This is a genomic window from Caulobacter sp. Root655 (assembly GCF_001427665.1).
In the GTDB taxonomy this organism is placed as follows: Bacteria; Pseudomonadota; Alphaproteobacteria; order Caulobacterales; family Caulobacteraceae; genus Caulobacter.
The window spans coordinates 519,045-576,027 of record NZ_LMHC01000021.1 but is presented as its reverse complement, the minus strand read 5'-3'; the positions used below and the strand labels follow the sequence as shown (position 1 = coordinate 576,027).

Here is a 56,983-nt window from a genome sequence, read left to right as displayed (position 1 = left end):
CAGCGGTTCGAGCGCCGACGCATGGACGCTGAAGGCGGCCAGGAGGCAAAACACGAAGGCCGAGAACACGGCCAGAGGGCGAGCGATGTGCTGCAATGCGTTTCCGCGCCCCGCCCCCGAAGGGTCCCCGACGCGTCCCGTTCAACTGGTCGCCCGAATCTCTAGTGGGGACGCTCCGGCCGATCAAGCCTCTCGCTGAGCATAAGCATGTCGGTCCAGGCCTTCTTCTTGGCCGCCGGTTGGCGCAGCAGGAAGGCCGGATGCAAGGTGGGCAAGGCCGGGAGTTCGCTCGCGCCGTCGCTGGAGGTCCATTCGAACCAGCGTCCGCGCAGCGACAAAATGCCTTCCTCGCGGCGCAGCAGGCTCTTGGCCGAGGCGCCGCCGACCAGCAGCAGGATCTTCGGCCGCACCAGTTCGATGGCCCGTTCCAGGAACGGGGCGCAGGCGGCCTGTTCCTGCGGGGTCGGGGTGCGGTTGCCGGGCGGACGCCAGAACACCGTGTTGGTGACGAAGGCGCGGTCCAGCAGGCCGGCGGCCTTCAGCATGCGGTCCAGAAGCTGGCCGGCCTTGCCGACGAACGGTTCCCCCCGCGCGTCCTCGTCGGCGCCGGGCGCCTCGCCGATGATCATCAGGGACGCATCGGCGGGACCGCGCGACACCACGGCCTGGCGGGCGCCCTGGGTCTTCAGCGGGCAGCCGTCGAAGGCGGCGATGGCGGCGGCCAGGGCGGGCAGGTCGGCGCAGGCGGCGGCCAGCGCCTTGGCCTGTGCGACCACGGCGCCCAGGTCGGGTCCGCGACCGAAAGCCGGCGTCGTGACCGGTGCGACGGCCACGGGCGGCGGCGGTTGGCTACGGGCCCGCAGCAGGGCCGCGCCCTCGGCCAGGCGGTCGATCGGCGCGTCGGCGTACGAGGCCTCGACGCCCGCATCGGCCCAGAAGGCGAGCAGGCTTTCCACGGCGCGCGGATCGACGGCGAGGTCCATACGCTCCTCTTTATACGATCTTCCGTATGCCGCCACGCCGCACGGCCGCGATTTCATCGCTGCAATGCAGCAAAAAACACGCGTTTATTCTTGACCACCCCGGCGTCACGTCACGATAAGCTTCGACTCAAGCAGCAAGAACACGGGCCGCGTGCGCCCGGGGCGGGAGATGCCATGAGCGAAGAGCTCGAACGCGAGTCGATGGAATACGACGTCGTCATCGTCGGCGGCGGACCGGCGGGCCTTTCGGCCGCCATTCGGCTCAAGCAACTGGCCGCCCAGGCCGGATCCGAGGTCTCGGTGGCGGTGCTGGAAAAGGGCTCAGAGGTCGGGGCCCACATCCTGTCCGGCGCGGTGATCGACCCCAAGGGCCTGGCCGAGCTGTTCCCCGACTGGAAGGAACGCGGCGCGCCGCTGGAGACGCCGGTCACCACGGACCGCTTCCGGTTGCTGGGCCCGCAGGGCGACCTGGCTCTGCCGATGTTCGCCATGCCGCCGTTCATGCACAATCACGGCTGCTACATCGCCTCGCTGGGCAATGTCTCGCGCTGGCTGGCGACCCAGGCCGAGGAGCTGGGCGTCGAGATCTATCCGGGCTTCGCCGCCTCGGACATGGTCTGGAACGACGACGGTTCGCTGAAGGGCGTGGTCGTCGGCGTGGTCGGCGTCGCCAAGGACGGCCACCACAAGCCCGACTACCAGCCGGGCATGGAACTGCACGGCAAGTACGTGTTCATCGCCGAGGGCGTGCGCGGCTCGCTGGCCAAGCAGTTGATCGCCAAGTTCGACCTGTCGGCCGGCAAGTCGCCGCAGAAGTTCGGCATCGGCATCAAGGAACTGTGGCAGGTGCCGCCAGAAAAGCACCAGCCCGGCCTGGTCGAACACACCACTGGCTGGCCGCTGGACAACCAGACCGGCGGCGGCAGCTTCATGTACCACTTCGGGGACAACTACGTGTCCATCGGCTACGTGGTGCATCTCAACTACAAGAACCCCTGGCTGTCGCCGTTCGACGAGTTCCAGCGCTTCAAGCACCACCCGGCGGTCAAGCCGCACCTGGAAGGCGGCAAGCGCATCGCCTACGGCGCGCGGGCCATCACCGAGGGCGGCTACCAGTCGGTGCCGAAGCTGACCTTCCCGGGCGGCGTGCTGATCGGCTGCTCGGCCGGCTTCGTCAACGTGCCGCGCATCAAGGGCAGCCATAACGCCATGAAGACCGGCATGCTGGCCGCCGAGGAGGCCTTCAAGGCCATCGGGGCCGGCCGGGCCAGCGACGAACTGGTCGATTACCAGACCGCCTACGAGGCTTCGTGGGTGGCCAAGGAGCTGAAGGTCGTCCGCAACGCCAAGCCGCTGCTGGGCAAGTTCGGCACCGCCCTGGGCGGGGCGCTGGGCATGTTCGACATGTGGGTGACCCACCTGACCGGCGGCTTCTCGTTCTTCGGCACGATGAAGCACCACAAGACCGACGCCGCCTCGACGGGGCTGGCCAAGGACTACAAGCCGCTGGTCTATCCCAAGCCGGACGGCGTGATCAGCTTCGACAAGCTGTCGTCGGTGTTCATCTCGGCCACCAACCACGAGGAAGACCAGCCGGCCCACCTGACGCTGAAGGACCCGTCGATCCCGATCGCGGTCAACCTGCCCAAGTACGGCGAACCGGCCCGGCTCTACTGTCCGGCGGGCGTCTACGAGGTGCTCTACAACGAGCAGGGGACCGACCCGCGCTTCCAGATCAACGCCCAGAACTGCGTCCATTGCAAAACCTGCGACATCAAGGATCCGTCGCAGAACATCGTCTGGACCACGCCCGAGGGCGGCGGCGGGCCCAACTACCCGAACATGTGACGTGCAGGGCGCGGTTCGATCGCTCGAACCGCGCTCGTTGGTCTTGCGATGCGCCGGGAAAGCGATGAGGGTGCGGGCATGACGCGTATCAAGCTGCTTATCGCCCTTCTTTCGGCCTCGGCCCTGACCGCCTGCGCCGCCACCGCGCCGGGCCCCGACGGCCCGTCGCTGCGCGGCGAGGTCGCCAATGATCCTGGCTGGGGCGGGTCGCGCTCGGCCTATGGCCAGTTCCTGGCCGGCCAGGCGGCTCTGCAGAACGGCTCCAACGTCCAGGCCGCCGGTTATTTCAACGAGGCGCGCGAGCTGGACGAGGATCCGGGCGTGCTGGGCGATCGCGCCTTCACGGCGGCCCTGCTGGGCGGCGACGTGCAGCGCGCCGCCGCCATCGCCCCGCACGGGCCCGAGGCCGGCGAGGCCGTGCGCCGCCTGGGGGCTCTGACCCGGGTGGTCGACCTGCTGGCCGACAACAAGGGCAAGGAAGCCCAGGCCTTGCTCAAGGCCGAGGCCATCGGTTTCCCCCATCGTCCCGCCGCGGTGCTGCTGGGGCCCTGGCTGGCCGCCGCGGCCGGCGACGACGCCGACGCCGTGGTCCGTCCCGAGCTTCAAGGCGACCGGTTCGTGCAGTATTTCGGCCAACTGGGCCAGGCGCGCCTCTATGAGCGGGCCAAGCGCTATGACGAGGCCGAGACCGACTACAAGGCGCTGATGGCGCTGGACAACGCCCGAGGCCTGTTCGTGGGCGACTACGGCGAGTTCCTGGAGCGGCGCAAGCGCCACGGCGAGGCCGTGGCGCTGTACGACGCGACCCTGGCCCGCGAGCCCGACGACCAGGCGCTGGTGCGGGCGCGCGACCGGGCGGCCGCTCGCGGCGCGGCGCCGGCCATGCCGACCCTGCGCCAGGGGGCGGCCCATGTGCTGGTGGCTTGCGGGGCCAGTTTCGCCAGTGAGCGCCAGAGCCAGTTCGGCCTGGCCTATCTGCGCCTGGCCCTGCGGCTGGACCCCAAGCGCGACGACGCCTGGCTGCTGGTCGGCGACCTGCTGGCCCAGGACGACGACGCGGCCGGGGCCCGCGAGGCCTACGGCAAGGTCCCCGCCAGCTCCACGCGCTACACCGCCGCCCAATCCAAACTGGCCTGGAGCTTCCAGACCGCCGGCGACAAGGCCAAGGCCGTGGCCATGGCCCAGCAGTCGGCGGCCGCCGCGCCCAAGGATCGCGACGCTCAGATCGCCTATGCCGACATCCTGCGAGCCAACGAGCACTGGGCCGAGTCGGCGGCCGTGCTGGATCCGCTGATCGCCGCCGACGCCGCCAAGCCCGACTGGCGCCTGCTGTACATGCGCGGCATCGCCCTGGAGCGCGCCGAGCGTTGGGGCGAGGCCGAGCGCGACCTGCTGCAGGCCCTCAAGCTCAGCCCCGACGAGCCGGACCTGCTGAACTATCTGGGCTACTCCTGGATCGACCGCGGCCAGCGCCTGCCCGAGGCGATCGCCATGGTCCAGAAGGCGGTCGACGCCCGGCCGCTGTCTGGGGCAATGCTCGACTCCCTGGGCTGGGGCTACTACCGCCAGGGCGACTACAAGACCGCCGTGGCCAAGCTGGAGCAGGCCGTCGAGCTCGAGCCGGGCGACCCCGACGTCAACGGCCACCTGGGCGACGCCTATTGGCGGATCGGGCGCCAGGTCGAGGCCCGCTACCAGTGGCAGCGCGTGCTCAGCCTGGAGCCGGACGCCAAGCAAAAGGCCGACGCCGAGGCCAAGCTGAAGAACGGCCTGGACGGGCCGCGGGCCAAGGTGGCGACGGCGGGGTAGCATCGGCGGTCATTCCGACCTCGGCCGGGCGATCACCAAATCCTGTCATCCCGGACGAGCGCATAGCGCGAAGATCCGGGACCGCCACAAGCGCATGCGTTCACGCGCCGGTCCCGGGTCTGCGCTTCGCTATGCCCGGGATGACAGTGGTAAGTGGTCATATGCGTCATTCGCCGTCTTGTGCCAGTGACCCAAGCCGAGCTAACCCGACCATCTCGACCGACCGCGCCGTGCGACGAATGAAAGACAAGGGCCCGCCATGCGCCTCGACGCCTTCGCCCCGGCCAAGGTCAATCTGTTCCTGCATGTCGGCGGACCCGACGCGGCGGACTATCATCCGATCTCCAGCCTGATGCTGTTCGCCGATGTCGGCGACACGGTCAGCCTGCGGCCGGCCGACGCGCTGAGCTTCGAGGCCACCGGCCGGTTCGGCGGCCAGATCCCGGTCGACGACGGCAATCTGGTGGTGCGGGCCGCCTCGGCCCTGCGCGCCCGGCTGGGCGGCCCGATCCCGCCATTCCGGCTGATCCTCGACAAGGCCCTGCCGATCGCCGCCGGTCTGGGCGGCGGCTCCAGCGACGCCGGGGCGGCCCTGCGCCTGCTGCGCGAAGCCCTGGCTCCCGACCTACCCGACGTCGAGCTGGAGGCCGTGGCCGCCAGCCTGGGCGCCGACGGCGCGGCCTGCCTGTGGGGCGCGCCGGTGCTGGCCCAGGGCAGGGGGGAGCGCCTGTCGCTGGCGCCGCTGCTGCCGGACCTGCACGCGGTGCTGGTCAACCCCCTGGTCCCGTCGCCGACCGGCGCGGTCTATCGCGCCTACGACGCGGCGGTCGCGCCCGGCGGCGAGGCCATGCCGCCGCTGTTGGACGGCCTTACGAGCGTCGAGGAGGTCTGCGCCTGGCTGGCCGGCTTCACCCGCAACGACCTGCAGGCCCCGGCCGTGGCCCTGCAGCCGCGCATCGGCGAGGTGCTGGATCTGCTGGCCGACGAGCCCGAGACGCTGCTGGCCCGGATGTCCGGCTCCGGCGCCACGTGCTTTGCCCTGTGCGCCGGCGATATCGAGGCCGAGGGCCTGGCCGAGCGGATCGAGCAGATGCGGCCAAGCTGGTGGGTGAAGCGTTGCCGCCTGGGCGGGCCTTGGGCCTAGGTTCCTAGAGCGTTTCCCGACCTGACTGCATCAGGCCGGGCGCTCTAGGTTTTTGTTTTTGCACATTTTCTTCACGCGAACCGGTGTCCACTTCGCTCGAAAATGCTTTAGGGCCGGTGGCCGATCTCGACAAGGATCGGCCCGGGCGCCTCGAAATAGAACTGAAAGCCGCCGCGCTGGTGTGCTGGCGGCGCGGGCAGGTTCACGCCGGCCAGGAGCAGGCGGTCGTACCGCGCCCACACCGCCGCCTCGGACTCCAGCAGGAAGCCGATGTGGAAGGCGCCCGGATAGGCCGCCCGTGGGTCCTTGGGCCAGCGGCTGAGCACCAGGACCAGGCCGGTTTCGTCCTTGAGGATCGCCAGGCCGTTCTGGCCCAGGGTCTGGGCATGGACGAAGTCCAGATGGGCTTCGAAGAAGGCGCGGGTCTGCGCGATGTCGCGAACCGCCAGGTCGATGTGGTTGAGGCGCATGGATGTCGTCCTTCGATCATGAAGGCCCGACGGACGATGGGTCGCGATCTTGCTCACCAGACACACCCCGCCGAGCCGCCGGCGCGGGATGCGCCGGTTTGCTCGCCGTGGGTTCTCGTGGCCCTGAAAGGGCCAAGGAGCAGACTTCCCGAAGCGGGAAGGGACCGGACTTACCAAAAACCGATCCTGTCTTTTTCGACGCGTCCAGGATCGGTTGTCCTGCCGCGCGGGTCAAGCGCTCCGCCCAAGGAAAAGGCCCGGAAGCCGAAGCTTCCGGGCCCTTCTTTTGGACCGAACCTGAACCCCAGCCTTAGCTGTGGTAGGCGCGTTCGCCGTGCTCGGAGATGTCCAGGCCTTCTTCCTCGGCTTCCGGCGAAGCCTTCAGGCCGATGATCAGCTTGATCACGAAGAACACGATGGCCGAGGCGATGGCCGACCACAGGATGGTCACGCCGACGGCCTTGACCTGGGCCATCACCTGGGTGGCCAGGCTGTAGACCGCGGTGTCGCAGCTCGAGATGTCGCCGTCCTTGGCGCAGGTGGTGTAGTCGACGACGCCGGCGCCGCCCCAGGCGGGGTTGACCAGGAAGCCGGTGCCGATGGCGCCGACGATGCCGCCGATGCCATGGATGCCGAAGGCGTCCAGGCTGTCATCGTACTTCAGCGCGTTCTTCACGATCGAGCAGAAGAAGATGCAGATCGGCGAGACGACCAGGCCCAGGATCACCGCGCCCATCGGGCCGGCGAAACCGGCGGCCGGGGTGACGGCGACCAGGCCGGCCACCACGCCCGAAGCCAGGCCCAGGGCCGACGGCTTCTTCTTGGTGACCCACTCGACGACGATCCAGGACAGGCCGGCGGCGGCGGTGGCGACGAAGGTGTTGATCATCGCCAGCGAGGCGTAGCCGTTGGATTCCAGGTTGGAGCCGGCGTTGAAGCCGAACCAGCCCACCCACAGCAGGCCGGCGCCGACCAGGGTCAGGGTCAGGGAGTGCGGGGGCATCGGCTCCTTGCCGTAGCCTTGGCGCTTGCCGAGGATCAGGGCGCCGACCAGGGCGGCGATACCGGCGTTGATGTGGACCACGGTGCCGCCGGCGAAGTCGAGGGCGCCGAAGCTCCAGATCAGGCCGGCCTTGATCGGGGCGGTCGGATTGGTCGCGATGGCGTCAGGACCCGGCCACCACCAGACCATGTGGGCCATCGGGTAGTAGGAGAGCAGGGGCCACAGGACGGCGAAGGCGACGATGGCGGCGAACTTCATGCGCTCGACCAGCGAGCCGACCACGAGGGCGGCGGTGATCGCGGCGAAGGTCGCCTGGAACGAGATGAAGGTCAGCTCGGGGATGACGACGCCGGTCGAGAACGTCGCGACGTTGCTGGCCGGGGTCACGTCCTTGAGGAACAGGCGGCTCAGGCCGCCCACGAAGCTGTCCCAGCTGCCGCCGTCGGTGAAGGCGAAGCTGTAGCCCCACAGCACCCAGGCGACGAAGCCGATGATGGCGACGGTCGAGACCTGCATCATCACCGACAGCATGTTCTTGGAGCGGACCAGGCCGCCGTAGAACAGGGCCAGGCCGGGGATGATCATCAGCAGGACCAGGACGGTCGAGGTGAGCATCCAGGCGTTGTCGCCCTTGTCCATCTTGTCGACGATGGCCGCGGGCGCGGCTTCGGCGGGGGCAGGGGTGGCGGCCGGCGTGGCCGGAGCCGGCGCGGCCTCGGCGGGCGCGGCGGCGGCCGGCGCGGGCGCGGCCTCCTGGGCGAAGGCGACAGCGCCGAGCGGCGCCCCCGCGATGGTCGCGGCGAGCATCAGCCCGGCCAGCGGTTTGCCAAAAAGCGTCTTTGCGATTTTCATCGTTGGTATCCCCTTTTCCCCGATGATTTACAGAGCGGCCGGGCCGGTCTCGCCGGTCCGGATGCGAACGGCTTCCTCGACATTGAGGACGAAGATCTTGCCGTCGCCGATCTTTCCCGTCGCCGCCGCGGCCTTGACCGCCTCGACCGCCTTGGCCGCCGACGCATCGTCGACGACGGCTTCCAGCTTCACCTTGGGCACGAAGTTCACTTGGTACTCCGCGCCACGATAGATTTCGGTCTGGCCCTTCTGACGGCCGTAACCCTTGACCTCGGACACCGTCAGGCCTTCGACGCCCGCGGCGACGAGCGCCTCGCGGACCTCGTCGAGCTTGAAGGGTTTGACGATCGCTATGATCAGTTTCATCCGCCTTGCTCCGACCCGCCGACTTCGCGGGTTCCCCTTAGAATTGGTTTTAGAGCGCGTTGCTCACTCGCACCGCGACACGACTCCCTAGGAGCCCCATCGTTTCCCCGGCGCTGATCACGCTATCGGTCGTGCTTGCGACATGACCGCCGCGCGGTAGGGAATTGGAAACGAAAGGGACATGGCGCCTAAAAACTAGGCGATGAGGGTCGTTAATGATCGAAAAAGCGGCGTTTTGTGGCTCGAAGCGGCGTCTGGCGGGAGCTGTCGCCATCCGCATACAATCGGCCGCCCAAGCCTCGCGACCGGAGCCGTCGTCAGACATGCCTTCCCTCTGGATCAAGGTCGCGCCTTGGGCGCTGCTGGTCGTCTCGAACGTCTTCATGACCTTCGCCTGGTACGGTCACCTGAAGAACCGTTCGATGACCCTGCTGCTGGCGATCTTCACCGGCTGGATGATCGCCTTGCCGGAATATGTGCTGGCCGTGACGGCCAATCGCATCGGCCACGACGTCTATACCACCGCCCAGCTGAAGACCGGCCAGGAGGCGATCACCCTGGTGGTCTTCTCGCTGTTCTCGATCTTCTATCTCGGCGAGGCGCTGCGATGGACCACGTTACTGGGGTTCGGCTTCATCTTCGTGGGCGTGGCCATCGTGATGTTGTTCAAGTAATCGCATCACGAGCCTGTGATGACCGCAACGAAAGGCCGAGCTGGGACGCTGTGTTGACTGGATTCCTTAACGAGGATCAGTCCCATGTTTGTGCGTCTTGCTACCGCCACCGCCGCGCTGGCGCTGATGTCCGGCGTGGCCATGGCTCAAACGACGGCGCCGGTGAATCCCGACCCCATGACCGCCGCCCCGGCCGAGCAGATGATGCCGGCCACCCCCCCGCCGCCGGTGACCGACCCCAGCGCCGCGACCATGTCGGCCCCCACGGGCACGGCGACCGACACCGCCGGCCGGGTGTCGTCCCTGCCACCCGAACAGCAGTCTGGGCTCAAGGCGGGCGACCCAAACGTCACCTCCAACCCGCCGATCGCCGACACGCCGGAGAACCGCAAGCTCTACGGCCAGCCGATCTCGAACGCTGGCAGGCGCTCGGCCCCCCGAGGCAACTAGGCCTCGCGGGCCTTTCCAACTCGGCTTGAAGCACAGGTCGGCGGGCCCTATGGTCCGCCGACTTTTTTCTGGCCCTGTTCGGACCCTGATGTCTTCCAAACCCCAGGCTGAAAAGCCCAAGTCGTTTCAAAGCCTGATCCTGACGCTCCATGACTATTGGAGCGCTCAGGGCTGCGTCATCCTGCAGCCGCACGATATCGAGGTGGGGGCGGGGACGCTGCACCCGGCCACGGTGCTGCGCGCCCTGGGCCCCAAGCCGTGGAACGCGGCCTATGTCCAGCCCTCGCGCCGCCCGGGCGATGGCCGCTATGGCGAGAACCCCAACCGCCTGCAGCACTATTACCAGTACCAGGTGATCCTGAAGCCCAACCCGCCGAACATGCAGGACCTGTATCTGGGGTCGCTGGAAGCCATCGGCCTGGACCTGCGCACCCACGACATCCGCTTCGTCGAGGACGACTGGGAAAACCCGACCGTGGGCGCTTGGGGCCTGGGCTGGGAGGTCTGGTGCGACGGCATGGAGGTGTCGCAATACACCTACTTCCAGCAGGTGGGCGGCCTGGACGTCTCGCCGGTGGCCGGCGAGTTGACCTACGGCCTGGAGCGCCTGGCCATGTACGTGTTCGGCGTCGACAACGTCTATGACCTGCCGTTCAACGACCCAGACGCGCCGCTGGGCCATCTGACCTATGGCGACGTGTTCCTGGAGAACGAGCGCCAGCACTCGGAAGCCAATTTCCACGGCTACGACGTGGCCGTGCTCAAGCGCCAGTTCGAGGACATGGAGCAGCAGGTCCCTCTGATGCTGGCCCGCGACTATCAGGGCAAGTCCCTGGTGCTGCCCGCCTATGACATGGTCCTCAAGGCCAGCCACCTTTTCAACCTGATGAACGCCCGCAGCGCGATCGCTGTCGCCGAGCGCGCCAGCTACATCGGCCGCATCCGCGACCTCTGTAAGCTGTGCGCCAGCGCCTGGGTCGAGCAGCAGGAAGAGGCGGCGTGATGACGACCTTCTATTCCTTCCCCCTGGAGGGGGGAAGGGCAGGGATGGGGGTGGCGCCGCCAGCCGCAAGCTGTGACTCCATCGCCCCATCCGGAACCGTTCCCACCCCCATCCCCAACCCTTCCCCCCTCCAGGGGGAAGGGAGCGCGCCCCTTTCTATTTTTGCCCGTCAAGGGGTCTAGAGCCGTCCAATGCCCCAACTCCTTCTCGAACTGTTCTCCGAAGAGATCCCCGCCCGCATGCAGGCCGGCGCCGCGCGCGACCTGGAGCGGATGGCGCGCGAGCACCTGGCCGCCGCCGGCTTCCTGCCCGAGGCGCTGAAGACCTTCGCCGGCCCGCGCCGCCTGACCCTGGTGGTCGAGGGCCTGCCGATCGCTCAGGCCGACCGCAAGGAAGAGCTGAAGGGCCCGCGCGTCGGCGCCCCGCCGCAAGCCCTGGAAGGCTTCCTGCGCAAGGCCGGCCTGACCCAGGACCAGCTGGTCGAGCGCGACGGCGTCTGGATGGCCTTCATCGACAAGAAGGGCCGCCCGACCGCCGAGATCGTCGCCGAGATGGTCGAGGCCATCGTCCGGGCCTTCCCGTGGCCCAAGTCGATGACCTGGGGCACGAGCAAGCTGCGCTGGGTGCGGCCGCTGAAGCGCATCCTCTGCGTGCTGGACCGCGAGGTCGTGCCGTTCGCCATCGAGGGCATCGAGAGCGGCGACGTCACCGAGGGCCACCGCTTCATGCGCGTCGGCCGCGGCTGGGGCGGCCAGCCGTTCAAGGCCCGCGACTTCGACGAATACAGCAAGGGCCTGATCGACCACTTCGTGGTGCTCGATGTCGAGGAGCGCAAGGCGCGCATCCTCGAGGGCTGCAAGACCCTGTGCTTCGCGCGCAACCTGGAACTGGTCGAAGACCAGGGCCTGTTGGAAGAGGTCGCCGGCCTGGCCGAATGGCCGACCCCGGTGCTGGGCGACATGGACCCGGCGTTCCTGGACCTGCCCGGCGAGGTGATCCGCACCTCGATGCGCACCCACCAGAAGTATTTCGCGGTCCGCGACCCGGCCCGTGAAGGCCTGGCCCCGCACTTCATCACCATCGCCAACGTGCAGGCCGCCGACGGCGGCAAGGTGATCGCCGAGGGCAACGCCAAGGTGCTGTCGGCCCGCCTGAGCGACGCCCGGTTCTTCTGGGACGAGGACAACAAGGCCGGCAATTTCGACAGCTGGCTGGAGAAGCTCAACGGCGTGACCTTCCACGCCAAGCTGGGCACCATGGCCGAGCGGGTGGAGCGGATCGCCGCCCTGGCCCGCGAGATCGCCCCGCTGGTCGGCGCCGACCCGGACAAGGCCGAGCAGGCCGCGCGCCTGGCCAAGGCGGACCTGGCCTCGCTGATGGTCGGCGAGTTCCCCGAACTGCAGGGCCTGATGGGCGGCTACTACGCCCGCGCCGCCGGGCTGGACGCCGAGATCGCCGACGCCATCCGCGACCACTACAAGCCCCAGGGCCCGGCCGACGCCGTCCCGACCGCGCCGCTGAGCGTGGCGGTGGCGCTGGCCGACAAGCTGGACACGCTGGTCGGGTTCTTCGCGATCGACGAGAAGCCGACGGGTTCGAAGGATCCCTACGCGCTGCGGCGGGCGGCGTTGGGGGTGATCCGCATACTGTTGGAGGGAGAACATCGTCTCCCGCTGAACGCGGCGGCTCGCAAGGCCAACCATATCAATGCTGAAAACCCCGCTGGGCAGTCCGGCAAGATGAGCGATCAAGTTGCGCCAGAAGTTGTGGCCTTCTTCGCCGACCGCCTGAAGGTCACCCTCAAGGACCAGGGCAAGCGCCACGACCTCGTTGACGCCGTGTTCGCCCTGGGCGACGACGACCTGGTCCGCATCGTCGCCCGGGTCGAGGCGCTGGACGGGTTCCTGACCACCGACGACGGCAAGAACCTGCTGGCCGGCTACAAGCGCGCCGGCAACATCCTCAAGGCCGAGGAGAAGAAGGGCTGGAAGGGCGAGGGCGAACGCCGCCTGCTGGACGACGCCTCGGCGCCGGAAGTGCAACTGCACGACGCCCTGCGGCTGGTCGAGCCGGCCCTGGCCGCCGCCCTGGCGGCCGAAGACTTCACCGCCGCCATGCGGGAGCTGGCCAGCCTGCGCGGCCCGGTCGACGCCTTCCTCGACGGCGTGTTCGTCAATTCGGAGGTCGCCGCCGAACGCGACAACCGCCTGAAGACCCTGGCCGCCGTCCGCGACGCCATGGGCCGGGTGGCCGACTTCTCGCTGATCGGCGGGTAGGGCGCCATCCAGCCCCAGCGCCGTCATTCCGGGCCTTGCGCCCGGGACCCGTCGCTCCGCCGCATAGGCAGAGGTTTGGCGCGCTATCCGTCCGCGAACAGCGAGATGAACTGGATCCGGGGTTCGGTACCGCAGCCTGTCGTAGCGGCCGGGTCGTAATAGATCTCGACTTCCCGGCGCGTGGTGAGGGCGGTGATCGTCGTCGCCATGATGCCGTCCTCGACGCCGGTGGTCGGGATCCGGAAATACATCAGCACGCCGTCGGTCTTGCGCTTCAGCGCCACCGTTCGGCAGGCAGGGACCTCATGGCCCTGGGTGCTGACGATCGTGCCGCGCACGGTCGTGCCCGCGGCCAGGGCGTGGCTCGACAGCGACACGGTCGCGCCGGCCATAGTGGAAAGAAGGATTTTCGCCAGTTTCATGGTGGCCTTGCCTTGTCGTCGCGATCGGCGGCGGGGTGGGGATCAATCCGCCGAGAACAGCGAAATATATTGAATCTTGGGGTCCGTACCGCAGCCTGACGTCATGGCGGGATCGTAGGTGATCTCGACCTCCAGCTGTGTCGCGAGCGCGGTGAGAGTCAGAGACATGATGCCGTTCTCGGTGCTGCTGGTCGGTATGCGGAATGGCATGACGGCGCCGTCGGTCTTGCGCTTCAGGACCACCGTGCGGCAGATGGGATTCTCGTGCCCCTCGGTCCTGATGACCGTGCCGCGCACGGTTGTGGACGCCGCGAAGGCCGGGCCCGCGAGGAGCGTCGCGCAGGCCAGGACGATGAGCAGGCTTTGGGTCAGTTTCATAGGCGTTCCAGAATTGTGCGCGGAAATCAGATGATCATGGCGCCTAGCTTGGCCTTGGGCGAATAGCGGGTGCGGAGCTCTGCTGCAACACAGGATGGAGTTGTGCGCGCCGCGCATGACGCGGTCTGCCTGCCTGAGACTCAGGAATGACGTTCGCGCGCCGCGCCTCCGCGCAAATCTCAGTCACGACAACGTTGTCATTGGAAGAATTTGCCGAAATTTCCGTTTAGACTGCGTAACGCAAACCGTCGGTGGACGCGTTCTTTGACAAGATGCTAGTGAACGGCCGGATATTGCAGTGCGGGATGGGCGTTTACGCTTTGTTGTCCCAGGCCAGGACGGCTCCGCTAGAGGGCCGCCGGCTTTTTCACTTATCGCAGGGTGAGCCAGAGATGCCGGTTGATACGCTGACCAAGACGCAGTGGGTCTATTCGTTCGGTGGAGGCGGCGCCGACGGCGACGCTTCGATGAAAAACCTGTTGGGCGGCAAGGGGGCGAATCTCGCCGAGATGTCGTCCCTGGGCCTGCCGGTGCCGCCGGGCTTCACGGTGACCACCGCCGCCTGCGTCCACTATTACGCCAACGGCAAGCAGTACCCGGCCGAGCTGGCCGAGCAGGTCAATGCCGGCCTGGCGACCGTGGAGCAGATCACCGGCAAGCGCTTCGGCGACGTCGAGAACCCGCTGCTGGTCTCGGTGCGCTCGGGCGCCCGGGCCTCGATGCCGGGCATGATGGACACCGTCCTCAACCTGGGCCTCAACGACGAGACGGTCGAGGGCCTGGCGATCCTGTCGGGCGACCGGCGCTTCGCCTATGACAGCTATCGCCGCTTCATCCAGATGTACTCGAACGTCGTGCTCGACCTGGAGCACCACATGTTCGAGGAGATTCTCGACGACCATAAGGACCGGCTGGACATCACCGTCGACACGGCCCTGACGGCCGACGACTGGGCCTCGGTGATCAAGGACTACAAGGCCGCCGTGCGCGACGCCCTGGGCAAGCCCTTCCCGCAGGACGCCCAGGAGCAGCTGTGGGGCGCGGTCGGCGCGGTGTTCGCCAGCTGGATGAACGACCGGGCCAAGTTCTATCGCCGCATGCACGACATCCCCGAGGCCTGGGGCACCGCCGTCAACATCCAGTCGATGGTGTTCGGCAACATGGGCGAGACCTCGGCCACCGGCGTGGCCTTCACCCGCAACCCCAGCAACGGTGACGCGCGGCTGTACGGCGAGTTCCTGATCAACGCCCAGGGCGAGGACGTGGTGGCAGGCATCCGCACGCCGCAGTCCCTGACCAAGGCGGCCCGCGAGGAGATGGGCGACACCACCCCGTCGATGGAAGAGGCGATGCCGACCGTCTTCGGCCAGTTCAAGACCGTGGTCGAGACGCTGGAGCGCCATTACCGCGACATGCAGGACATCGAGTTCACGGTGGAGCAGGGCAAGCTCTACATGCTCCAGACCCGCAACGGCAAACGCACCGCCAAGGCGGCGCTGAAGATCGCCGTCGACATGGCGGCCGAGGGCGTGATCTCGCGCGACGAGGCCATCGGCCGCGTCGAGCCGGCCTCGCTGGACCAGTTGCTGCACCCGACCATCGACCCGACCGCCCACCGCGACGTGATCGCCACCGGCCTGCCGGCCAGCCCCGGCGCGGCCACCGGCAAGATCGTCTTCGACAGCGACGCGGCCGAGAAGGCCGCCGCCGCCGGCGAGAGCGTCATCCTGGTGCGCGAGGAAACCTCGCCCGAGGACATCCACGGCATGCACGCGGCGCGGGGCATCATCACCGCGCGCGGTGGCATGACCAGCCATGCCGCCGTGGTGGCGCGCGGCATGGGCCGGCCCTGCGTCAGCGGCGCGGGCGACGTGTCGATCTTCGGCAAGGCCGGCTATTTCCGGGTGCGCGGCCGCGACTTCAAGGCCGGCGAGGTGATCACCATCGACGGTTCGACCGGCGAGATCCTCAACGGCGCGCCGATGATGATCGAGCCCGAACTGACCGGCGACTTCGCCACCCTGATGGGCTGGGCCGACCAGGTCCGTCGCCTGAAGGTGCGCGCCAACGCCGAGACCCCGCTCGACGCCAAGACCGCCCGCGGCTTCGGCGCCGAGGGCATCGGCCTGTGCCGCACCGAGCACATGTTCTTCGACGACACCCGGATCGCCGCCGTGCGCGAGATGATCCTGGCCGACGACGAGGCCGGCCGCCGCGCGGCCCTGGCCAAGATCGCGCCCTTCCAGAAGGCCGACTTCGTCGAGCTGTTCACGATCATGGAAGGCCTGCCGGTCACCATCCGCCTGCTTGACCCGCCGCTGCACGAGTTCCTGCCGCACACGGAAGAAGACGTCGTGGCCGTGGCCAAGGCCACCGGCCTGGACGCCGCCAAGCTGATGCTGCGGGCCAAGGAACTGCACGAGACCAACCCGATGCTCGGCCACCGGGGCTGCCGCCTGGGCGTCTCCTATCCCGAGATCTACGAGATGCAGGTCCGGGCGATCATCGAGGCCGCCTGCGACATCGCCCAGTCGGGCAAGGCCGCGCCGATCCCCGAGATCATGCACCCGCTGGTCGCCAAGGGCGAGGAGATGAAATACCTGCGCGACCTCACCGACCGCACGGCCAAGGCCGTTCTGGAAGAGCAGGGGATCGCGATCGAGTACACGGTCGGCACCATGATCGAGCTGCCGCGCGCCGCCCTGCGGGCCGGCGACCTGGCCGCCAACGCCGAGTTCTTCAGCTTCGGCACCAACGACCTGACCCAGACGACGTTCGGCATCAGCCGCGACGACGCCGGGAAGTTCCTGGGCGCCTATATCGACAAGGGCATCTTCGACAAGGACCCCTTCGTCTCGCTGGACCAGGAAGGCGTGGGCGACCTGATCCGCATCGCCGCCGAACGCGGCCGCGCGGCCCGTCCGGGGATCAAGATGGGCATTTGCGGCGAACACGGCGGCGACCCGGCCTCGATCACCTTCTGCGAGTCGGTGGGCCTGGACTATGTGTCGTGCTCCCCCTATCGCGTGCCGATCGCCCGTCTCGCGGCGGCGCAGGCGGCCTTGGGGAACAAGGGGTAGGGGTTCTTCCAACCCCATCCTTTCAACCGTCATCCCGGGCCTTGTGCCCGGGATCCCTGTGTCCGCCGCAGGTGCGGGGGTGTGGCGCGCCAGCGCGCCAAGGCGCTTCACCGTCAGCTGAACCAGGGTTCCCGGGCACAAGGCCCGGGATGACGGTGGTTGGAGGGCGAACCCGTAGGCGCCAACGGGACCACGACACCCTAGGGATGCTGGACACCCCGAGGCGGCGCATCTATCCGGGTATCAAGGATATCCGGGGGAGCGAATGGCCTATCTGCGCTGGCGGCGGTTCATTGAATTGGCGTCCCTCGATCGCCCCCGAGTGGGCGAGTTCTTCATGCGCCATCGCGACAAGCCGATCGTCCCGGCCCCGGTCGAGAAGTGGGACCGCGAGTACCGCGAGGGCGTTTATGACCGGTTGGCGCGCTCGGACCAGCGCCACCACCACCGCCTGTTGGCCGCGATGATCGCCGACCGCTGGCCCCAACCGCGCGTCCTGGAGATCGGGGCCGGGGAGGGCGTGCTGTTCGAAGCCCTCCGCGCCCACGCCCCGGCCCGCTATGTCGGCGTCGATTTCTCGGCCCCGGCGGTGGACAAGGGCCTGGCCCGCCTGACGGCCGAGCGCGAGGCTGGGGTGGTCGACCTGCGCCTCGGCGACGGTCGTGACTTCCGCACCGACGAGACCTTCGACGTCGTGGTGTTCTCCGAATGCATCGAGCACCTGGGCGAGGTCGAGGACCTGGTCGCCCACTATGCGCCGAACCTGCGGCCCGACGGCGCGGTGGGGCTGACCATGTGGCTGGCCCTGAAGCCGCTGCGCCTGTGGCATCGGCTGAAGACCCTCGGCCAGGTCGTGGACGAGGCGGTGGTCAATACCCCCTGGGGCGGCGGATGGCTGGTGGCGGTGGTGCGTCCGCTGCGGGCCGCGGCGACCAAGGCGATGCTGCTGGTCGCCACCCTGGCCTGCGTGGCGCCGACCGACGCCTTCGCCGCCCCGTCCCTCGACCTGCCGCTCTCCATCGACCTGGCGCGCGCCGCGATCGACGCCTGCGCCGCCAAGGGCCTGCCCGCCAGCGCCAGCGTCGTCGACGACACGGGCAACCCGCTGGTCGTCCTGCGCGCGCCCGCCAGTCCCAAGCCGCCGATCGCCGCGCCGCGCAAGGCCGCCACGGCCGTGAAGTTCGACGCTCCGGGCAGCGAGATGGAGCCGCGCGAGAAGGCAGATCCCGACTTCGCCGCCAGGATCGCCGCCGAACCGGACCGGCTGAACCCGCACGGCGGCTCGCTGCCGCTGCACATCGACGGCAAGCTGGTCGGCGGCCTGGCGGTGGCCGACGTCTCGCACGAGGCCGCGGACGCCTGCGCCCGGGCGGCGCTGGCGAGGTTCTCGGATCGGGTGAAGTAGGCCCTACCAAAGCCACCCCCTTTCAACCGTCATTCCGGGCGCAAGGCCCGGGATGACGATTCGAGGAGGGTAGGGGGCGCTAGCGAGCGCGCTCGCTCCACAGATCCAGGTCCGCTTCCCGCCCGATCAGGGCCAGGCCCGAGGCGATGGACTCGAACTCGCCGCCGCTCTCGATCTTCGCCGCCCCGAACCGGCGCAGGAAGATGTCGCGCACCGCCGGCACGAACGAACTGCCGCCGGTGAGGAACACCCGGTCGACGCCGTCGGGACCGAGGCCCGAGCGCTCCAGGGCCTGGTCGACGGCCGTTTCGATAGCCTTGAGCTCCGGGGCGATCCAGCCCTCGAAGTCGGCGCGCTTAACGTCCTTCTCGATCAGCACCGAGCCGGCCTCGAAGCGGAAGGTGGCTTCCTCGCGGCTGGACAAGGCTTCCTTCAGGCTGGAGACGGCGCGGTAGAGAGCGTAGCCGTGGTTGTCGTCCAGCACCTCGATCAGCCGCGCGATCTTCTCCGGTTCCATGGCCGTGCGCTGCAATGCGCGGATGTCGCGCATGTCCTTCGACGCTCGTAGCAGGGCCAGCTGATCCCAGCGGGCGAAGGCGGTGTAGTAGCGCTGCGGGATCGGCAGGCGGTTGTCGAAGGCCTTGTAGAGACTGCCCTTGCCCAGTTCCGGCGAGACCAGCTGGTCGATGATCCGGTAGTCGAAAGCGTCGCCGGCCACGCCGACGCCCGAGCGCGCCAGGGCGGTCGAGCGCAACTTGCCCCCGGAACGCTCGAAGCGGACGATCGAGAAGTCGCTGGTGCCGCCGCCGAAGTCGGCGACCAGCACGGTGGCGTCCTCCTTCAACTGGCGGGCGAAGAAGAAGGCCGCGCCGACCGGCTCGTAGGCATAGCGGATGTCGGTGAAGCCCAGGCGGGCGAACCCGGCCTCGTAGCGTCGCAGGGCCAGGGCCTCGTCGGGATTGCCGCCGGCGAAGGTCACGGGGCGCCCGACGATGACCCGCGCGGGCAGGGCGGCCATGGCGCCGCCGCCGTGCTCCTTCAGCTTCAGTAGGAAGGCGCCCAGCAGGTCCTCGAACAGGTAGCGCTTGTTGAGGATCTTGGTCTCGGTGAAGGCGGCGCTGGCGGCGAAGGTCTTGAACGACTGGATGAAGCGGGTCTCCAGCGGATCCTCGACATAGGCCTCGATCGCCCAGGGGCCGGCCTCGACCACCCGTTCGTTGGGACGGCCGTCCGTGCCCATGATCGCGTGGAAGCTCAGGGCCGAGCGGAAGGCGAAGATGTCGCCGGCCGAGGTCGGGAACCTCACCAGCGTGGCGGGGCCGTCGCCGTGGGTCATCGAGACCACGGTGTTGGTCGTGCCGAAGTCTATGCCGATGGTTGGGCCGATCGCCGGCTGGAGGTCGGACGTCATGGGGGGAGCCTGGGCGGGAGGAGGGCAGGGTTCCTAACGCCCCAGGCGCTGGCGTCAAGTGCGGCGGCGTTCCCCGCATTGACTTCGCGGCCGCCCTCCTGTCGATACGCCCCTCAACAGGAAGGGCTTGGCCTTGGAAGACTTCGACGTCGTGGTGCTGGGCGCCGGCGCGGCCGGAATGATGTGCGCCATCGAGGCGGGCAAGCGCGGCCGCTCGGTGCTGGTCATCGACCATGCCAAGGCCCCCGGCGAGAAGATCCGCATCAGCGGCGGCGGGCGCTGCAACTTCACCAACATCCACAGCGCCCCGGCCAACTTCCTGTCGGCCAATCCGAAGTTCTGCGTCTCGGCCCTGCGCCGCTACCGCCCGACCGACTTCATCGCCCTGGTCCAGAAGTACGACATCGCCTTCCACGAGAAGGCCCTGGGCCAGCTGTTCTGCGACGGCTCGGCCCGGCAGGTCATCGACATGCTGCTGACCGAGATGGACAGGGCCGGCGTGACGCTGCGGCTGGAGACCGAGGTCAGGGGCGTCGTGCGCGACGGCGAAGGCTATCGCGTCAACCTGTCGTACGGACCCGTCACCTGCCGGTCGCTGGTGGTCGCCACCGGCGGCAAGTCGATCCCCAAGATGGGCGCCACAGGCCTGGGCTACGAGATCGCCCAGCAGTTCGACCTGGCCCTGACCGAGATCCGGCCGGCCCTGGTGCCGCTGACCTTCGAGGTCAAGACCCTGGAGCGCCTGGCTCCACTGTCGGGCGTGGCGCTGGACACGGTGGTGGCCAGCGGCAGAACCAAGTTCGCCGAGGCCATGCTGTTCACCCATCGCGGCCTGTCGGGGCCGTCGATTCTCCAGATCTCATCCTATTGGCGCGAGGGCGGCGAGATCAGCGTCGACATGGCGCCGGGCGTCGACGTGTTCGCGACGCTGAAGGCGGCGCGGGTCGCCACCCCCAAGCGGGCGCTGTCGACGGTGCTGGCCGAGCTGCTGCCCAAGCGCCTGGCCCAGCTGATCGCCGAGGACGCCGGGGCCTACGGCAACCTGGCCGACTGCTCGGACGTGCTGCTGCGCGGCGTGGCGGCGACGGTCAACGCCTGGACGTTCAAGCCGGTGGGGTCGGAAGGCTATCGCACGGCGGAAGTGACGCTGGGCGGCGTCGACACCGACGGGCTGGACTCGCGGACCATGGAGGCCAAGGCCGCGCCGGGGCTCTACTTCATCGGCGAGGTGGTGGACGTCACCGGCTGGCTGGGCGGGTACAATTTCCAGTGGGCCTGGGCGTCGGGGTGGTGCGCGGGGCAGGCGGTTTAATTCCTCCCCCTATGGGGGAGGCGATCGCGTGGCGATCGGAGGGGGGAGTTATCGGCCGGTCGATCCGGGGTGCGGTCGAGGCCCTATCACTCCCCCCTCCGTCGGCTTCGCCGACACCTCCCCCAGAGGGGGAGGCTTTTAGTCACTACTTCTTCTTGAACGGCGCCTTGCCGCCGGCCGGCTTCTTGCCGAACGCGGGCTTCGCGCCAAATGCCGGCTTCGCCCCGAAGTCACCCTTGGCCTTGAAAGGCTTGGGGCCCTTGAATGGCGTGGCGGGACCATCGCCGCGCGGCTTGCCGGCATAGGGCTTGCCGCCCGGCGCGCCGTCGCGAGGACGGGCGACGTAGGGGGCCTTGGCCGGCTTGTGGTCCGGATCGTAGGGCACGCTCTCGCGGGCTTCACGCGGGGCGCGGCGCGGGGCCGGGCTTTCGTTCAGCGGCGAATAGGGCTGGCCGGCTTCCGGGCGCGGGGCGCGGGGCTTGAAGTCGCGGGGCGCTTCGTCACGGGGCGCGCGCGGCTTGAAGTCACGCGGGGCGTCGTTGCGTTCCGGGCGCGGCTTGTAGTCGCGCTTGGGCTCTTCGCCGCGGGCGTAGGGCTTGGCGTTGCTCACGCCGTCGGCGCCGTACGAAGACGGACGCGGCGCGTTGTCGCGCGGAGCCCGGTCGTTGTCGCGCGGCGGACGCGGCGTGAACTCACGGCGCGGCGCGTCGTGGTCGTCGCGCGGCGGACGGGGCGCGTATTCCTTGCGCGGGCCCGAAGCATCGCGGCCGGCCGGGGCCGTGGTCGGGGTGATGGTGACGTCGTCGCGCACGGTGGCCTGGACGGCGGCCCCGAACTTCACTTCCGCCTCGGCCGAGATCTCGAACTTGGTGTCGTAGTCGAAGATCCGGATCGAACCGATGTCCTTCTTGGTGATGTGGCCCAGGCGGCAGATCAGCGGGATCAGCCACTTGGGGTCGGCGTTGTTGCGGCGACCGGTGTTGAGGCGGAACCAGGCCGAGTTGGCCATGTCGGCGCGCGGTTCGCGCTCGGGACGATCGCCGAAGTCGCGCGGGCCACGGTCGGCGAAACGGTCGCCGCTGTCGTTGCTGCGCGGGCCGGCGTCGCGCGAGCCCATTTCCCGGCTACGGGGGCCGGGATCGGCGCCGTGGCGCGGGTCGTCATAGATCTCTTCCGGGGCCGGCAGCTTGGCGCGGCGGGTGCGGATCAGGGCGGCGGCGATTTCGAGCGGCGTGCGCTTGGCCAGCATGGCCTCGGCCAGGGCGGTGTCTTCCTCGACCACGGCTTCGTCGAAGATCGGATCGTCCAGCAGACGCTCGGTGTCCTTGAGGCGGATCTCGTCGGCGGTGGGGGCGCCGCCCCACTGGCCTTCGACGCCGGCGGCCATCAGCAGCTGCTCGGCCTTGCGGCGGCGGGTGTAGGGCACGACGAGCGCCGAGACGCCCTTCTTGCCGGCCCGGCCGGTGCGGCCCGAACGGTGCAGCAGGGTGGCCTTGTTGACCGGCAGTTCGGCGTGGATGACCAGGCCCAGATCGGGCAGGTCTAGACCTCGAGCAGCAACGTCGGTGGCGACGCAGACGCGGGCGTGGCCGTCGCGCAGCGCCTGCAGGGCGTCGGCGCGTTCACGTTGCGACAGCTCGCCCGACAGGCCGACCACGGCGAAGCCGCGCTCGCGCAGCTTGCTGTGCAGGGCGCGGACGCTTTCGCGGGTGTTGCAGAACACCAGGGCGCCGGGGCTTTCGAAATAGCGCAGCAGGTTGACGATGGCGTGTTCGGTCTCGTTCGGCGCCACGCGCACGGCGCGATATTCGATGTCGCGGTGCGGCTCGTTGCGGCCGATGGTGTCGATGCGGATGGCGTCGTTCTGGTAGCTCTTGGCCAGCTGCACGATCTCGCGCGCCAGGGTGGCCGAGAACAGCAGGGTGCGGCGCTCGCTCGGCGCGGCGTCGAGGATGAACTCGAGGTCCTCGCGGAAGCCCATGTCGAGCATCTCGTCGGCCTCGTCGAGGACGGCGACCTTCAGGGCCGACAGGTCCAGGTGGCCGCGCTCGATATGGTCGCGCAGGCGGCCGGGGGTGCCGACCACGATGTGGGCGCCGAAGTTCAGGGCCCGCTGCTCGCGGCGGGCGTCCATGCCGCCCACGCAGTTGACGACCACGGCGCCGGCGTCGGCATAGAGCCAGGTCAGCTCGCGATTGACCTGGATGGCCAGTTCGCGGGTCGGGGCGATCACCAGGCACATCGGCAGGCCGGCCTTGCCCAGCTTGTCGGCGTCGCCGATCAGGGTGGTGGCGGCGGCCAGGCCGAAGGCCACGGTCTTGCCCGAGCCGGTCTGGGCGCTGACCAGCAAGTCGCGGCCTTCGGCGTCGGCTTCCAGCACGGCGGCCTGGACGGGGGTGGGTTCGAGATAACCTTGAGCGGCAAGAGCCCGCTCAAGAGCGGGGTGGGAGGCGGGGAAGGGCATACAGGTCCAATTCGGTTCAAGCGGACGGCACACACACACGTGCGGCCCGCACCACGACCAAATACGACCCCCAAACGGACCGTGTTCTTGGTCAATATCTTCGAGAATAGACCGTTTTCGTCCGGATGCCGATGAGGGCGGGGCGAAATGGGTCTGATGGGCGGCCTAAGGAGGCCAAAACCGTTCGGAAAGCAAGGGCTCGGGGGAAAGATTGCTGCGGTGCGGCAATTTTGGCCAGGCGACGCCGTCACCCGAATGTTTCTCCCTCCCCCTCGTGGGGAGGGTGGCCCCGAAGGGGTCGGGTGGGGTTTGATGAGTCAATGGGGCGGCGAAGCCCCACCCACCAGCTTCGCTGGTCCCCCCTCCCCACAAGGGGGAGGGACAAGAGTCTGGTCAACTTCGCGCGCTGACTTGCCCCACCTGACCGCTTCGCGGCTCTTCCCCCTCTGGGGGAAGACGATCGCGAAGCGATCCGTAGGGGGCAAGTGCGCCGTTCCAAACGCCTCCGAGAGTTTTTCTGCAAACCCCGTTTGGCTAACTCTGTTGACCCCATTGGCGCGCTGGGGATTTAAGCCGCCTCAGCTTCGCAACGTACCGGCGCCGTTTGACGGTCTGGCGCGTTTCCTCCTTCATGGCTCCGCTGGAGCCCGACGCCGGATACTGGACGACGATCACCCGATGACCGCCGAGACGATTTCCGCGCCCCGACACCGACCTTTCCGGCGCCCGCTGTTTCGCCGTCGCTCGGCGATTCCGGGCTTTGGCCTGACCCTGGGCGTCACCCTGACGATCCTGTCGCTGATCGTGCTGATCCCGCTGTCGGCGGTGGCCATCAAGGCTTCGGCGCTGTCGCCGAGCGAGTTCGTGGCCGCCGCCTTTTCCGAGCGGGCCGTGGCGGCCTATCGCCTGACTTTCGGCGCGGCCTTCGTGGCGGCGGTGATCAACGGGGTGTTCGGCGTGCTGACCACCTGGGCCCTGGTCCGCTACGAATTTCCCGGCAAGGCCGTGGTCAACGCCCTGGTCGACCTGCCGTTCGCCCTGCCGACCGCCGTGGCCGGTATCGCCCTGGCCACGCTCTACGCGCCCAACGGCTGGGTCGGGCAGTATCTGACGCCGCTGGGGATCAAGGCCGCCTACAACCCGATCGGCGTGACCATCGCCCTGATCTTCATCGGCCTGCCGTTCGTGGTCCGCACCCTGGAGCCGGTGATGCGCGACCTGTCGGCCGACGTCGAGGAGGCCGCCGCCAGCCTGGGGGCCGGGCGCTTCGACACCATCCTGCGGGTGATCCTGCCGGCCCTGGGTCCGGCCTGGCTCACCGGCTTCGCCCTGGCCTTCGCGCGGGGCGTCGGCGAGTACGGCTCGGTGATCTTCATCGCCGGCAACATGCCCTACAAGTCGGAGATCGCGCCGCTGCTGATCATCATCCAGCTGGAGCAGTTCGAATACGCCAACGCCGCCGCCATCGCCCTGGTGATGCTGGCCGTGTCGTTCCTGATGCTGCTGATCATCAACGCGGTGCAGGCCTGGGCCCGGAGGTTCTCCTGATGGCCCAGTCCAAGGCGCGTCACCCGACCGAGGATCCGGTCTGGGCCAAGGCGGTCATCATCGGCCTGATGCTGGCCTTCCTGGGGCTGGTCCTGATCCTGCCGCTGGCGGCGGTGTTCGCCGAGGCCCTGCGCAAGGGGCTGGGCCCGGCCCTGGCCGCGATCTCCAACCCCGACGCCCTGGCGGCGGTCAAGCTGACCCTGATCACCGCCGGGATCGCCGTGCCGTTCAACGCCGTCTTTGGTCTGTGCGCCGCCTGGGCGATCGCCAAGCACGAGTTTCCGGGCAAACCGCTGCTGATCACCCTGATCGACCTGCCGTTCTCGGTGTCGCCGGTCGTCGCCGGCCTGATCTACGTGCTGGTCTTCGGCCTGCAGGGGTGGTTCGGCGAGCGCCTGATCGACCACGACATCAAGATCATCTTCGCCGTGCCCGGCATCGTCCTGGCCACCATCTTCGTGACCTTCCCGTTCATCGCCCGCGAGTTGATTCCGCTGATGCAGGAGCAGGGCGTGGCCGAGGAGGAGGCGGCGGTCTCGATGGGCGCGTCCGGCCTCTACACCTTCTGGCGGGTGACCGCGCCCAACGTGCGCTGGGGGCTGCTGTACGGGGTGCTGCTATGCAACGCCCGGGCGATGGGCGAGTTCGGCGCGGTGTCGGTGGTCAGCGGCCACATCCGCGGCCTGACCAACACCATGCCGCTGCACGTCGAGATCCTCTACAACGAGTACGACTTCGTCGCGGCCTTCGCGGTCGCCGCCCTGCTGTGCCTGCTGGCGATCGTCACGCTGGTGCTCAAGGGCCTGCTCGAGATCGCCCAACCCGACGTCAAGCGCGGCGGCGGACACTAGATTCGGAACGAAACGACCTCATGACCATCTCCATCCGTTCCGTCGAAAAGAAGTTCGGGCGCTATCCGGCCCTGAACAGCGTCGATCTGGAGATCGCCGACGGCGAGCTCGTGGCGCTGCTGGGCCCGTCGGGCTCGGGCAAGACCACCCTGCTGCGCACCATCGCCGGCCTGGAGTTCCCCGACGCCGGCCAGGTGCTGTTCGAGGGCCAGGACGTGACCTTCGCCTCGGCCGCCGCGCGCCGGGTGGGCTTCGTGTTCCAGCAGTACGCGCTGTTCAAGCACATGACCGTGGCCCGCAACATCGCGTTCGGCCTGGATGTGCGCAAGGGCCGGGACAAGCCGTCCAAGGCCGAGATCAAGACCCGGGTCGAAGATCTGCTGAAGCTGGTCGAGCTGGAAGGGCTGGGCGGTCGCTATCCGTCGCAGCTGTCGGGCGGTCAGCGCCAGCGGGTGGCGCTGTCGCGGGCCCTGGCGGTGCAGCCCAGCGTGCTGCTGCTCGACGAGCCGTTCGGGGCCCTGGACGCCACGGTGCGCAAGTCGCTGCGCAAGGAACTGCGCCGGGTGCATGACGCCACCGGCGTCACCACCATCTTCGTCACCCACGACCAGGAAGAGGCGCTGGAGCTGGCCGACCGGGTGGCGATCCTCAACGCCGGCCGTATCGAGCAGATCGGCACGCCGCACGAGGTGCATGACCATCCGGCCACCCCCTTCGTCTGCGGCTTCGTCGGCGAGGCCAACCGTTTCGAGGGGACGGTGTCGGGCGGGCGGTTCACGGCCGGTCCGGTGGTCTTGCCCGCGCCAGGCGCCGCCGACGGCCCGGCGATCGCCTTCGTGCGGCCGCACGACCTGGTGCTGGACGCGGCGGGCTTCGCGGCCAAGGTCGACCGGGTGGTGATCCAGGGGCCGCTGGCCAATGTCGACGCCAGGCTGCCCGACGGCCGCCGCATCGAGGTCTGCGCCGCCCGCGACGACGCGGCTAGCTTCACCGGGGAGGTGACGCTATCGGCCCGGCGGACGCACGTGTTCGCGGCTTAGGGAGGCTACAGCCCCACGATGTAGGCGATCGACTCGTGGTCGCCGATACAGGCGCCGCTGCCCTGGATCGACACCGGCTTGCCAGCCGCCGTGGCGGCCAGAAGGTTGGCGAGCATCGCCTGGCCAGCCGCCGTGGTGGCGGTAAACACCCACAGGCCGTTGGCGGCGGCGCAACCGGGCAGGCTGCCCGTTCGGGTTCCATTGTGCGCGAACCAGACCATGCCGTCCGATCCGGTTGAGATGCTCGAGGCCATGCCGGGACCCTGGCTTGACGCCCAGGCTGGTTCAGCCAGGCCGGCCATCAGGACGACGATCAACAGCGGCAAGCGCGCGGACCTGAACTTGGCGAGCATTCGAATTCCCCCGATGAAGTTTCCGACGGATAGAACTCGACCGATGGCGGGTCAATCTCCGGTGGCGTCGGCCCCACCTACTGCTGCTGCTGGCGCTGCTGGTGCTCGCGGATGGCGTCGGCGTTGGCCCGTCGGCCGCGGCCCGAGCCGAACGGCGTCGAGGGGCGGGGCAGGCGCATGAACTCCGGCTCGGCCAGGGCCGCCCGGGCCCGCCGCACCGAGACCCCGACCGCCAGGTGGCTCTCGGAATCGCCCTTGTAGACCCCGCGCGACGGGGTGACGTCGCCATAGTCGCGGCCCACCGCTACCGCCACATGGCGCTCGCCGGTCATGACGTTGTTGGTCGGGTCGAAGCCGACCCAGCGGTAGCTGGGCAGGAACACCTCGACCCAGGCGTGGGTGGCGTCGGGATCGGAGCGGTCGCCGGCCTCGCGGTCGGTGAACAGGTAGCCCGAGACATAGCGGGCCGGCATGCCCCAGGCCCGGCAGATCGCCAGCATGATGTGGGCGAAGTCCTGGCAGACCCCGCGCCCGGCGTCGAGCGCCAGGTCGATCGGGCTGTCGGCGTCGGTGACGCCCGGGGCGTATTCGAAGGCCTTGTAGATCGTGTCGCACAGCGCCTGGGCGGCCGAGAACGGGTCGCGGCGGCGAAGCTCGTCGATGTCGTGCGCGTCCATGAACGCCCGCAGCGCCGGGGTGACCTGGACGAAGCCGTGGGGCTGCAGATAGTCGAAGCACTCGCCCTTCACGAAGGCGCTCTTCAGCCGTTCCCACTCGCCCATGTCCAGCGGCATCGGCCATTCCAGCACCGGCTCGGTCTCGACGGCCGAGCGGGCGATGATCGTCAGGCCGTCATGCGGTTGGGGCACGTCGAAATGGTAGACGGCGTTGCCGAAGCTGTCGGCGTAGGAGAACACCTGGGCGGCCGGTTCGAGTTCCAGTTCGAAACTGACCAGCCGCTGGCGCGCGCCCTTCTGGGGCTGCATCCACAGCTCCATCAGGCTTTCGCGGACGGGCCGCTCATAATGGTACTGGGTGATGTGGCGGATCTCGAGCAGCACGGCGGTCGTCTTTCTTAAGCAGGCAGTCGCATTTCGAGGGGATAGGCCACGAAGGTCTCATAGATCGCTTCGTGGATGCGCGAGCATTCGTTGACCACCGTGGTCAGCAGCGCGCTGGCGCCCTGGGCCTGCAGCTCGTCCAGGTCGGCGAACTGCAGCCGGGCCTTCAACCGTCCGGCCAGCCGCTCGGGCCCGGTGCGGCCGTTGGCCTCGGTGTGGCGGGCCAGGACCGCCAGATGCTCCTCGATGCGCGAGGTGACGAAGCGGATCGAGCGCGGGAAGTCCTCGTCGAAGACCAGGAACTCCAGGATGTGCCGCGGCTCGATCTCGGCGGTGTAGACCCGCAGATAGGGCTCCAGGGCGCAGGCCATGCGCAGCAGGCTGACCAGGGCGATATGGTCGTTGATCTCGCGGCCCGGCCCTTCGGCGAAGCAGACCTCCAGCAAGCTGGAGACCAGTTGGGCGCGCTCCAGATACATGCCCACCATCATGAAGCGCCAGCTCTCGCCGTGGCTCATGGTGGCGTCGGCCGCGCCCTTGAACAGGTGGACGTCCGAGATCACGTCGTGCAGGAAATTGGCCGAGCCGTCGGCGAACTCCCGGCCGGCGCCCTCGTCGGTGACCTTCAGATAGAGCAGGTTGAGCCGCTCCCAGGTTTCGGTGGTGATCTGGTCGCGCACCTGGCGGGCGTTCTCGCGGGCCCTGGCCAGGGACGAGACCACCGAGTTGTGGTCGGACCGGTCGAGCACCAGCGAGCGGGCGGCCTCGAACGGGGCGACGGCCCCGATCTCGGTCTTGCCGACCGCCGACAGGGCGATCCACACGGCTTGCGCCCCGGCGTCGGTCTGGTCGAGCGTGGCGTTGAGCATCACGCTCGACAGCCGCGACAAGTGTTCGGCCCGCTCCATGTAACGGCCCAGCCAGTAGAGGCTGTCGGCCACTCGCGCCAGCATCATCCCAGACCTCCCGCGCCGTTCGATGGCGCCTCTTCGGCGAGCACCCAAGTGTCCTTGGAGCCGCCGCCCTGGCTGGAATTGACCACCAGCGAGCCGCGTTTCAGCGCCACGCGGGTCAGGGCGCCGGGAGTGACCACGGTCTTTTCGCCCGACAGGATGAACGGCCGCAGGTCGACGTGGCGCGGCTCGATCCGGCCGTCGACCAGGCAGGGCGCGGTCGACAACTGGATGGTCGGCTGGGCGATGTAGTTGGCGGGATCGGCCTTCAGCGCGTCGGCGAACTCGGCGCGCTCCTTGGCCGAGGCGTGGGGGCCGATCAGCATGCCGTAGCCGCCGGAAGCCCCTACGGCCTTGACCACCAGCTTGTCGAGATTGGCCAGCACATGGCTCAGCTGGGCCGGCTCGCGGCACAGGAAGGTCTCGATATTGGGCAGGATGGCGTCCTCGCCGAGATAGTAGCGGATGATGTCGGGCACGAAGGCGTAGACGGCCTTGTCGTCGGCCACCCCGGTGCCCGGGGCGTTGCACATCACCACGTTGCCGGCCCGGTAGGCGTTGAACAGGCCGGCCGCGCCCAGCGACGAATCGCGACGGAAGGCGAGGGGGTCGATGAAGTCGTCGTCCACCCGGCGATAGATCACGTCCACCCGGCGCAGGCCCGTGGTGGTGCGCATGTAGACCATGTTGTCATGCACCACGAGGTCACGGCCCTCGACCAGCGGCACGCCCATCAGTCGCGCCAGATAGGCATGCTCGTAATAGGCCGAGTTGTAGACGCCGGGAGTCAACACCACGACCTGCGGGTTGGACCGCCAGTCGGCGCTCATGCTCTTCAGCGTGGCCAGAAGCAGGTCGGGATAGCGCTCGACCGGCCGCACGCCCGCCTCGCGATAGGCGCCCGGGAACGTGCGCTTGGAGGCGTCGCGGTTGGCCAGCATGTAGGACACGCCCGACGGCACCCGCAGATTGTCCTCCAGCACGGCGAACTCGCCGTCCTGACCGCGGATCAGGTCGCTGCCGCAGACATTGGCGTAGGCCTTGTGCGGCACGTAGACGTTCTGCATCTCGCGACGATAGGACGGCGCGCCGAGCACCAGTTCGCGCGGCACCACCCCGTCCATCAGGATCTGCTGCTCGCCGTAGATGTCGGCCAGGAACATGTTCAGGGCCTGCAGGCGCTGGGTCAGGCCGGCCTCGATCTTGGCCCACTCCTTGGCAGGCAGGATGCGCGGGAAGAGGTCGGTCGGGATGATCCGTTCGGTGGCGCTGTCGGCGCCGTAGACGGTGAAGGTGATGCCCTGCAGCAGGAATGACCGCTCGAGCATCCGCTGGCGGTCGGCCAGTTCCCCGGCCCCCAGGGTCGAGATCCGGCTTTGCAGCGCCGCATAGTGGGCCCGCACGTCGCCGCCTTTGGCGATCATCTCGTCATAGGCGACGCCCGGCAGGTAGGCAGCCCCGGTCATCGGCAGGCTGGGGGTATCGTCGATGTCCTTGATTCTCACCGCCACGCCTGTGTCCATTTTATCCGCCCAGCACGCCAAAATGAGCCGGCGTGTTCACCCCAACCTAGAACGCGAGATCACGCCAGGTGGCGCTTTTCGTCATGCGCTATCCCAATGCGCATAGCTGCTCATCATTTGGGCGCCATTGTCTCGGCGAGAGAAGGGCCTGGTTGTAAGGTTTCGTTGCATTTCGCCGCGTGACAGTCGGCGGGGGCGCCATTACAGGGGTCTGGGGGCGCTCCGCGCGAGGACTTGAAGGCTTGGTGCGTAAGAGACTTGCCCTTGGCGTGACCGCGGCGGCCCTGTTGGCCGCTGGGCATGCCAATGCGAACGAGCCCGCGGCGAGCATCACCGGCGTCGAGGACCGTGCGCTGCGCGAGGCGATCCAGCGCGCCATGACCGAATCGAAGGTGCCGCCCCGCAGCCGCGCGGAGGCTCGCCGCCGCGCCCGCGACGCCGGCGACGACGCGGTCGCCGTGCTGCGGGCCGAGGGCTATTACGCCTATGTCGTGGAGCCGGACGTCAGCGAGGCCGATCCGCCGCGTCCCCTTCTGAAGATAACGCCGGGCCCCGTCTTCGTCATCGCCGATCCGAGACTGGCCTGGAGCGGCGCCGCGCCGGACGAGGGCGTCGCCAAGCGCGCCGAAAGCGTCATGCGCCTGACGCCGGGCGAGCCGGGGCGAGCCGTCGACGTCCTGGCCGCCGAGGGCCGCGTCGTTTCCCAGGTGCAGCAACTGGGCTACGCCGACGCCACGGCCGAACCGCGCGAGGTCATCGTCGATCACGCCGATCACACGGTGCGCCCGACCTTCCACATCGCGGCCGGCGACCTGACCCATGTCGACGGAATCCAGGTGATCACCCAGGGGCGATCCAACCCCGCCTGGGTGCAGCATCTGGCGCCCTGGAAGTCGGGAGACGTCTACGAGCCGGAGGATATCGCCGAACTCGAGCGCCGGCTTCGCGACACCAGCGTCTACGACACCGTGTCGGTGTCGTTGGCCCCGAAGGAGAAGATTCTTCCCGACGGGCTGCGGCCGGTGATGGTCACCCTGTCGGATCGCAAGGCCCACACGCTGGAAGTGGGCGCGGGCTATTCGACCACCGACGGTCCTGGCGTCGACGTCAAATGGATCCGCTACAATCGCCTGCGTCGCGCCGACACCACCACGCTCACCGCGAGCCTGGCCAAGCTGGACAGCCGGCTGGAGGCCGAGGTGGCGCTGCCGCACTGGCGGCGCGCCCAGCAGACCCTGAAGCTGAACACCGCGATCTTCCGCGACGACACCGACGCCTATCTGGAAACCGGAGCCCATGCCGGCGTTGACCTGACCCGTCGGCTTCGGCCGACCGTCTATCGCACCTATGGCATGGCGGTGGACCTGTCGCAGATCGACTCGCCGATCACGGTCGACGGCGTGGTCAAGAATTCACGCCAGAACTTCGCCACCTTCACGACCCTGGCGGCCTATGCCTGGGATCGTTCCGACAGTGTCCTGGATCCCACCCGCGGCTGGCGAGTCGAGGTCCGCGCCGAACCCACCGCCATCACCGGGGACCTGACCATGGCCTTCGTGAAGGCCCAGGTGCAGAGCTCGGCCTATCTGCCGTTCGGCAAGGGCGCGAAAACCGTGATCGCGGGCCGGTTCAAGGCCGGGCAGATCCTCGGCGGCACCATGCCCGAAGTGCCGGCGTCGCGGCGCTTCTATTCGGGCGGCGGCGGCTCGGTGCGCGGCTACGCCTATCAGGCGATCGGTCCACGTATCGACAACACCAGCACGCCGCAGGGCGGCCTTTCGCTGCTGGAGACCTCGCTGGAGGTGCGCCACAAGTTCACCCAGAAATGGGGCGGGGTGGCCTTCGTCGACGCCGGGGCCGTGGGCGTCGACAAATGGCCCAACGGCGACGACTTCGGCGTCGGCGTCGGCCTTGGCGTCCGTTACGATCTGGGCTTCGGGCCGATCCGCGCCGACATCGCCATGCCGCTCAGCCGGCGCGAGGGCGATCCGGCCTTCCAGCTCTACATCAGCATCGGGCAGAGCTTTTGACCGACGCATCACCACCGCCCGAAGACATCCCGGAGGCCGCCGCCGAGGCTGCGGTCAAGGTCGCGCGCAAGATCGGCTGGCCGGGCCTGGTGATCATTGTTTCGGTCAGCATCGTGGTGCTGGTCGCCGCGCTTCTGGGCGGCGTCCGGTTCGGCGCCCTCACGCCGCAGGGGCGCGCCTTCCTGGAGGCGCGGACCAGCGGCCTGAAGCTGGGCCGTATCGGCCGGCTGAAGATCGAAGGCCTGTCGGGCGACATCTGGAGCGACTTCGGCGTCCGCCGCCTGACGATCAGCGACGAGAAGGGCGTCTGGCTGGAGGCTTTCGACCTGCGCGTCGACTGGCGGCCGGCCGAACTGTTCGGCCGCCGGTTCCACGCCGACGACATCTCGGCGCGCCAGGTCCTGCTGTTGCGCCGTCCGACCCTGACGCCGAAGGGCAAGTCCAGCGCCGCGCCGCTGTCGGTCGATATGGACCACGTCGCCCTGCGGTTGACCACCCGGCCGGAATTCAGTCGCCAGGCCGGCGATTTCGACATAACCGGCGACTACGAGTCGGAGCGCTCGGGCGGTCAGAAGGGCAACCTGACGGTGCTCAGCCGTATGCACGCCGGCGACCACCTGAAGCTGCTCTTCGATCTGGGGCGCGACAAGACCCTGCTGCTCGACGCCCAGGCCCGCGAAGCCGACGGCGGCGCCTTGGCCGGGGCGCTGGGCCTGTCGCCCGACCGTCCCTTCGACCTGAACGCCAAGGCCACCGGCACCACCAGCCAGGGCGCGTTCACCGTGCTGGCCCGCTCGGGCGACGCCACGCCGCTGAAGGCCGGCGGGGCCTGGAACGCGCAGGGCGGTTCGGCGACCGGCGACATCGACTTGTCGGCCTCGACCCTGACCGATCGCGAAGAGAAAATGTTCGGGGCCGACGCCCGGTTCTCGATCGTCGGCCGCAAGGCCGGGGCGTTCAACATGCTCGACCTCAAGGTCGACGCGCCGAACCTCTCCCTGGTCGCTCACGGTCCGGCGGACCTGGCCAAGCGGATCACCGGGCCGGCCGGCCTGACCTTCACCGCCAAGGTCGCCGACCTGTCCAGGGTCACGCCGTTGCCGAAGATGGGCGCGGGCGTCGTCGATGGGATCTTGCGCATGGACGGCCAGGGCTTCGCGATCGACGGCCGGGCCGACGTGCGCAACCTGTCCCTGCTGGGCTACCGCCTCGCCCGTGTCCAGGGCCCCGCCAGCCTTGCCTGGAAGAACGGCGAACTGACGATCAAGGGCGACGCCACGACCGAGGGCGGCGCGGGCGAGGGCATACTGGCCATTCTGGGCCGTTCGCCCTCGGCGCAATTCGAAGGCGCACGGCTGAAGGACGGCCGCTTCCTGATCCGCTCGGCCAAGGTGACGGCGCCCAACCTGACCGTGATCGCCGAGGGGGAGCGCGGCATCCTGGGCGGCCTGTCGTTCAAGGGCGAGGCCAAGGTCGCCTCCCTGAAGCCGGTGCGGGCCGGCATGGCCGGGCAGGCGACGGCCAAGTGGTCGGCCAGCCAGGCGGTGAACGGGCCGTGGATGCTGACGGTCGACGCGCGGGGCGCCAATTTCGTTTCGGGCCTTTCGGAGCTGGACCGTCTGCTGGGCAAGGCGCCGCGCCTGAACGCCCGCGCCGCCTGGGCCAATGACAGGCTGTCGGTCGCCGACGCCAAGCTCGACGGCGCCGCCGCCTCGGTGCGGACCTCCGGCATGCTGGGTCCGGGCACGGCCCTGGGCTTCAAGCTGGACTGGACGGCCAATGGTCCGTTCACCGCCGGTCCCGTGGAGATTTCGGGCAAGGCCAAGGGCACGGGGGCGGTGACCGGAACCTTGCAGGCCCCAAAGGCCGACCTGATCGCCGATTTCGATTCCATCGACGTGCCGCGCCTGCCGCTGAAGGACGCCCATGTCGTCCTGTCCTTCGCCAAGCGGCCCGACGGCGCCGACGGCACGGCGTCGATCGAGGCCGGCAGCCAGTACGGCCCGGCGCGGGGCCGCGCGGCCTTTAACTTCGCCACCGGCGGGCTGGAGCTCTCCGACCTGGACGTCGACGCCGGCGGCGCCAAGGCCAAGGGCGCGGTCAGCCTGCGCAATGGCCGCCCGGCCACGGCCGACCTGATGGTGGCGGTCGGTCCCGGCGCCTTCCTGGCCCAGGGCTCGGTCAAGGGCTCGGCGCGGATCACCGACGGCGCGGCCGGCCCCCTGGCCCAGCTCGACCTGGCCGCCGACGACGTGGTCGGCGGGGCCTGGAAGGTGCGTCACGCGGCGATCAAGGCCAACGGCCCGATGGCGCGCTTGCCCCTGACGGTGGACGCGCGCGGCGAGGCGCCGTCCGGCCGTTGGAAGCTGAATGGTTCGGGTGTGCTCAGCGAGGCGGGAGAGCAGTACCTGCTGACCCTCGACGCGGCCGGGACCATGGCCCGCACCGAGATCAAGACCCGGGAAACCGCCCAGATCCGCTTTGGCGGCCCCCGCAACACCGCCCGCCTGCGCCTGTCGGTGGGCGACGGCCAGGCCGATCTCGACGCCGATGTCGGCGGCGACCTGGCCACCCTGCGGGCCGGACTGACCGGGGTCAGCCTGACCGCCCTCAACCCGGACCTGGCGGGCAAGATCGACGCTCAGGTCGCGCTCAGCGGTTCCGGGCCGGTGCTGACAGGCGATTTCAACGCCAACCTGACAGGGGCCCGAGAGCGGGGCTCCAGGGCCGATCGCTCGCTGAACGCCCAGATTCGCGGCGTGCTGCGCGACAACCTGATGACGATCAACGCCACCAGCTCCAACAGTCTGGGCCTGCGGGCCGAGGCCGATGTGACCCTGCCCACCGAAGCCTCGGCCAAGCCGTTCCACCTGGTGATCAACCGCACCCGTCCCGTGCAGGGCCGGTTCGTGGCCCAGGGCGAAATCAAGCCGCTCTGGGACCTGCTGGGCAGTTCCGAACGCAGCGTATCGGGCAAGATCGACGCCGAGGGCACGCTGGCCGGCACTCTGGCCGATCCGCGTCTGACCGGCCGCGCCAGCCTGGAAGGCGGACGGGTCGACGACGGCCAGACGGGCCTCAGCCTGCGCGACGTCATCGTCCGCGTGGCCCTGGCCGACAACGCCATCGACGTCAGCCAGGTGTCGGGCGGCGACGGGCAGGGCGGCTCGGTCTCCGGTTCCGGCCGGATCAGCCTGGCCCGCGACGGGCTGGGCAGCTTCAAGCTGGACCTCAAGGGTTTCAGGGTCATCGACAACGACCTGGCCTCGGCCAACGCCACCGGCCAGACGACGATCAACCGGGGCGCGGACGGCAAGATCAAGCTGGTCGGCGCCCTGACCATCGACCGCGCCGACGTCTCGGCCCAGACCAAGGCCCCGGCCGGCGTGGTGACGATGGACGTGGTCGAGCGCAATCGTCCGGACGAGATGGACCAGGGCATCGAGGCTCGCAAGGTCGTGCCCGGCAGCGGCATGGCCCTCGACGTCACCCTCAAGGCGCCCCGCCGGATTTTCGTGAAAGGCCGTGGCCTGGACGTCGAGCTGTCACTGGACGCCCATGTCGGCGGCTCGACCAACAGCCCCACCCTGAGCGGCGAGGCCCGGGTCGTGCGCGGCGAGTACGACTTCGCCGGCAAACGTTTCGAGTTCGAAGACGGCGGAACGGTGCGTCTGGCCACCCAACTCGACCGCATCCGCCTGGATCTGACGGCTGTACGGGAGGATCCCTCCCTGACCGCCGTGGTGCGGGTCCAGGGCACCGCCGCCAAGCCCGAGATCACCCTGACCTCCAAGCCCGAACTGCCCAGCGACGAGGTGCTGTCGCAGGTGCTGTTCGGATCCTCGGCCGCCAACCTGACTCCGATCGAGGCGGCCCAGCTGGCCTCGGCCCTGGCGGCCCTGGCCGGCGGCGGCGGCTTCGACGTGATCGGCAACCTGCGCAGCCTGGCGGGCCTGGACCGGCTGTCCTTCGCCGAGGGCGCCACCGGCATGACCGTCTCCGGCGGCAAGTACGTCACCGACGACGTCTATCTGGAAATCATCGGCGGCGGCCGCGAGGGCCCCGCCGCCCAGGTCGAATGGCGGGTCCGCAAGGCCCTGTCCCTGGTCTCCAAAATCGGCAGCCAGGGGGACACCCAGCTTTCGGTGCGCTGGAGAAAGGACTACAACTGACCCGCTTCCGCCGAGTCCCACGTGGCTTGGCCTCGCGAAGCAAGCAGTAACAGATCCGGATCCCGACCCTTGGCGCTCGCCGGGGCGTGGAGCCTATCCGGAGCAAGGCTGTTGCGCGGACGCCCGGTTTCCTTGATCCAGGAAGCACGAATTGTCCGCGGCCCTTGGTTTAGGTTGAACTGAGGGAGACAACAATTTCATGCGACTCAACGACGAGGATCGCGCCGTTCTGGATCATTTGGCCACGCAGGGCGCCCTGATCATCGATCGGGCGGTCGCTTGGTGCGCCATCAACTCCGGAAGCCGCCACTTGGTGGGGCTCGCGCGCCAGCGGCAAATTCTGCTCGACGCCTTTTCGAACCTGCCCGCCGCCCCGACCGATATCCCGTTGGCCGCCTCGCCCGAGGTGGGCGCCGACGGCAAGGTCGGCGAGCAGGCGCATCCGTCGGCCATCGCCGTCGTCGTGCGGCCCGAGGCTCCTGTCCAGGTCGTGCTGACCGGCCACTACGACACCGTCTATCCGGAGACCAGCGGCTTCCAGACCGTCAGCACCCGTCCCGACGGCGCCCTGCACGGTCCCGGCATCGCCGACATGAAGGGCGGCATCTCGGTGATGCTGGCGGCGCTGGAGGCGTTCGAGCGCCACCCGTTGGCCCATAGGGTCGGCTATCGCGTGCTGCTGTCGCCGGACGAGGAGATCGGCTCGGTGGCCTCGGCCCCGATCCTGGCGGAATTCGCGCGCCTGGGCCATGTGGGCCTGACCTACGAACCGGCCCTGGCCGACGGCTCCCTGGCCAGCGCCCGCAAGGGCTCGGGCAATTTCCACATCGTCGTTCACGGCCGCGCCGCCCATGCCGGCCGCGACTTCGCCGCCGGCCGCAACGCGGTGATGGAAGCCGCGCGGATCGCCCAGGCGCTGCACGCCCTCAACGGCCAACGCGACGGCGTCACCTGCAACATCGCCAAGATCGACGGCGGTTCGCCGCTCAACATGGTGCCCGACGTGGCGGTGGTCCGCTTCAATGTCCGCTTCCCAGCCGCGGAAGACGCGGCCTGGTTCGAAGGCCAGGTCGACGGGATCGTCGCCTCGGTGACCGGGGATGGGCTGCACGCCCACCTGCATGGCCGCATCACCCGGGGCGCCAAGCCCTTCAACGCCGCCCAGCAACGCCTGTTCGGGGCCGTGAAGGCGGCGGGCGCGCTGCTTGGCCAGGAGATCGCCTGGAAACCCTCCGGCGGGGTCTGCGAAGGCAACAACCTGTTCGCCTCGGGCCTGCCCAATGTCGACACCCTGGGCGTGCGCGGCGGCGACATCCACAGCGAGGCCGAGCACGCCTGGCCCGACAGCTTCGTCGAGCGAGCCCAGTTGTCGGCCCTGATCCTGATGAAACTGGCGAGCGGCGAGATCGACGGTCCCGCCCTGCGCGCCGCCATGACCGACCTCGCGGAGACCGTCTAGAATGCTCGTCGTCCGTCCCGCGATGCCCGTCGACTTCGACAGCCTGATGGAGCTGGCCGTCCTGTCGGGCCGTGGCTTCACCAGCTTGCCGGCCGACGAGCAGACCCTGCGCCAGCGTCTGGAGCTTTCCCAGGCCAGCTTCCATTCCGAGGTCGCCGCGCCCGAGGCCTGGTACACCCTGATGCTCGAGGACATCGAGGCCGGCGACGTCATCGGCGTGGCCGGGGTCAAGGCCGGCGTCGGCTTGAAGCGACCGCATTTCTCGTTCCGCGTCGTGACCTTGGCGCAATCTTCTCCCACGCTCGACAAGCGCTTCGACCACCGGGCCCTGGTGCTGGTCAACGAATGCGCCGGCTGGTCGGAGGTGGGGTCGCTGTTCCTCAAGCCCGAACGCCGCAAGGGCGGGGCGGGGCGCCTGCTGGCCCAGTCGCGCTACATGCTGATCGGCCTGGAGCCCCAGCGCTTCGCCGAAATGGTGCTGGCCGAGCTGCGCGGCTGGTTCGCCGAGGACGGCAGCTGTCCGTTCTGGGACCACGTGGCCAGCAAGTTCTTCCGGCTGGAGTTCGACGAGGCCGACCGGATGAGCGCCTCGACCGACGGCCAGTTCATCCTCGACCTGGCCCCCCGCCATCCGATCTACGCCGAACTGCTGCCGCAGGCCGCCTCGGAGACCATCGGCCGCGTGCACCGCGAGGGCGAGGCAGCGCGAGCCATGCTGGAGACCGAAGGGTTCCGGTTCTCGGGCCTCGTCGACATTTTCGACGCTGGCCCGACCGTGGCGGCGCGGCGCGACGACATCAAGACCGTCCGCGAAGGTCGGCGGTTGCGGATGAAGCTGGGCGAGGACGCCTATGGCGAGGAGGCCTTGATCTCCTCCGGTTCCGTCGCCCGCTTCCGGGCGGTGCGCGCGCCGGTGCTGATCGACGGCGAGACAGCGATCATCGGCCGCGATGCGGCCCAGGCGCTGGGTGTGAACGAAGGCGAAATGGTGCGGGTGAAGGCATGAGCGGCGGCGTGTTCATCGATGGCGTCTGGCGCGCGGGCGCCGGGGCCGAGGCGGTTTCGATCGATCCGACCACCGGCGAGGTGATCTGGCGTCAGGCGACAGCGGGCGTTGCGGACGTGGTCGCGGCGGTCGCCGCCGCGCGCAAGGCCTTCCCGGCCTGGGCCGACCGGTCGCGCGACGAGCGGGTCGCCATCCTGCGTCGCTACAAGGATGTCCTGGTCGCCCGCACGGCCGACTATGCCCAGGCCCTGAGCCGCGAGACCGGCAAGGCGCTGTGGGAGACCACGGCCGAACTGGGCTCGATGGCCGGCAAGGTCGAGGCTTCGATCAAGGCCTACGAGGAGCGGACCGGCGAGCACGAGAACGCCATGGCCTTCGGCCGGGCGGTGCTGCGCCACCGGCCGCATGGCGTGATGGTGGTGCTGGGGCCGTTCAACTTCCCTGGCCACCTGCCCAACGGCCACATCGTGCCGGCCTTGCTGGCCGGCGACACGGTGGTGTTCAAGCCATCGGAAGAAACGCCCCTGGCCGGCCAATTGCTGGTCGAGGCCCTGGAAGCGGCCGGCGTGCCGGCCGGCGTCGTCAACCTGGTGCAGGGCGGCCGCCAGACCGGCCAGGCGCTGCTCGACCAGGAGATCGACGGCCTGCTGTTCACCGGCTCGGCCCAGGCCGGCGCCTTCTTCCGACGCTATTTCGCCGACCGGCCGGACGTGATCCTGGCCCTGGAGCTGGGCGGCAACAATCCGCTGGTGGTCTGGGACGCCGGCGAGGCCGAGGCTGTCGCGGCCCTGGTCGTGCAGTCGGCCTTCATCACCACCGGCCAGCGCTGCTCCTGCGCCCGCCGCCTGATCGTCCGCGACGACGCCGGCGGCCAGGCGGTGATCGACGCCGTGGCCGCTCTATCCGAGCGCCTGGTCGTCGGACCGTGGAACGGCGGACAGGAGCCCTTCATGGGGCCGCTGATCTCCGACCGCGCGGCCGCCACGGCCCTGGCCGGCGCCGAGGCGATGGCCGGCAAGACCGTGCGCGCCATGACCTCGGTCGAGGGCCTGAGCGGCGCCTTCGTCTCGCCCGGCCTGGTCGACGTGACCGGCGAGACGATCCCCGACGAGGAGTTGTTCGCGCCGCTGCTGCAGGTGCGCCGGGTCGACTCGCTCGACGCGGCGATCGCCGCCGCCAACGCCACGCGCTATGGCCTGTCGGCCGGACTTATCTCCAATGAAACGGCGCATTGGGATCATTTCTTCAAGCGCATCCGGGCCGGCGTCGTCAACTGGAACCGGCCGACCACCGGCGCGGCCGGGACCATGCCGTTCGGCGGCCTCGGCGCCTCGGGCAACCATCGGCCCAGCGCCTATTACGCGGCGGACTACTGCGCCTATCCGGTCGCCAGTTTCGAGGCGGCGAGCGTGACCAATACCCTGGGCGACATCAAGGGGTTGCGCGAATGAGTTCGCGCGCGGTCGAGGCCAATTGCGACGGCCTGGTCGGCCCGACCCATTCCTATGTCGGCCTGTCGCCCGGCAACATCGCCAGCCAGACCAACGCCGGCGAGGTCTCCAATCCTCGCGCCGCGGTGCTGGAGGGCCTGACCAAGATGCGCAAGCTGGCCGACTGGGGCGTGCCGCAGTTCGTGCTGCCGCCGCACGAACGGCCGGACCTGGCCTTGCTGCGCTCGATCGGCTTCTCAGGCTCTGACGCCCAGGTGCTTGAAAAGGCCTGGAAAGAGGCGCCTGCCTTGGCCGCCGCGTCGTGCTCGGCCTCGCCGATGTGGGCCGCCAACGCCGCCACCGTGACGCCCAGCGCCGACACCGCCGATGGCCGCGTCCACTTCACGCCCGCCAACCTGCTGACCAACCTGCACCGCAGCCTGGAAGGGCCGCAGACGGCCCGGTCGCTGCGTCGGCTGTTCCCCGACCGAGCCCGGTTCGCGGTCCACGATCCGCTGCCGGCCCAGCCGCATTTCGCCGACGAGGGCGCGGCCAATCATGTGCGCCTCTGCGCCGATCACGGCGAGGCGGGGGTCAACCTGTTCGTCTGGGGCCGCGAGGCCTGGGAGCGCTGGGAGGGTCGCTATCCGGCCCGCCAGACCCGTGAGGCCTTCGAGGCCGTCGAGCGTCGACATGGCGCGGCGCGTGGTGTCTTCGCCCGCCAGGGCATGGCGGCGATCAACGGCGGAGCGTTCCACAACGACGTGGTCTGCGTCGGCACGCGCGAATGCCTGCTGTTCCACGAACGGGCCTTCGAGGATCGCGCGGCGATGGAGGCCGACGTCCGCCGCGCCGCCGCCGGCCTGTTCGAACCGGCTTTCGTCGAGATCAGCGAGGCCGACCTGCCGCTGGACGACCTGGTGAAGAGCTACCTCTTCAACTCCCAGCTCCTGGTCCTGCCGGGCGAGGACCGCTTGGTGCTGCTGGCCCCCGGCGAGACCCGCGACAACCCGCGCGCCCATGCGGCCGCCCAGGCCCTGGCCGGTTCCAACGGTCCGATCGGGCGCGTGGAGTATGTCGATGTGCGCCAGAGCATGCGCAACGGCGGCGGCCCGGCCTGTCTGCGCCTGCGGGTGGTGCTGACCGACGCCGAGCTGGCGGCGACCAATCCGGGGCAACGCCTCGACGCCGGTCTGCACGCGCGGCTGAACGCCTGGGCCGAGCACCGCTATCGCGACCGCCTGGCGCCCGCCGACCTGGCCGATCCGGCCCTGATCCGCGAAGGCCGCGAGGCGCTGGACGAACTGACGGCCATCCTCGATCTGGGCGGCGACTTCTACCCATTCCAAAGGGCTGCCTGAGCCATGGACCAGTTCGTCGTCCGTCCGGCCACGGCGCGAGACGCGGCGGCGATCCTGGCGTTGCACCGCCGGGTGGCCGAGACGCCGGGCGGCCTGGCCCGCCAACCCGAGGAGATCACGGCCGACTATGTCGCCCACGCGATGGCGGCGGCCGCGGACGGCGGCCTCAACCTCGTGGCGGTCGCTTCGGATGGGGCGCTGTGCGGCGAAATCCATGTCGAGCGCATGAAGGTGGCCCTGTTCGCCCATGTGCTGACCGAGTTGACCGTCGCCGTCGATCCGGGCTGGCAGGGACGCGGCGTCGGTTCCGCCTTGTTCCGCGCCCTGATCGCCGGCGCCCGCCAGGCTGCGCCGCCCGTCGGTCGGATCGAACTGTGGACGGGCGCCGACAATCTCGGCGCGCAGCGGCTTTACGAGCGTCTGGGTTTTCGGATCGAGGGCCGGATGCCGGGGCGCGGCCGCCATCCCGATGGACGTCTGGAGGACGACATCGTCATGGGGATGTTGCTTGACTGAGGGCTAGCCGCGCAACGCCGTCAGCGCCTGGGGGAATCGTCGCGACAGCGGCGCCTGGACCTCGCCCAGTTCGATCGCGTAGTCGCCGGAGCCCTCCGGTCGCAGGCCGGTCACGCGGACGGGGTTGACCAGCCACGAGCGATGGGTTCGCACGAAGCCGTGCTCATCCAGCCGCGTCTCGAGCGCGCCGAGCGACGAGCGCATCAGGGGACGGCGGCCATCCTCCAGCAGGAATTCGGCGTAGTTGCCGGCCGAGCGCACCGCGAGAATTTCGCTGATGGGGACGCGGACAAGACGCGCGCCGTCCCGGATGTCGAAGTGGATCATGGCGGAAGCGGACCGGGCGAGCTCGGCCGCCTGCCGACCGCTTTGCCGCAGAGACAGATAGTAGATGATCGAGGCCAGGCCGTAGGCCATCAGGTCCTTGCGGAACTCGTACGGGAATTCGGTGGACAGCGGCCCAAACTGGTAGGGCTCGTGCAGCAGCGCGAGGTAGGCGAGCTTTCGCAGCGCCACGAAGCCCGCCACGTGAAGCACCGAATAGGTGACGACCGCGACCATGTGGACCGGCGCGGCCTTCCACCAGCGCGGAGACGTGCGGGTCGTCCATAGCGCCACGGCCGCCGGAAGGGCGAAGACCATCATCGTCACCAGGGCGCTGCTGGCCTCCCAGATCGCGGGGGGCAGCGTGCCCAGGCGCGGGGCGTCATGCCGGATGGTCAGGACGTTCACGATGCAGATGCAGGAAATCAGGCAGGCGCCGAGAAGCCAGGCGCGCCAGACGCCTTGCCGCTCCTCGCCGCTCATCCCGAAAAGCGCGCCGCTGGTCCCCAATGATTTTCCGCTCGTCCCTGTCGGCGCCCGTTGATCCCCCGGCGCTTGGCCCGTGATGGTGGCGCGAGTCACGACCTTTGCATCCTTTTTCAAGTGGGACGCCTTTTCATGACCTCGACCGTCTCTAAGCCAGACCGCCGCCACGACCTCGACTGGATCAGGGTCGGCGCGTTCTTCCTGCTGATTCTCTACCACGTCGGCATGTTCTACGTGCCGTGGGATTGGCATGTGAAGTCGCCTCATCCGGTTCCGGCGCTCGAGCCGGTGATGATGCTGACCAATCCCTGGCGGCTGACCCTGCTGTTCCTGGTCTCGGGCGCGGCGACGCGGTTCATGGCCGACAAGGTCACGGTGGGTCATCTGACCGGGGCGCGGGTGGCGCGCCTGCTGCCGCCGCTGCTGTTCGCCATGTTCGTGATCGTGCCGCCGCAGTCCTACTATCAGGTGGTGGAGTACGCGGCCGCCCATCCGGGCTGGTCGGGATCCGCTGACGGCTTCTGGCTGAAATATGTCACCGCCTCGGGCCATTGGTGCTCGCCGCAGGGCTGCCTGATCACCCCGACCTATAACCACATGTGGTTCGTGGCCTATCTGCTGGTCTACACCCTGGCGTTGGCCGGCCTGTTGCTGGCCTGGCGACGGCTGGGCGAGCATCTGCAGGTCGCGGCGGAGCGCGTGTTGAGCGGCCTTGGCCTGATCCTGTGGCCGATCCTGTTCCTGGGACTGCTGCGGGCCACGCTCTATGTGCGCTATGGCGAAACCCACGCCCTGATCGGCGACCACTATGTGCATGCGGTGTCGTTCAGCGCCTTCCTGCTGGGTTTCGGCCTGGCCAAGTCCGAGGCGCTGCGCCAGCGCCTGATCGCGGTCCGCTGGCCGGCCCTTGGGTTGGCGGTCGTCGCCTATGTCGCCTGGGCGAGCTTCGTCTACATCTATCGCGGCGACACGCCGATCCCGTCGGCGGGGCTGAAGCTGGCCATGCGCTTCGTGCAACCGGCCGACGCCTGGTGCGCCATCGTCGCGATCCTGGGTTTCGGCGCCAAGCATCTGAACCGCGGCGGGCCGGCGCTGCGCTACCTGACCCTGGGTGTGTTCCCGTTCTACCTGGTTCACCAGACCCTGATCGTGGTGGCGGCGCATCATCTGGCCAAGCTCGGCCTGCCGCAGCCGCTGGAGGCCTTGATCCTGATCGCCTTCACCTTCGCCGGCTGCCTGGCGACCTACGAGATCGTGCGACGCATCCCCGGCGTGCGGTTGCTGTTTGGCCTGAAGGGTCAGTCCGCCGCCGTGGCCAGCCGCCCGCCGGCCTTCGCATAGGCCTGGGTCCCGGCGGTGATCACCCGGTCGGCGGCGGTGATCTCGGCGATGCCGAGGTCGTCGGCGCCGGCCAGGCGGTCGTACAGCGGGCCGAAGTCGCGCAGGGTGACTTCCTGCAGGGTCTGGATCGACGGGATGACGAAATAGACCTGCTGGAAGTCGTCGATCCGGTAGGGGGTGCGCATCACCCGCTCCAGGTCGAAGCCCAGACGGTTAGGGGAAGGATCGTCCAGGGCGAAGATCGACTCGGTGCGCGACGAGACGATGCCCGCCCCGTAGATGCGCAGGCCCGCCTTGGTCTCCATCAGGCCGAACTCGACCGTGTACCAGTAGAGGCGCGCCAGGTTGGCCAGGTGGCCCAGGCTCAGCGCCCGCTGGCCGCCCTGGCCATAGGCCTGCATGTAGTCGGCGAACACCGGGTCGGTCAGCATCGGCACGTGGCCGAAGACGTCGTGGAAGACGTCCGGTTCCTGCAAATAATCCAGTTCGTGCGGCTTGCGGATGAATTGGCCCGCCGGGAAGCGGCGGTTGGCCAGGTGGTCGAAGAACACGTCGTCGGGCACGAGACCCGGCACGGCCACCACGCTCCAGCCGGTCAGGCGCTGGAGTTCCTCGTTGATCCGCTTGAAGTCGGGAATGCCCGAACGGTGCAGGTCGAGCGCGTCGAGGCCGCGCAGGAACGCGTCGCAGGCCCGGCCCGGGAGCAGGGCGGTCTGGCGTTCGTAAAGGGTGATCCAGACGTCGTGCTCGGCCTGGGTGTAGTGCTCCCAGCCCTGATCGATCGTCCAATCCGGCCTCGCCCCGGGGGGCGGGCCGCCGCTGAAACCATCTGCGCTCATGGAATGACGTTACGCCCGGTTCGCTGCAAGTTCCGTTCGGATTTTGCGCGTTATGCCGAGTCGCCCGGAGAGACGTTGCGTCTAGTGCGAAATCCGGGGGCGAAGCTTGTAGGCCCCGTGGTCGAAGCTCTCGAAGATCACCGCCGTCTGCGGATGGCCCACCGGCTCGCCGGTCTCGTCGGCCAGCAGGTTCTGCTCAGAGACGTAGGCGACATAGGTGTTGTCGTCATTCTCGGCCAGCAGGTGGTAGAACGGCTGGTCCTTGGTCGGCCGGATGTCCTCGGGGATGGAGTTCCACCATTCCTCGGTATTGGCGAACACGGGGTCGACGTCGAACACCACGCCCCGGAAGGGGAAGATCCGGTGCTTGACCACCTGGCCGATCGCGAATTTGGCGAATCTCGAATTCATGACGAGCAGCCTAATCCGAGTCTCCTGACTAGAACCTGAACGTAGAGTTCCGTGACCGGATAACAAGGCGACGCCTTCCGGCGCGGGAATCTCGTTGCTATGCTCGCTCCCGAAGTGAGGCGGTTCGGCATGAATCGCCTGCGAGACAAGGTGGAAAGACCATGTCGGAGGCGCCGAGCGCGCCCGGCGCGCCTCAGCCTCAGGGCTCGGGCCGGCGCCGGCCGCCAGGCGAGCAGTCGTGCTATGCGGCGCTCGACCTGGGTACGAACAACTGCCGCCTGCTGGTGGCGACGCCTTCGCCGCGGGGCTTTCGTGTCGTCGAGGCCTATTCCCGCATCGTGCGCCTGGGCGAGGGGCTGTCGCAGAGCGGCCGCCTGTCGGACGAGGCCATGGCCCGCTCGATGGCCGCGCTGAAGGTCTGCGCCGAGAAGATCCGCCGCCGCAAGGTGCTGCGCGTGAAGGCGGTGGCCACCCAGGCCTGCCGGGGTGCGACCAATGGTCCCGACTTCGTGCGTCGCGTGGCCGAGGAGACCGGACTGCGGCTGCAGATCATCACGCCGAAGGAAGAGGCCCAACTGTCGGTCGCCGGGTGCATGAGCCTGTTCGACCGCGAGGCCGAGGCGGCCCTGGTGGTCGATGTCGGCGGTGGTTCGACCGAGCTGTCCTGGGTCGACCTCAAGGGCGGCGGGCTGGACTCCAAGCCCCGGCAGTTCGCCGCCTGGCGGCTGCCGATCAAGGCCTGGCTGTCGATCCCGATCGGCGTGGTCACCCTGGCCGAGCGCTTCCCCGAGGGCGAACGGGTGGAGGAGGGCTGGTTCCGGGCCATGGTCGATGAGGTCAAGGGGCGGATCGAGGCCTTCCCGCACGCCGAGCCGATGCGCGAGCTGTTCGAGAACGGCCGGGCCCACATGGTCGGCACCTCGGGCGCGATCACCAGCCTGGCGGGCCTGCACCTGGGCCTGCCGCGCTACGACCGCAACGTGGTCGATGGCCTCTGGATGCACCGCCACGAATGCGAGGCGGCCGCTGATCGGCTGCTGACCCTGACCGCCAGGGAGCGGGCCCTGGAGCCGTGCATCGGGGCCGATCGGGCCGACCTGGTGCTGGCCGGGGCGGCGATTCTTCAGGCCGTTCAGGAGCTTTGGCCGTGTTCGCGCGTGCGTGTGGCCGATCGGGGGCTTAGAGAGGGACTTCTGATGTCCCTGATGTCCGATCAACAGAAGAAGCCTCGCCGGCGTCGGCGCGGTGGCGCGGGCCGGTCCAGGCCCGAGACGGTGAACGCATGAACGACGAGCCCCCCCGCAAGCGCATGGTCAAGCCGCCGGCCGGCGGCAACGACGGTGGCCGGGCCAAGCCGGCCCGCCTGAAGACCGCCTTTGGTCGCACGCCCTCGCAGCAGGCCTGGCTGGAGCGGCAGATCAACGACCCGTTCTCGGCCAAGGCCCGGGCCCTGGGCTATCGCAGCCGCGCGGCCTTCAAGATCAGCGAGATCGACGACAAGCACCATTTCTTCAAGAAGGGCGCTCGGGTCATCGACCTGGGCTGCGCGCCCGGCGGTTGGCTGCAGATCGCCACCGAACGCGGGGTGACCGACATCGTCGGCGTCGACCTGTTGCCGGTCGATCCCGTCGCGCCGGCCCACATCCTGGAGATGGACTTCACCGACCCGGCCTGCCCGCCGAAGATGCTAGAGCTGCTGGGCGGCGCGCCGGACCTCGTCATGTCGGACATGGCCCCCAACACCGTCGGCCATCGCGAGACCGACCACCTGCGGATCGTCGGCCTGATCGAGATCGGCGCGGAGTTCGCCATCGAGGTGCTCAAGCCCGGCGGCGCCTTCGTGGCCAAGGCCTTCCAGGGCGGCGAGACCGCCGAGGTGATCGCCCAACTCAAGAAACACTTCACCAAGGTCGTCCACTTCAAGCCCAAGGCCAGCCGCAGCGACAGCTCAGAGGTCTTCCTGGTGGCGACGGGGTTCAAGGGGCGGTAGCACGAAGAGCTTCCGACAGGCTCGCCTCGCATCGCGCGAGGCGGGATCATCCCCATTTATGCGGCAAGCGGGTCGACACGGCGGCCTCCCGTAGGTATACGCGGCTCGCAAAATGGAGACTCCAATGGAGATTCGCGAAGGGCTCACCTTCGACGACGTTTTGCTCGAACCCGGTCCGTCCGACGTCATGCCCACCCAGGTGACGACCGAGACCAAGTTCACGCGTGAAATCAGTCTGAACATCCCGCTCGTGTCCGCCGCCATGGACACGGTCACCGAAAGCCGGCTCGCCATCGCCATGGCCCAGGCCGGCGGCATGGGCATCCTGCACCGCAACATGACGGTGGACGAACAGGCCGACCACGTACGCGAAGTGAAGCGTTACGAAAGCGGCATGGTCATCAATCCGCTGACCATCAATCCCGACACCACGCTGGCCGAAATCCGCGAGATCAAGGCCCGCCGCAAGATTTCGGGCTTCCCCGTCGTCGAGGCCAAGACCGGCAAGCTGGTCGGCATCCTGACCAATCGCGACATGCGCTTCGAGGGCGACGACAAGGTCCCGGCCTCGGCGCTGATGACCCGTGAGAACTTGATCACGGTCTCCGAAGGCATCGATCACCGCGAAGCGCGCGAACTGCTGCGCAAGCACAAGATCGAACGCCTGATCGTTGTCGATGACGCCTATCGCGCCGTCGGCCTGATCACCGTCAAGGACATCGAGAAGGCCCAGGCTCACCCCTTGGCCGCCAAGGACGACAAGGGCCGGCTGTTGGTCGGCGCGGCCTCGACAGTCGGCGACGCCGGTTTCGAACGCTCGATGGGCCTGGTCGAGGCCGGCGTGGACGTGGTGGTGATCGACACCGCCCACGGTCACTCCAGCCAGGTCACCCAGGCCGTCAGCCGCCTGAAGCGTGAAGTCAATCGCGTGCAGATCGTGGCCGGCAACATCGCCACCTACGACGCCGCCCGCGCCCTGATCGACGCCGGCGCCGACGCGGTGAAGGTCGGCATCGGCCCGGGCAGCATCTGCACCACCCGCATCGTCGCGGGCGTCGGTGTTCCGCAGCTGACCGCCGTGATGGAAGCCGTTCGCGCGGCCCGCGACAGCGGCACCCCGGTGATTTCGGACGGCGGTATCAAATATTCGGGCGACCTGGCCAAGGCCATCGCGGCCGGGGCTTCGACCGCCATGATGGGCTCGATGTTCGCCGGCACCGAAGAGGCGCCCGGCGAGGTGTTCCTGTACCAGGGCCGTTCATACAAGAGCTATCGCGGCATGGGCTCGGTGGGCGCCATGGCCCGTGGTTCGGCCGACCGCTACTTCCAGAAGGACATCACCGACAGCTTCAAGCTGGTGCCGGAAGGCATTGAAGGGCAAACACCTTTCAAGGGGCCGATCGCGCCGGTGCTGCACCAACTGGTCGGCGGTTTGCGGGCGGCGATGGGCTATGTCGGCGCGCCTGACATCTTGGAGTTCCAGAAGCGGGCCCGTTTCGTGCGGATCACCGGCGCCGGTCTGCGCGAGAGCCACGTCCACGACGTGATGATCACGCGGGAAGCGCCCAACTATCCGAGCGCGGTCTAGCGCGTGCGGATGGCCTTCGAGCTTCAGATGCTGGCCGCAGCGGTGGTCCTCGGCCTCGTCCACCTGTTCTGGGCGGCCGCGGCCGCCCAGCCGCAGCGGGGCTTGAAGTGGAACGTCGGCCCCCGCGACACGCCGGTGGAGCTCACGGGAATGGCGGGGCGCCTCGGGCGCGCCTTCGCCAACTTCCGCGAGACCTTCCCGTTCTTCGCCGCCGCCGTGCTGGTCGCCTATCTGGGCGGACGGCTCGGAACGCTCACGACTTGCGGAGCCGCGCTCTATGTTGGCGCGCGGGCGGTCTATGTCCTTCTTTATGCCCTCGGCGTGCCGGTTGTCCGCTCGCTGGTCTGGCTTGCTTCCACGGTGGGCCTCGGCCTGATCCTGGCGGCCTTGGTGATCTGAAAACAAAATGCGTGACGGCGGCAGACTGACAGCGGCGATCGAGGTTCTCACCGAGATCGAGACGCTCCATTTTCCTGTACGGATGGCGCTGAAACGCTGGGGCGAGAGCGCCCGCTACGCCGGCTCCAAGGACCGGGCCTTCGTGTCGGGCCTGGCGCTGGACGCCCTGCGCCGCAAGCGTTCGCTGGGCTGGATGATGGGCGACGACAGCGCCCGGGGCGTGGTGCTGGGCGTGCTGGCCCATGACTGGGCCTGGTCCGCCGAGCGTATCGCCGAGGCCGCGGGCGAGGAGCATGGCCCCGGCGCGCTGACCGAGGCGGAACTGTCCAGCATCGCCGCGCCGCGCTCGATTGCCGACGCCCCGGCCCCCGTCGCCGGCGACTACGCCGACTGGCTCGAACCCTTCCTGAGCCGCGCCCTGGGCGAGGGCAGGGCGGCCGAGATGGCGGCGCTGTCGCAGCGCGCTCCGGTCGACCTGCGCATCAACCTGCTGAAGACCGACGTGCCGCGCGGCGGCAAGGCTGTCGCCGCCATCGGCGCCGAGCCGGCCGGCGTTCTGGACGCCGCCTTCCGCATCGCCGCGCCCCAGGCCGCCGACCGCACCCCGTCGGTCGAGGCCGTGCCGGCCTTCTCCAAGGGCTGGTTCGAGGTCCAGGACCTCGGCTCTCAGATCGCCGCCGCCACGGCCGGGCCGATCAAGGGCAAGCAGGTGCTCGACTTCTGCGCCGGGGGCGGGGGCAAGACGCTCGCGCTCGCCGCCGCCATGGGCAACAGCGGCCAGATCTACGCTCACGACAGCGACGCCCGCCGCCTGGCCGACACCATTCGCCGCTCGCAGCGTGCCGGGGTGCGCAACCTGCAGATCCGCTCGCCGATCGAGGGCGAGCCGCTGAAGGGCCTGGAAGGCAAGCTGGACCTGGTGTTCGTCGACGCCCCTTGCACCGGCTCGGGCACTTGGCGGCGTCACCCCGACGCCAAGTGGCGCCTGTCGCCCGACCAACTGGCCAAGCGCCAGATCGAACAGGACGCGGTGCTGGCCGACGCGGCCGACTTCGTGAAGGTCGGCGGTCGGCTGATCTATGTGACCTGCTCGCTGCTGGTCGAGGAGAACGAGGACCGCGTCGCGGCCTTCATCGAACGCCACCCCGGTTTCGCCGCGACGCCTGTCACGCTCGATGGCGTGCAGGAGCACATCACGCCGCAAGGCTATCTGCGCCTGACGCCCAAGAGCGCCGGCACGGACGGCTTCTTCGCGGCGGTGCTGGAGCGGCGCGCATGAGACTGGGCGCGGCGATCGCCAGTGCTGCATTTGCCTTGGCGATCGCCGATCCCGCCTGCGCCGAAGACCGGTTTGTCGTCAATCAGAGCTCCATCGGCTTCAAGCCAGGCACGACTGAATTCGCGAACCCTTCCGCGCCCGACTTCGCGAGCATGGCGAAGGCTGTAAACGGCTACAAACCCCGCCTGTTGGTCGCGGCGACCGGCGGGGCCGATCGGGAATTGTCAGGGGGGCGTATAGGTCGTGTCGTCGCCGAACTGATGGCCGCCGGCGTTTCGCCTCTCCAGATCGAGACCGATCCAGGCCCGTTAGACCGGGCTTTCTTGTCGGCGCCCTTGGGCGACGGCGTGACCGTCCAGTATTCGGTGGCCGTCGACGCCGACCACCCGCCGCCGACCGGCGTTCCCCTGCCGCCACCTCCACCGCCCACGCCATCCAAGCTTCCGGAAGTCCACCTCGATGACCACTGAACCCCATCACCAGCGTGTCCTGATCGTCGATTTCGGCAGCCAGGTGACCCAGTTGATCGCCCGCCGGGTGCGCGAGGCCGGCGTCTATTGCGAGATCCATCCATTCGACAAGGCCGAGGCCGTCATCGACGACTACGCCCCGTCGGCGATCATCCTCTCGGGCGGTCCGGCCAGCGTGCTGGAGGCCGACAGCCCCCGCATCGGCCGCAAGCTGTTCGACCATGGCGCGCCGCTGCTGGCCATCTGCTACGGCCAGCAACTGTTGTGCGACGTGCTGGGCGGCAAGGTCGAGGGCGGCCACGCCGGCGAGTTCGGCCGCGCCGAGATCGTCATCGGCAAGGAAAGCCCGCTGTTCGCCGGGATCGGCGCGGTCGATCACCGCGAACCGGTGTGGATGAGCCACGGCGACCGCGTGGTGGCCATTCCCGAAGGCTTCGAGGTCATCGCTACTTCGGTCGGCGCGCCGTTCGCGGCCATCGGCGACGAGGCGCGCAGGATGTACGCCGTGCAGTTCCACCCCGAGGTGGTCCACACCCCGCGCGGGGCCGAGATCTACCGCAACTTCCTGTTCGGGATCGCCGGCCTGAAGGGCGACTGGACCATGGCGTCGTTCCGCCAGGAGATGGTCCAGAAGATCCGGGCCCAGGTCGGGACCGGCAAGGTGATCTGCGGCCTGTCGGGCGGCGTCGACAGCTCGGTGGCCGCCGTGCTGATCCACGAGGCGATCGGCGATCAGCTGATCTGCGTGTTCGTCGATACGGGCCTCTTGCGCCTCAACGAAGCCGAGCAGGTCGTCACCCTGTTCCGCGATCACTACAACATCCCGCTGATCCATGTGGACGCCGGCGCGGAGTTCCTCGGCGCCTTGGCCGGAGTCAGTGATCCCGAGACCAAGCGCAAGATCATCGGCGGCAAGTTCGTCGACATCTTCGACCGCGAGGCGGCCAAGATCGACGGCGCCGACTTCCTGGCCCAGGGCACGCTCTATCCCGACGTGGTCGAGAGCGTCTCGGCCCGCGGCGGCCCCTCGGCGGTGATCAAGAGCCACCACAATGTTGGCGGCCTGCCCGACTTCATGAAGCTGAAGCTGGTCGAGCCGCTGCGCGAACTGTTCAAGGACGAGGTCCGCGCCCTGGGCGTCGAACTGGGTCTGGCCCCGGCCTTCGTCGGCCGCCACCCGTTCCCCGGTCCGGGCCTGGCCATCCGTATCCCCGGCGATATCACGCCGGAGAAGGTGGATGTGCTGCAGCAGGCCGACGCCATCTATCTGGACGAGATCCGCAAGGCTGGCCTCTACGACAAGATCTGGCAGGCCTTCGCCGTGCTGCTTCCGGTCAAGACGGTGGGGGTGATGGGCGACGCCCGCACCTACGAGAACGTCCTGGCCCTGCGCGCGGTGACCTCGACCGACGGCATGACCGCCGACTTCTTCGAGTTCCCCTGGGACGTGCTGGGCAAGACCGCCACCCGGATCATCAACGAGGTCCGCGGCGTCAATCGCGTCGTCTACGACGTGACGTCCAAGCCTCCCGGCACGATCGAATGGGAGTAGGTCAACGACGTTCCGCGACGATCGATAGTGCGTCTTAAATCACTGAAACAAAATGTGTTTTCTATCTTTTGGGAGCGCTGGTTATCGCCAGCGCTCTTTTCATTTGTCGGCGCCGGTGATGGCATCGGTCAGGGGCTTGTCCGATTGATTCCAGACGCGCGTCGGTGTCGACGCGCAGATCAATGTCGCCGTCCGAGGCGTCCTGGCGCCGCCAAGAGTAATGCCGGGCATCGAGAGACCTGCCTTGAACAGCTTGGTCGTGAACAAGGACTTCAGCATCGGTTGCATCAATCGACGCGGCTCGAGAGTAAGCCTCCGCCTTCACCTATGTGATGTTTGAGGCCGGTCCAGCTTCGACCTTGAAGGACGGACGCCGCAACCCGACCAGTGACCTCATCCCAGCTGAGGTTCCCGCATGATTTCAACGACCGTTGCTACGCGCGATGTCCAAGCCTGCCAACGCACCGACGCGATCGTTGTCGGCGCCGGCTTTGGCGGGATGTACGCCGTCCACCGCCTGCGCCGAGAAGGCCTTTCGGTTCTTGGCCTGGAAGCGGGCGGTAACGTCGGCGGCACATGGTACTGGAATCGCTATCCTGGGGCGCGTTGCGACGTCACGAGCATTGACTACAGCTACGCCTTCTCGGAAGCGATCGAGCAGGAATGGACCTGGAGCGAGACGTTCGCGGCCGGCTCGGAAATCCTGGCCTACGCAAGCTTCGTCGCCGATCGGCTCGATCTCCGTTCGGCCTACCGTTTTGACGCGCGGGTGCACGCAATCGCTTTCGACGATCATCGCCGCGTCTGGGTGCTTGCGACGGACGACGGGGAGCGGTTCGAGGCCGACCACCTGATCATGGCCACGGGCCCGCTGTCGCTGCCCAAGCCCATCGATATTCCGGGCGCCGACAGTTTCAAGGGCGAACTCTACCGCTCGGGCAAATGGCCCCACCATGAGGTCGATTTCCGCGACAAGCGCGTGGGCGTGGTGGGCACCGGATCTTCGGGAATCCAGATCGTCCCGGTGGTCGCCGAGACTTGCCAGTCGCTGTCGGTCTTCCAGCGGACGCCGAGCTTCACTCTGCCAATGCGCAATCGGGTAGTCTTCGACGACTTCGCTGTGCAACTGAAGGCCAATATGCCGGGGCTTCGCGCGGTGGCGCGCAACACCTTCACCGGCGGCGTTCGGCCGCTCTCGACCCGGCCGCTGTTCAGCGTCAGCGTCGAGGAACGCAATGAGCTCATGGAGGACGCCTGGAGCAAGGGCGCGCTCTATTTCCTGGGCCTCTTTTCCGACCTGCTGACCAACGCCGCCGCCAACGAGGTGGTCGCCGAGTTCGTGCGCGGCAAGATCAGCGAGACGGTTGACGATCCGGTCACCGCCGAGAAGCTCAAGCCGCGCGGCTATCCAATCTTCGCGCGCCGGCCGTGCCTGGACACCGAGTACTACGAAGCGTTCAACAAGCCGCACGTCTCATTGGTGGATTGCTTCGAGGAGCCGATCCGCGGGTTCACCGAGACCGGCCTGGAAACGACCAAGCGTCGCATCGACCTCGACGTCATCATCATGGCGACCGGCTACGATGCCGATGCTGGCCATCGACATCACCGGCCGTGGCGGCGTCAGGCTCGGCGACGTCTGGCGTGACGGCCCGAGATCCTACCTGGCCCTGCTGATGCACGGCTTCCCCAATCTGTTCATCATCGGCGGCCCCAACGGTCCCTCGATCCTGGCCAACTACATTCGCCTGGACGAGATCAACGTCGACTGGGTGGTGGACTGCATCCTCCACATGCGCCGTGAGGGCTTGGCGACGATCGAGGCCACCCCGGAAGCGGTGACCCGCTGGGGCGACACGGTAGGGGCGATCGCCGACCGGACGCTCTATGTGAAGGCCGACACTTGGTACACGGGGGCGAATATCGAGGGCAAGCCGCGCGGGTTCTATGTCTTCGCGGGCGGGCTCAACCGCTATGCCGAGATTTGCGCGGCTGTGGCGGCGGCCGGATACGAGGGCTGCAGCTTCTCCGTGCGTGAAAACATGGCCTGACAAGGATCGGGCGCCGCCATTAGCGGCGCCCGATTTGCCCCGGGGGCGCTGGCCTAGGGGGTGACGCGTTCCAGGAACGCGTAGATTGGATCGTCGGGGAAGCGTCCACCCACCGGCGTGCGATTACCGAAGCGCTCGGGATGGGAGCCGGGCGTCGGCGCACTCTTTTCGATCCAATCGAAAACCACTTGGCGGTCGGCGATGCGCCAGTCGCCGGCGCGCTTTTCGAACCAGTCGAGATAGCGTCCGCACATATGGAGGACGACAAGGGCGCCATCGTCGTCGGGCTGCCGGTGCAGGGCGGTAAACGAGGACTCGACCGCCGCTGCCGCGTCACCCTGGAACCTGATCATCACGTTGTGCACGTGGTGGACGCTGCGTTCGATGTGCGGAAGCACCTTCATGGCCCAGTCGACGAATCCAGCCGCAGTGCCCTCGAAGGCGCCGTGCTGATCTCGGCCTTCCGGCCAGGCCACCGACCGCAGGGTCGCCTCATCCATGCGGTCGATGCCGCGGCAATAGCGATAGAGACACTCGCGGATCTGCTCGCGATCCCAGAGCTCCTGCACGTTCGGTTGGTCTGGCATGGCTCGGGTCTCTCTGACTTGATCGGGACTTTAGAGGGAGTCGAACGCGTCGCCGGCGTCGCCGAACGCCATCCATCCACCATCGACGCTCAGCGTCGCGCCGGTAATGTAGCTGGCGGCTGGCGAAGCTAGGAAAGCTATGGCGCGGGCGACCTCGGATGGGTCGCCAAGACGACCAATCGGCGCCCGCCTGACGATCTTGTCGAACTGGGCCCGCCCTGTCGACTTCAGGGCCAGCACCGCCGGGGTCTCGATATAGCCGGGCGCGACGGTGTTCACACGAATGCCCGCCAAGGCCCATTCGCAGGCTAGGCTTCTGGTCATCATCGTGACGGCGGCCTTGGCGGCGCAATAGGCGTTGCGCCGGGGCAGGGCGCCCAGGCCCGCGATCGAGCCGAGATTGACGATCGCGCCGCCGCCGGTCATCGCGCGCGCCGCCGCCTTGGCCGTGGCCAGGGAGCCGGTGAAGTTGACGTCGTAGACGCTGGTGAAGTCCTCGGCGCTCTGGTCCAGGGTTGGCTTGAAGACGTCGGCGGCGCCGGCGTTGTTGACCAGGACGTCCAGTCGACCCCAGCGCGCCGTGGCCGCCTCGAACGCGGCGTCGATCGCCGCGACATCGGTCACGTCGGCTTGCACGACAAGGTGATCGTCGCCCAGCGCCGCGGCGAGCGCCCTTGCGCCATCCTCATCGCGCTCGATGACCAGTAGGCGGTCGCCGGTGGCCTTGAAGAGGTCGACGACGCAGCGCCCGATCCCGCGCCCGCCGCCGGTGATCGCCGCGATGCGAGGCGATCGGTGTTCCGAAATCGGCGCGGGCGCGGACGAGGCCGGTCCAGCGCCGCCATAGATCGTGTAGCCGCCGTCGACGACGAGGGTCGCGCCGATGACATAGCTGGCGTCGTCGCTTGCCAGGAAGAAGATGCCTTCGGCCATCTCCTCGGGCTCGCCCATTCGCCCGGCCGGGATGCGGGCCAGGACCGTCGAAGGGTCTAGAAGGCCTCGATCGAGCTGGT

General features: G+C 68.6%; 47 protein-coding genes and 1 pseudogene (2 of these 48 only partly in view). 29 read left to right on the top strand and 19 right to left on the bottom strand.

Annotated elements, in window-relative coordinates:
- Positions 1–96, bottom strand: partial view of a lytic transglycosylase domain-containing protein gene (locus ASD79_RS13875; protein WP_056722579.1) — the 5' end (the start) only. It extends 1,455 nt beyond the left edge of the window; the window shows 96 of its 1,551 coding nt (coding positions 1–96); its start codon is at positions 94–96; the stop codon falls past the left edge of the window.
- Positions 97–161: 65 nt separating this feature from the next.
- Positions 162–983: a uracil-DNA glycosylase gene (locus ASD79_RS13870; protein WP_056722577.1), complete on the bottom strand. Its 822-nt coding sequence runs from the start codon at positions 981–983 to the stop codon at positions 162–164.
- A gap of 174 nt (positions 984–1,157) precedes the next feature.
- Here ASD79_RS13870 and ASD79_RS13865 point away from each other — a divergent pair, with 174 nt between their 5' ends.
- From ASD79_RS13865 to ASD79_RS13855, 3 genes are all read left to right on the top strand, one after another.
- A complete protein-coding gene (locus tag ASD79_RS13865) occupies positions 1,158–2,831 on the top strand; it encodes an electron transfer flavoprotein-ubiquinone oxidoreductase (RefSeq protein ID WP_056722575.1) in 1,674 nt (557 codons plus the stop codon).
- Between the two features lie 78 nt (positions 2,832–2,909).
- Entirely contained in the window at positions 2,910–4,640 is a 1,731-nt protein-coding gene (locus ASD79_RS13860) for a tetratricopeptide repeat protein (RefSeq protein WP_056722573.1), read from the top strand.
- Between the two features lie 259 nt (positions 4,641–4,899).
- Positions 4,900–5,784 carry a 4-(cytidine 5'-diphospho)-2-C-methyl-D-erythritol kinase gene (locus ASD79_RS13855; protein ID WP_056722570.1) on the top strand — a complete coding sequence of 295 codons (885 nt, stop codon included), beginning with the start codon at positions 4,900–4,902 and terminating at the stop codon, positions 5,782–5,784.
- Positions 5,785–5,891: 107 nt separating this feature from the next.
- Here the strand turns inward: ASD79_RS13855 and ASD79_RS13850 are convergent, their stop codons facing one another.
- The 3 genes from ASD79_RS13850 to ASD79_RS13840 form a co-directional block, all read right to left on the bottom strand.
- Positions 5,892–6,254 (bottom strand): VOC family protein, encoded by a 363-nt coding sequence (locus ASD79_RS13850; RefSeq protein ID WP_056722568.1) that lies wholly within the window; start codon positions 6,252–6,254, stop codon positions 5,892–5,894.
- 310 nt (positions 6,255–6,564) lie between these two features.
- Positions 6,565–8,109 carry an ammonium transporter gene (locus ASD79_RS13845; protein ID WP_056722566.1) on the bottom strand — a complete coding sequence of 515 codons (1,545 nt, stop codon included), beginning with the start codon at positions 8,107–8,109 and terminating at the stop codon, positions 6,565–6,567.
- Between the two features lie 27 nt (positions 8,110–8,136).
- On the bottom strand, positions 8,137–8,475 hold the full coding sequence (locus tag ASD79_RS13840; RefSeq protein ID WP_007665036.1) for a P-II family nitrogen regulator: 339 nt from the start codon (positions 8,473–8,475) through the stop codon (positions 8,137–8,139).
- A gap of 323 nt (positions 8,476–8,798) precedes the next feature.
- Between ASD79_RS13840 and ASD79_RS13835 the strand changes: the two genes are divergently transcribed.
- The 4 genes from ASD79_RS13835 to glyS all read left to right on the top strand — a co-directional run bounded on the left by ASD79_RS13835 (position 8,799) and on the right by glyS (position 12,878).
- Positions 8,799–9,149, top strand: coding sequence for a DMT family protein (locus ASD79_RS13835; RefSeq protein WP_056722564.1), 351 nt, complete (start codon positions 8,799–8,801; stop codon positions 9,147–9,149).
- An 84-nt stretch (positions 9,150–9,233) separates the two neighbouring features.
- Positions 9,234–9,599: a hypothetical protein gene (locus ASD79_RS13830; RefSeq protein WP_056722562.1), complete on the top strand. Its 366-nt coding sequence runs from the start codon at positions 9,234–9,236 to the stop codon at positions 9,597–9,599.
- 88 nt (positions 9,600–9,687) lie between these two features.
- On the top strand, positions 9,688–10,602 hold the full coding sequence (locus ASD79_RS13825; RefSeq protein WP_056722560.1) for a glycine--tRNA ligase subunit alpha: 915 nt from the start codon (positions 9,688–9,690) through the stop codon (positions 10,600–10,602).
- Positions 10,603–10,793: 191 nt separating this feature from the next.
- Complete coding sequence (glyS, locus tag ASD79_RS13820) at positions 10,794–12,878, top strand: glycine--tRNA ligase subunit beta (RefSeq protein ID WP_056722558.1); 2,085 nt, start codon at positions 10,794–10,796, stop codon at positions 12,876–12,878.
- 83 nt (positions 12,879–12,961) lie between these two features.
- Here glyS and ASD79_RS13815 read toward each other — a convergent pair whose 3' ends face one another.
- Both ASD79_RS13815 and ASD79_RS13810 read right to left on the bottom strand, forming a co-directional pair.
- Positions 12,962–13,300: a hypothetical protein gene (locus ASD79_RS13815; RefSeq protein ID WP_156400499.1), complete on the bottom strand. Its 339-nt coding sequence runs from the start codon at positions 13,298–13,300 to the stop codon at positions 12,962–12,964.
- Between the two features lie 42 nt (positions 13,301–13,342).
- On the bottom strand, positions 13,343–13,678 hold the full coding sequence (locus ASD79_RS13810) for a hypothetical protein (RefSeq protein ID WP_056722554.1): 336 nt from the start codon (positions 13,676–13,678) through the stop codon (positions 13,343–13,345).
- Between the two features lie 392 nt (positions 13,679–14,070).
- On the opposite strand from ASD79_RS13810, the gene ppdK reads away from it, so the two are divergent.
- Positions 14,071–16,758: a pyruvate, phosphate dikinase gene (ppdK, locus tag ASD79_RS13805; RefSeq protein WP_056722552.1), complete on the top strand. Its 2,688-nt coding sequence runs from the start codon at positions 14,071–14,073 to the stop codon at positions 16,756–16,758.
- Between the two features lie 337 nt (positions 16,759–17,095).
- Positions 17,096–18,163: a heme-binding protein gene (locus ASD79_RS23430; RefSeq protein WP_235524446.1), complete on the top strand. Its 1,068-nt coding sequence runs from the start codon at positions 17,096–17,098 to the stop codon at positions 18,161–18,163.
- A gap of 79 nt (positions 18,164–18,242) precedes the next feature.
- Here the strand turns inward: ASD79_RS23430 and ASD79_RS13795 are convergent, their stop codons facing one another.
- Positions 18,243–19,574 carry an Hsp70 family protein gene (locus ASD79_RS13795; RefSeq protein WP_056722550.1) on the bottom strand — a complete coding sequence of 444 codons (1,332 nt, stop codon included), beginning with the start codon at positions 19,572–19,574 and terminating at the stop codon, positions 18,243–18,245.
- A 133-nt stretch (positions 19,575–19,707) separates the two neighbouring features.
- On the opposite strand from ASD79_RS13795, the gene ASD79_RS13790 reads away from it, so the two are divergent.
- Positions 19,708–20,886: an NAD(P)/FAD-dependent oxidoreductase gene (locus tag ASD79_RS13790; RefSeq protein WP_056722548.1), complete on the top strand. Its 1,179-nt coding sequence runs from the start codon at positions 19,708–19,710 to the stop codon at positions 20,884–20,886.
- A gap of 145 nt (positions 20,887–21,031) precedes the next feature.
- Here ASD79_RS13790 and ASD79_RS13785 read toward each other — a convergent pair whose 3' ends face one another.
- Positions 21,032–23,350: a DEAD/DEAH box helicase gene (locus ASD79_RS13785; protein WP_056722546.1), complete on the bottom strand. Its 2,319-nt coding sequence runs from the start codon at positions 23,348–23,350 to the stop codon at positions 21,032–21,034.
- Positions 23,351–24,028: 678 nt separating this feature from the next.
- Between ASD79_RS13785 and cysT the strand changes: the two genes are divergently transcribed.
- The 3 genes from cysT to ASD79_RS13770 are packed head-to-tail and all read left to right on the top strand — an operon-like array spanning position 24,029 to position 26,789.
- Positions 24,029–24,898 (top strand): sulfate ABC transporter permease subunit CysT, encoded by an 870-nt coding sequence (gene cysT, locus ASD79_RS13780; protein WP_056722544.1) that lies wholly within the window; start codon positions 24,029–24,031, stop codon positions 24,896–24,898.
- A complete protein-coding gene (gene cysW / locus ASD79_RS13775; protein ID WP_056722542.1) occupies positions 24,898–25,749 on the top strand; it encodes a sulfate ABC transporter permease subunit CysW in 852 nt (283 codons plus the stop codon). Before cysT ends, cysW begins: the two co-directional genes overlap by 1 nt.
- 20 nt (positions 25,750–25,769) lie before the next feature.
- Positions 25,770–26,789, top strand: coding sequence for a sulfate/molybdate ABC transporter ATP-binding protein (locus ASD79_RS13770; protein WP_056722540.1), 1,020 nt, complete (start codon positions 25,770–25,772; stop codon positions 26,787–26,789).
- 5 nt (positions 26,790–26,794) lie between these two features.
- Here the strand turns inward: ASD79_RS13770 and ASD79_RS13765 are convergent, their stop codons facing one another.
- The 4 genes from ASD79_RS13765 to ASD79_RS13750 all read right to left on the bottom strand — a co-directional run bounded on the left by ASD79_RS13765 (position 26,795) and on the right by ASD79_RS13750 (position 30,667).
- A complete protein-coding gene (locus ASD79_RS13765) occupies positions 26,795–27,142 on the bottom strand; it encodes a hypothetical protein (protein WP_056722538.1) in 348 nt (115 codons plus the stop codon).
- Between the two features lie 77 nt (positions 27,143–27,219).
- Positions 27,220–28,203, bottom strand: a complete 984-nt coding sequence (locus tag ASD79_RS13760) for a transglutaminase family protein (protein ID WP_056722535.1) — start codon at positions 28,201–28,203, stop codon at positions 27,220–27,222.
- 14 nt (positions 28,204–28,217) lie between these two features.
- Positions 28,218–29,159, bottom strand: coding sequence for an alpha-E domain-containing protein (locus ASD79_RS13755; protein ID WP_007665179.1), 942 nt, complete (start codon positions 29,157–29,159; stop codon positions 28,218–28,220).
- Positions 29,156–30,667: a circularly permuted type 2 ATP-grasp protein gene (locus ASD79_RS13750; protein ID WP_156400498.1), complete on the bottom strand. Its 1,512-nt coding sequence runs from the start codon at positions 30,665–30,667 to the stop codon at positions 29,156–29,158. The genes ASD79_RS13755 and ASD79_RS13750 overlap by 4 nt, the downstream gene beginning before the upstream one ends.
- A 254-nt stretch (positions 30,668–30,921) precedes the next feature.
- On the opposite strand from ASD79_RS13750, the gene ASD79_RS13745 reads away from it, so the two are divergent.
- The 7 genes from ASD79_RS13745 to ASD79_RS13715 all read left to right on the top strand — a co-directional run bounded on the left by ASD79_RS13745 (position 30,922) and on the right by ASD79_RS13715 (position 42,653).
- Positions 30,922–32,709 carry an autotransporter assembly complex family protein gene (locus tag ASD79_RS13745; RefSeq protein WP_056722531.1) on the top strand — a complete coding sequence of 596 codons (1,788 nt, stop codon included), beginning with the start codon at positions 30,922–30,924 and terminating at the stop codon, positions 32,707–32,709.
- Complete coding sequence (locus tag ASD79_RS13740; RefSeq protein ID WP_056722529.1) at positions 32,706–36,881, top strand: translocation/assembly module TamB domain-containing protein; 4,176 nt, start codon at positions 32,706–32,708, stop codon at positions 36,879–36,881. The genes ASD79_RS13745 and ASD79_RS13740 overlap by 4 nt, the downstream gene beginning before the upstream one ends.
- Positions 36,882–37,080: 199 nt before the next feature.
- Complete coding sequence (locus tag ASD79_RS13735; RefSeq protein WP_056722527.1) at positions 37,081–38,340, top strand: hydrolase; 1,260 nt, start codon at positions 37,081–37,083, stop codon at positions 38,338–38,340.
- Position 38,341: 1 nt separating this feature from the next.
- Entirely contained in the window at positions 38,342–39,346 is a 1,005-nt protein-coding gene (locus ASD79_RS13730; protein ID WP_056722526.1) for an arginine N-succinyltransferase, read from the top strand.
- A complete protein-coding gene (gene astD, locus ASD79_RS13725) occupies positions 39,343–40,797 on the top strand; it encodes a succinylglutamate-semialdehyde dehydrogenase (RefSeq protein WP_056722524.1) in 1,455 nt (484 codons plus the stop codon). The genes ASD79_RS13730 and astD overlap by 4 nt, the downstream gene beginning before the upstream one ends.
- The gene (astB, locus tag ASD79_RS13720; RefSeq protein WP_056722523.1) at positions 40,794–42,137 is read left to right on the top strand and encodes an N-succinylarginine dihydrolase; all 1,344 of its coding nucleotides are present in this window, start codon (positions 40,794–40,796) and stop codon (positions 42,135–42,137) included. Before astD ends, astB begins: the two co-directional genes overlap by 4 nt.
- A gap of 3 nt (positions 42,138–42,140) precedes the next feature.
- Positions 42,141–42,653: a GNAT family N-acetyltransferase gene (locus tag ASD79_RS13715; RefSeq protein ID WP_056722520.1), complete on the top strand. Its 513-nt coding sequence runs from the start codon at positions 42,141–42,143 to the stop codon at positions 42,651–42,653.
- A gap of 3 nt (positions 42,654–42,656) precedes the next feature.
- On the opposite strand, the gene ASD79_RS13710 is transcribed toward ASD79_RS13715, so the two are convergent.
- The gene (locus tag ASD79_RS13710) at positions 42,657–43,559 is read right to left on the bottom strand and encodes a LytTR family DNA-binding domain-containing protein (protein ID WP_368664865.1); all 903 of its coding nucleotides are present in this window, start codon (positions 43,557–43,559) and stop codon (positions 42,657–42,659) included.
- A gap of 36 nt (positions 43,560–43,595) precedes the next feature.
- Between ASD79_RS13710 and ASD79_RS13705 the strand changes: the two genes are divergently transcribed.
- On the top strand, positions 43,596–44,804 hold the full coding sequence (locus tag ASD79_RS13705; protein WP_056722516.1) for an acyltransferase family protein: 1,209 nt from the start codon (positions 43,596–43,598) through the stop codon (positions 44,802–44,804).
- Here the strand turns inward: ASD79_RS13705 and phhA are convergent.
- Together phhA and hspQ are read right to left on the bottom strand one after the other, a co-directional pair.
- Positions 44,762–45,643: a phenylalanine 4-monooxygenase gene (gene phhA / locus ASD79_RS13700; protein ID WP_056722514.1), complete on the bottom strand. Its 882-nt coding sequence runs from the start codon at positions 45,641–45,643 to the stop codon at positions 44,762–44,764. The genes ASD79_RS13705 and phhA overlap by 43 nt on opposite strands.
- Positions 45,644–45,724: 81 nt before the next feature.
- Positions 45,725–46,054: a heat shock protein HspQ gene (hspQ, locus tag ASD79_RS13695; protein ID WP_007662122.1), complete on the bottom strand. Its 330-nt coding sequence runs from the start codon at positions 46,052–46,054 to the stop codon at positions 45,725–45,727.
- A gap of 161 nt (positions 46,055–46,215) precedes the next feature.
- Here hspQ and ASD79_RS13690 point away from each other — a divergent pair, with 161 nt between their 5' ends.
- From ASD79_RS13690 to guaA, 7 genes are all read left to right on the top strand, one after another.
- Positions 46,216–47,340 (top strand): Ppx/GppA phosphatase family protein, encoded by a 1,125-nt coding sequence (locus ASD79_RS13690; protein WP_056722512.1) that lies wholly within the window; start codon positions 46,216–46,218, stop codon positions 47,338–47,340.
- Positions 47,337–48,044 (top strand): RlmE family RNA methyltransferase, encoded by a 708-nt coding sequence (locus tag ASD79_RS13685; protein WP_056722510.1) that lies wholly within the window; start codon positions 47,337–47,339, stop codon positions 48,042–48,044. The genes ASD79_RS13690 and ASD79_RS13685 overlap by 4 nt, the downstream gene beginning before the upstream one ends.
- A gap of 124 nt (positions 48,045–48,168) precedes the next feature.
- Positions 48,169–49,632, top strand: a complete 1,464-nt coding sequence (gene guaB, locus ASD79_RS13680; protein WP_056722508.1) for an IMP dehydrogenase — start codon at positions 48,169–48,171, stop codon at positions 49,630–49,632.
- Between the two features lie 3 nt (positions 49,633–49,635).
- Entirely contained in the window at positions 49,636–50,031 is a 396-nt protein-coding gene (locus ASD79_RS13675; RefSeq protein ID WP_056722506.1) for an MAPEG family protein, read from the top strand.
- 7 nt (positions 50,032–50,038) lie between these two features.
- Entirely contained in the window at positions 50,039–51,310 is a 1,272-nt protein-coding gene (locus ASD79_RS13670) for an RsmB/NOP family class I SAM-dependent RNA methyltransferase (protein ID WP_056722504.1), read from the top strand.
- Positions 51,307–51,780: a hypothetical protein gene (locus tag ASD79_RS13665; protein WP_056722501.1), complete on the top strand. Its 474-nt coding sequence runs from the start codon at positions 51,307–51,309 to the stop codon at positions 51,778–51,780. The genes ASD79_RS13670 and ASD79_RS13665 overlap by 4 nt, the downstream gene beginning before the upstream one ends.
- Complete coding sequence (gene guaA / locus ASD79_RS13660) at positions 51,770–53,332, top strand: glutamine-hydrolyzing GMP synthase (protein ID WP_056722499.1); 1,563 nt, start codon at positions 51,770–51,772, stop codon at positions 53,330–53,332. Before ASD79_RS13665 ends, guaA begins: the two co-directional genes overlap by 11 nt.
- Positions 53,333–53,431: 99 nt before the next feature.
- On the opposite strand, the gene ASD79_RS13655 is transcribed toward guaA, so the two are convergent.
- Complete coding sequence (locus tag ASD79_RS13655; protein ID WP_156400497.1) at positions 53,432–53,620, bottom strand: hypothetical protein; 189 nt, start codon at positions 53,618–53,620, stop codon at positions 53,432–53,434.
- Between the two features lie 127 nt (positions 53,621–53,747).
- On the opposite strand from ASD79_RS13655, the pseudogene ASD79_RS13650 reads away from it, so the two are divergent.
- Positions 53,748–55,383, top strand: a pseudogene (locus ASD79_RS13650) (flavin-containing monooxygenase).
- Between the two features lie 53 nt (positions 55,384–55,436).
- On the opposite strand, the gene ASD79_RS13645 reads toward ASD79_RS13650, so the two are convergent.
- Entirely contained in the window at positions 55,437–55,970 is a 534-nt protein-coding gene (locus tag ASD79_RS13645) for a nuclear transport factor 2 family protein (RefSeq protein WP_056722494.1), read from the bottom strand.
- Between the two features lie 30 nt (positions 55,971–56,000).
- A protein-coding gene (locus tag ASD79_RS13640) for a glucose 1-dehydrogenase (protein ID WP_056722492.1) crosses the window boundary here: on the bottom strand, positions 56,001–56,983 show its 3' portion. Its footprint extends 583 nt past the window's final position; only the last 983 of its 1,566 coding nucleotides appear in the window; its start codon lies off the right edge, out of view; its stop codon occupies positions 56,001–56,003.

What these genes read in the sequence shown, in the direction of transcription:
- ASD79_RS13870 (WP_056722577.1), bottom strand. Translation starts at nt 983, where the DNA reads ATGGACCTCGCCGTCGATCCGCGCGCCGTGGAAAGCCTGCTCGCCTTC.
- ASD79_RS13865 (WP_056722575.1), top strand. Translation starts at nt 1,158, where the DNA reads ATGAGCGAAGAGCTCGAACGCGAGTCGATGGAATACGACGTCGTCATC.
- ASD79_RS13860 (WP_056722573.1), top strand. Translation starts at nt 2,910, where the DNA reads ATGACGCGTATCAAGCTGCTTATCGCCCTTCTTTCGGCCTCGGCCCTG.
- ASD79_RS13855 (WP_056722570.1), top strand. Translation starts at nt 4,900, where the DNA reads ATGCGCCTCGACGCCTTCGCCCCGGCCAAGGTCAATCTGTTCCTGCAT.
- ASD79_RS13850 (WP_056722568.1), bottom strand. Translation starts at nt 6,254, where the DNA reads ATGCGCCTCAACCACATCGACCTGGCGGTTCGCGACATCGCGCAGACC.
- ASD79_RS13845 (WP_056722566.1), bottom strand. Translation starts at nt 8,109, where the DNA reads ATGAAAATCGCAAAGACGCTTTTTGGCAAACCGCTGGCCGGGCTGATG.
- ASD79_RS13840 (WP_007665036.1), bottom strand. Translation starts at nt 8,475, where the DNA reads ATGAAACTGATCATAGCGATCGTCAAACCCTTCAAGCTCGACGAGGTC.
- ASD79_RS13835 (WP_056722564.1), top strand. Translation starts at nt 8,799, where the DNA reads ATGCCTTCCCTCTGGATCAAGGTCGCGCCTTGGGCGCTGCTGGTCGTC.
- ASD79_RS13830 (WP_056722562.1), top strand. Translation starts at nt 9,234, where the DNA reads ATGTTTGTGCGTCTTGCTACCGCCACCGCCGCGCTGGCGCTGATGTCC.
- ASD79_RS13825 (WP_056722560.1), top strand. Translation starts at nt 9,688, where the DNA reads ATGTCTTCCAAACCCCAGGCTGAAAAGCCCAAGTCGTTTCAAAGCCTG.
- glyS (WP_056722558.1), top strand. Translation starts at nt 10,794, where the DNA reads ATGCCCCAACTCCTTCTCGAACTGTTCTCCGAAGAGATCCCCGCCCGC.
- ASD79_RS13815 (WP_156400499.1), bottom strand. Translation starts at nt 13,300, where the DNA reads ATGAAACTGGCGAAAATCCTTCTTTCCACTATGGCCGGCGCGACCGTG.
- ASD79_RS13810 (WP_056722554.1), bottom strand. Translation starts at nt 13,678, where the DNA reads ATGAAACTGACCCAAAGCCTGCTCATCGTCCTGGCCTGCGCGACGCTC.
- ppdK (WP_056722552.1), top strand. Translation starts at nt 14,071, where the DNA reads ATGCCGGTTGATACGCTGACCAAGACGCAGTGGGTCTATTCGTTCGGT.
- ASD79_RS23430 (WP_235524446.1), top strand. Translation starts at nt 17,096, where the DNA reads ATGCGCCATCGCGACAAGCCGATCGTCCCGGCCCCGGTCGAGAAGTGG.
- ASD79_RS13795 (WP_056722550.1), bottom strand. Translation starts at nt 19,574, where the DNA reads ATGACGTCCGACCTCCAGCCGGCGATCGGCCCAACCATCGGCATAGAC.
- ASD79_RS13785 (WP_056722546.1), bottom strand. Translation starts at nt 23,350, where the DNA reads ATGCCCTTCCCCGCCTCCCACCCCGCTCTTGAGCGGGCTCTTGCCGCT.
- cysT (WP_056722544.1), top strand. Translation starts at nt 24,029, where the DNA reads ATGACCGCCGAGACGATTTCCGCGCCCCGACACCGACCTTTCCGGCGC.
- cysW (WP_056722542.1), top strand. Translation starts at nt 24,898, where the DNA reads ATGGCCCAGTCCAAGGCGCGTCACCCGACCGAGGATCCGGTCTGGGCC.
- ASD79_RS13770 (WP_056722540.1), top strand. Translation starts at nt 25,770, where the DNA reads ATGACCATCTCCATCCGTTCCGTCGAAAAGAAGTTCGGGCGCTATCCG.
- ASD79_RS13765 (WP_056722538.1), bottom strand. Translation starts at nt 27,142, where the DNA reads ATGCTCGCCAAGTTCAGGTCCGCGCGCTTGCCGCTGTTGATCGTCGTC.
- ASD79_RS13755 (WP_007665179.1), bottom strand. Translation starts at nt 29,159, where the DNA reads ATGATGCTGGCGCGAGTGGCCGACAGCCTCTACTGGCTGGGCCGTTAC.
- ASD79_RS13735 (WP_056722527.1), top strand. Translation starts at nt 37,081, where the DNA reads ATGCGACTCAACGACGAGGATCGCGCCGTTCTGGATCATTTGGCCACG.
- ASD79_RS13730 (WP_056722526.1), top strand. Translation starts at nt 38,342, where the DNA reads ATGCTCGTCGTCCGTCCCGCGATGCCCGTCGACTTCGACAGCCTGATG.
- astD (WP_056722524.1), top strand. Translation starts at nt 39,343, where the DNA reads ATGAGCGGCGGCGTGTTCATCGATGGCGTCTGGCGCGCGGGCGCCGGG.
- astB (WP_056722523.1), top strand. Translation starts at nt 40,794, where the DNA reads ATGAGTTCGCGCGCGGTCGAGGCCAATTGCGACGGCCTGGTCGGCCCG.
- ASD79_RS13715 (WP_056722520.1), top strand. Translation starts at nt 42,141, where the DNA reads ATGGACCAGTTCGTCGTCCGTCCGGCCACGGCGCGAGACGCGGCGGCG.
- ASD79_RS13705 (WP_056722516.1), top strand. Translation starts at nt 43,596, where the DNA reads ATGACCTCGACCGTCTCTAAGCCAGACCGCCGCCACGACCTCGACTGG.
- phhA (WP_056722514.1), bottom strand. Translation starts at nt 45,643, where the DNA reads ATGAGCGCAGATGGTTTCAGCGGCGGCCCGCCCCCCGGGGCGAGGCCG.
- hspQ (WP_007662122.1), bottom strand. Translation starts at nt 46,054, where the DNA reads ATGAATTCGAGATTCGCCAAATTCGCGATCGGCCAGGTGGTCAAGCAC.
- ASD79_RS13690 (WP_056722512.1), top strand. Translation starts at nt 46,216, where the DNA reads ATGTCGGAGGCGCCGAGCGCGCCCGGCGCGCCTCAGCCTCAGGGCTCG.
- ASD79_RS13685 (WP_056722510.1), top strand. Translation starts at nt 47,337, where the DNA reads ATGAACGACGAGCCCCCCCGCAAGCGCATGGTCAAGCCGCCGGCCGGC.
- guaB (WP_056722508.1), top strand. Translation starts at nt 48,169, where the DNA reads ATGGAGATTCGCGAAGGGCTCACCTTCGACGACGTTTTGCTCGAACCC.
- ASD79_RS13670 (WP_056722504.1), top strand. Translation starts at nt 50,039, where the DNA reads ATGCGTGACGGCGGCAGACTGACAGCGGCGATCGAGGTTCTCACCGAG.
- ASD79_RS13665 (WP_056722501.1), top strand. Translation starts at nt 51,307, where the DNA reads ATGAGACTGGGCGCGGCGATCGCCAGTGCTGCATTTGCCTTGGCGATC.
- guaA (WP_056722499.1), top strand. Translation starts at nt 51,770, where the DNA reads ATGACCACTGAACCCCATCACCAGCGTGTCCTGATCGTCGATTTCGGC.
- ASD79_RS13655 (WP_156400497.1), bottom strand. Translation starts at nt 53,620, where the DNA reads ATGCAACCGATGCTGAAGTCCTTGTTCACGACCAAGCTGTTCAAGGCA.
- ASD79_RS13645 (WP_056722494.1), bottom strand. Translation starts at nt 55,970, where the DNA reads ATGCCAGACCAACCGAACGTGCAGGAGCTCTGGGATCGCGAGCAGATC.